60 protein-coding genes and 1 pseudogene (1 of these 61 cut by a window edge) are annotated in these 55396 nt (G+C 63.1%); 41 read left to right on the forward strand and 20 right to left on the reverse strand.

All coding sequences use genetic code 11. From position 1 onward, the window contains the following. The 5 genes and pseudogenes from APH42_RS29010 to APH42_RS30390 form a co-directional block, all read right to left on the reverse strand. Positions 1 to 216, reverse strand: a 216-nt coding sequence (locus tag APH42_RS29010) for a thiamine pyrophosphate-binding protein (RefSeq protein ID WP_256217774.1), incomplete at its 3' end; no start/stop codon positions are given. Positions 217 to 315: 99 nt separating this feature from the next. Further along, a complete protein-coding gene (locus APH42_RS03775; protein ID WP_012271777.1) occupies positions 316 to 708 on the reverse strand; it encodes a Rid family detoxifying hydrolase in 393 nt (130 codons plus the stop codon). Positions 709 to 724: 16 nt separating this feature from the next. Continuing rightward, positions 725 to 1279 carry a pyridoxamine 5'-phosphate oxidase family protein gene (locus tag APH42_RS03780; RefSeq protein WP_060492764.1) on the reverse strand — a complete coding sequence of 185 codons (555 nt, stop codon included), beginning with the start codon at positions 1277 to 1279 and terminating at the stop codon, positions 725 to 727. A gap of 53 nt (positions 1280 to 1332) precedes the next feature. Further along, a complete protein-coding gene (locus APH42_RS03785; RefSeq protein ID WP_012271775.1) occupies positions 1333 to 2037 on the reverse strand; it encodes an SDR family oxidoreductase in 705 nt (234 codons plus the stop codon). A 242-nt stretch (positions 2038 to 2279) separates the two neighbouring features. Next, positions 2280 to 2495 (reverse strand): annotated as a pseudogene (locus APH42_RS30390) (transcriptional regulator CynR); the annotation flags it as partial. Between the two features lie 524 nt (positions 2496 to 3019). Here APH42_RS30390 and pbpG point away from each other — a divergent pair. Continuing rightward, positions 3020 to 3946, forward strand: a complete 927-nt coding sequence (gene pbpG, locus APH42_RS03800) for a D-alanyl-D-alanine endopeptidase (RefSeq protein WP_060492766.1) — start codon at positions 3020 to 3022, stop codon at positions 3944 to 3946. Positions 3947 to 4000: 54 nt separating this feature from the next. Here the strand turns inward: pbpG and APH42_RS03805 are convergent, their stop codons facing one another. Then, positions 4001 to 4447: a hypothetical protein gene (locus APH42_RS03805; protein WP_012271772.1), complete on the reverse strand. Its 447-nt coding sequence runs from the start codon at positions 4445 to 4447 to the stop codon at positions 4001 to 4003. A 174-nt stretch (positions 4448 to 4621) separates the two neighbouring features. On the opposite strand from APH42_RS03805, the gene APH42_RS03810 reads away from it, so the two are divergent. The 9 genes from APH42_RS03810 to APH42_RS03850 all read left to right on the forward strand — a co-directional run bounded on the left by APH42_RS03810 (position 4622) and on the right by APH42_RS03850 (position 12166). After that, a complete protein-coding gene (locus APH42_RS03810; protein ID WP_012271771.1) occupies positions 4622 to 5956 on the forward strand; it encodes a lysine N(6)-hydroxylase/L-ornithine N(5)-oxygenase family protein in 1335 nt (444 codons plus the stop codon). Between the two features lie 176 nt (positions 5957 to 6132). Next, positions 6133 to 7326, forward strand: coding sequence for a PepSY domain-containing protein (locus APH42_RS03815; RefSeq protein WP_012271770.1), 1194 nt, complete (start codon positions 6133 to 6135; stop codon positions 7324 to 7326). Continuing rightward, positions 7323 to 7862, forward strand: a complete 540-nt coding sequence (locus APH42_RS03820) for a hypothetical protein (RefSeq protein WP_012271769.1) — start codon at positions 7323 to 7325, stop codon at positions 7860 to 7862. Before APH42_RS03815 ends, APH42_RS03820 begins: the two co-directional genes overlap by 4 nt. Beyond that, positions 7859 to 8179 carry a hypothetical protein gene (locus APH42_RS03825; RefSeq protein WP_060492767.1) on the forward strand — a complete coding sequence of 107 codons (321 nt, stop codon included), beginning with the start codon at positions 7859 to 7861 and terminating at the stop codon, positions 8177 to 8179. The genes APH42_RS03820 and APH42_RS03825 overlap by 4 nt, the downstream gene beginning before the upstream one ends. Beyond that, the gene (locus APH42_RS03830; RefSeq protein ID WP_012271767.1) at positions 8176 to 8745 is read left to right on the forward strand and encodes a DUF6162 family protein; all 570 of its coding nucleotides are present in this window, start codon (positions 8176 to 8178) and stop codon (positions 8743 to 8745) included. Before APH42_RS03825 ends, APH42_RS03830 begins: the two co-directional genes overlap by 4 nt. Positions 8746 to 8761: 16 nt before the next feature. Next, positions 8762 to 9664 carry a metal ABC transporter substrate-binding protein gene (locus APH42_RS03835; RefSeq protein WP_012271766.1) on the forward strand — a complete coding sequence of 301 codons (903 nt, stop codon included), beginning with the start codon at positions 8762 to 8764 and terminating at the stop codon, positions 9662 to 9664. Beyond that, a complete protein-coding gene (locus tag APH42_RS03840) occupies positions 9661 to 10407 on the forward strand; it encodes a metal ABC transporter ATP-binding protein (protein WP_060492768.1) in 747 nt (248 codons plus the stop codon). Before APH42_RS03835 ends, APH42_RS03840 begins: the two co-directional genes overlap by 4 nt. After that, positions 10407 to 11306: a metal ABC transporter permease gene (locus APH42_RS03845; protein ID WP_060492769.1), complete on the forward strand. Its 900-nt coding sequence runs from the start codon at positions 10407 to 10409 to the stop codon at positions 11304 to 11306. Before APH42_RS03840 ends, APH42_RS03845 begins: the two co-directional genes overlap by 1 nt. Further along, entirely contained in the window at positions 11303 to 12166 is an 864-nt protein-coding gene (locus APH42_RS03850) for a metal ABC transporter solute-binding protein, Zn/Mn family (RefSeq protein WP_060492770.1), read from the forward strand. The genes APH42_RS03845 and APH42_RS03850 overlap by 4 nt, the downstream gene beginning before the upstream one ends. A gap of 29 nt (positions 12167 to 12195) precedes the next feature. On the opposite strand, the gene APH42_RS03855 is transcribed toward APH42_RS03850, so the two are convergent. The 5 genes from APH42_RS03855 to APH42_RS03875 all read right to left on the reverse strand — a co-directional run bounded on the left by APH42_RS03855 (position 12196) and on the right by APH42_RS03875 (position 15356). Continuing rightward, complete coding sequence (locus APH42_RS03855) at positions 12196 to 13278, reverse strand: DUF1615 domain-containing protein (RefSeq protein WP_374701036.1); 1083 nt, start codon at positions 13276 to 13278, stop codon at positions 12196 to 12198. Further along, the gene (locus APH42_RS03860; protein ID WP_012271761.1) at positions 13275 to 13826 is read right to left on the reverse strand and encodes a hydrolase; all 552 of its coding nucleotides are present in this window, start codon (positions 13824 to 13826) and stop codon (positions 13275 to 13277) included. The genes APH42_RS03855 and APH42_RS03860 overlap by 4 nt, the downstream gene beginning before the upstream one ends. Before the next feature lie 57 nt (positions 13827 to 13883). Beyond that, on the reverse strand, positions 13884 to 14603 hold the full coding sequence (locus tag APH42_RS03865) for a thioesterase II family protein (protein ID WP_060492772.1): 720 nt from the start codon (positions 14601 to 14603) through the stop codon (positions 13884 to 13886). Continuing rightward, positions 14600 to 14821 carry an MbtH family protein gene (locus tag APH42_RS03870; RefSeq protein ID WP_012313972.1) on the reverse strand — a complete coding sequence of 74 codons (222 nt, stop codon included), beginning with the start codon at positions 14819 to 14821 and terminating at the stop codon, positions 14600 to 14602. The genes APH42_RS03865 and APH42_RS03870 overlap by 4 nt, the downstream gene beginning before the upstream one ends. 133 nt (positions 14822 to 14954) lie before the next feature. Continuing rightward, positions 14955 to 15356, reverse strand: coding sequence for a hypothetical protein (locus tag APH42_RS03875; RefSeq protein ID WP_012271759.1), 402 nt, complete (start codon positions 15354 to 15356; stop codon positions 14955 to 14957). A 210-nt stretch (positions 15357 to 15566) separates the two neighbouring features. Between APH42_RS03875 and purU the strand changes: the two genes are divergently transcribed. From purU to APH42_RS03930, 11 genes are all read left to right on the forward strand, one after another. After that, the gene (gene purU, locus APH42_RS03880) at positions 15567 to 16433 is read left to right on the forward strand and encodes a formyltetrahydrofolate deformylase (protein WP_012271758.1); all 867 of its coding nucleotides are present in this window, start codon (positions 15567 to 15569) and stop codon (positions 16431 to 16433) included. After that, complete coding sequence (gene folD, locus APH42_RS03885) at positions 16430 to 17341, forward strand: bifunctional methylenetetrahydrofolate dehydrogenase/methenyltetrahydrofolate cyclohydrolase FolD (protein ID WP_060492773.1); 912 nt, start codon at positions 16430 to 16432, stop codon at positions 17339 to 17341. Before purU ends, folD begins: the two co-directional genes overlap by 4 nt. Continuing rightward, the gene (locus tag APH42_RS03890; protein ID WP_012271756.1) at positions 17323 to 18564 is read left to right on the forward strand and encodes an FAD-dependent oxidoreductase; all 1242 of its coding nucleotides are present in this window, start codon (positions 17323 to 17325) and stop codon (positions 18562 to 18564) included. Before folD ends, APH42_RS03890 begins: the two co-directional genes overlap by 19 nt. A 12-nt stretch (positions 18565 to 18576) precedes the next feature. After that, the gene (locus tag APH42_RS03895) at positions 18577 to 18882 is read left to right on the forward strand and encodes a sarcosine oxidase subunit delta (RefSeq protein ID WP_012271755.1); all 306 of its coding nucleotides are present in this window, start codon (positions 18577 to 18579) and stop codon (positions 18880 to 18882) included. Further along, the gene (locus APH42_RS03900; protein WP_060492774.1) at positions 18879 to 21782 is read left to right on the forward strand and encodes a 2Fe-2S iron-sulfur cluster-binding protein; all 2904 of its coding nucleotides are present in this window, start codon (positions 18879 to 18881) and stop codon (positions 21780 to 21782) included. Before APH42_RS03895 ends, APH42_RS03900 begins: the two co-directional genes overlap by 4 nt. A gap of 3 nt (positions 21783 to 21785) precedes the next feature. Further along, the gene (locus tag APH42_RS03905) at positions 21786 to 22370 is read left to right on the forward strand and encodes a sarcosine oxidase (protein WP_060492775.1); all 585 of its coding nucleotides are present in this window, start codon (positions 21786 to 21788) and stop codon (positions 22368 to 22370) included. A 144-nt stretch (positions 22371 to 22514) separates the two neighbouring features. Continuing rightward, positions 22515 to 22937 carry a nuclear transport factor 2 family protein gene (locus APH42_RS03910; RefSeq protein WP_060492776.1) on the forward strand — a complete coding sequence of 141 codons (423 nt, stop codon included), beginning with the start codon at positions 22515 to 22517 and terminating at the stop codon, positions 22935 to 22937. After that, positions 22934 to 23686 carry an SDR family oxidoreductase gene (locus APH42_RS03915; RefSeq protein ID WP_012271751.1) on the forward strand — a complete coding sequence of 251 codons (753 nt, stop codon included), beginning with the start codon at positions 22934 to 22936 and terminating at the stop codon, positions 23684 to 23686. The genes APH42_RS03910 and APH42_RS03915 overlap by 4 nt, the downstream gene beginning before the upstream one ends. A 3-nt stretch (positions 23687 to 23689) precedes the next feature. Further along, the gene (locus tag APH42_RS03920) at positions 23690 to 24937 is read left to right on the forward strand and encodes an NAD(P)/FAD-dependent oxidoreductase (protein WP_060492777.1); all 1248 of its coding nucleotides are present in this window, start codon (positions 23690 to 23692) and stop codon (positions 24935 to 24937) included. Continuing rightward, positions 24934 to 25746: a DUF1365 domain-containing protein gene (locus tag APH42_RS03925; protein ID WP_060492778.1), complete on the forward strand. Its 813-nt coding sequence runs from the start codon at positions 24934 to 24936 to the stop codon at positions 25744 to 25746. The genes APH42_RS03920 and APH42_RS03925 overlap by 4 nt, the downstream gene beginning before the upstream one ends. Then, entirely contained in the window at positions 25721 to 26983 is a 1263-nt protein-coding gene (locus APH42_RS03930; protein ID WP_060492779.1) for a cyclopropane-fatty-acyl-phospholipid synthase family protein, read from the forward strand. Before APH42_RS03925 ends, APH42_RS03930 begins: the two co-directional genes overlap by 26 nt. 7 nt (positions 26984 to 26990) lie before the next feature. Here APH42_RS03930 and APH42_RS03935 read toward each other — a convergent pair whose 3' ends face one another. Continuing rightward, positions 26991 to 27875, reverse strand: coding sequence for a LysR family transcriptional regulator (locus tag APH42_RS03935; RefSeq protein ID WP_041166463.1), 885 nt, complete (start codon positions 27873 to 27875; stop codon positions 26991 to 26993). Positions 27876 to 28021: 146 nt separating this feature from the next. On the opposite strand from APH42_RS03935, the gene APH42_RS03940 reads away from it, so the two are divergent. Further along, positions 28022 to 29041: an alpha/beta hydrolase gene (locus tag APH42_RS03940; RefSeq protein ID WP_060492780.1), complete on the forward strand. Its 1020-nt coding sequence runs from the start codon at positions 28022 to 28024 to the stop codon at positions 29039 to 29041. A gap of 64 nt (positions 29042 to 29105) precedes the next feature. Here APH42_RS03940 and APH42_RS03945 read toward each other — a convergent pair whose 3' ends face one another. After that, entirely contained in the window at positions 29106 to 29399 is a 294-nt protein-coding gene (locus tag APH42_RS03945; protein ID WP_012271745.1) for a DUF1330 domain-containing protein, read from the reverse strand. A gap of 78 nt (positions 29400 to 29477) precedes the next feature. Here APH42_RS03945 and ribBA point away from each other — a divergent pair, with 78 nt between their 5' ends. The 8 genes from ribBA to APH42_RS03985 all read left to right on the forward strand — a co-directional run bounded on the left by ribBA (position 29478) and on the right by APH42_RS03985 (position 39007). Beyond that, on the forward strand, positions 29478 to 30599 hold the full coding sequence (gene ribBA / locus APH42_RS03950) for a bifunctional 3,4-dihydroxy-2-butanone-4-phosphate synthase/GTP cyclohydrolase II (protein WP_060492781.1): 1122 nt from the start codon (positions 29478 to 29480) through the stop codon (positions 30597 to 30599). A gap of 345 nt (positions 30600 to 30944) precedes the next feature. Beyond that, positions 30945 to 31970, forward strand: a complete 1026-nt coding sequence (locus APH42_RS03955; protein WP_012271743.1) for an ABC transporter substrate-binding protein — start codon at positions 30945 to 30947, stop codon at positions 31968 to 31970. Further along, a complete protein-coding gene (locus APH42_RS03960) occupies positions 31967 to 32884 on the forward strand; it encodes an ABC transporter permease (protein ID WP_060492782.1) in 918 nt (305 codons plus the stop codon). Before APH42_RS03955 ends, APH42_RS03960 begins: the two co-directional genes overlap by 4 nt. A gap of 6 nt (positions 32885 to 32890) precedes the next feature. Continuing rightward, complete coding sequence (locus APH42_RS03965) at positions 32891 to 33697, forward strand: ABC transporter permease (RefSeq protein WP_012271741.1); 807 nt, start codon at positions 32891 to 32893, stop codon at positions 33695 to 33697. Between the two features lie 17 nt (positions 33698 to 33714). After that, positions 33715 to 34863, forward strand: a complete 1149-nt coding sequence (locus APH42_RS03970; protein WP_060492783.1) for an ABC transporter ATP-binding protein — start codon at positions 33715 to 33717, stop codon at positions 34861 to 34863. Between the two features lie 112 nt (positions 34864 to 34975). Then, positions 34976 to 36283: a substrate-binding domain-containing protein gene (locus APH42_RS03975; protein ID WP_060492784.1), complete on the forward strand. Its 1308-nt coding sequence runs from the start codon at positions 34976 to 34978 to the stop codon at positions 36281 to 36283. Positions 36284 to 36449: 166 nt separating this feature from the next. Beyond that, positions 36450 to 37514 carry a TerC family protein gene (locus APH42_RS03980; protein WP_060492785.1) on the forward strand — a complete coding sequence of 355 codons (1065 nt, stop codon included), beginning with the start codon at positions 36450 to 36452 and terminating at the stop codon, positions 37512 to 37514. A 140-nt stretch (positions 37515 to 37654) separates the two neighbouring features. After that, on the forward strand, positions 37655 to 39007 hold the full coding sequence (locus APH42_RS03985) for an SPFH domain-containing protein (protein WP_060492786.1): 1353 nt from the start codon (positions 37655 to 37657) through the stop codon (positions 39005 to 39007). Positions 39008 to 39065: 58 nt separating this feature from the next. Here the strand turns inward: APH42_RS03985 and APH42_RS03990 are convergent, their stop codons facing one another. After that, positions 39066 to 40295, reverse strand: a complete 1230-nt coding sequence (locus APH42_RS03990; RefSeq protein ID WP_060492787.1) for an acyl-CoA dehydrogenase — start codon at positions 40293 to 40295, stop codon at positions 39066 to 39068. 140 nt (positions 40296 to 40435) lie between these two features. Here APH42_RS03990 and APH42_RS03995 point away from each other — a divergent pair, with 140 nt between their 5' ends. After that, on the forward strand, positions 40436 to 41362 hold the full coding sequence (locus APH42_RS03995; protein ID WP_012271733.1) for a LysR family transcriptional regulator: 927 nt from the start codon (positions 40436 to 40438) through the stop codon (positions 41360 to 41362). A 194-nt stretch (positions 41363 to 41556) separates the two neighbouring features. After that, positions 41557 to 42711, forward strand: a complete 1155-nt coding sequence (locus APH42_RS04000) for a cysteine desulfurase family protein (protein WP_012271732.1) — start codon at positions 41557 to 41559, stop codon at positions 42709 to 42711. Between the two features lie 7 nt (positions 42712 to 42718). On the opposite strand, the gene APH42_RS04005 is transcribed toward APH42_RS04000, so the two are convergent. The 3 genes from APH42_RS04005 to APH42_RS04015 form a co-directional block, all read right to left on the reverse strand. After that, complete coding sequence (locus tag APH42_RS04005; protein WP_012271731.1) at positions 42719 to 43156, reverse strand: RES family NAD+ phosphorylase; 438 nt, start codon at positions 43154 to 43156, stop codon at positions 42719 to 42721. Then, on the reverse strand, positions 43153 to 43602 hold the full coding sequence (locus APH42_RS04010) for an antitoxin Xre/MbcA/ParS toxin-binding domain-containing protein (protein WP_012271730.1): 450 nt from the start codon (positions 43600 to 43602) through the stop codon (positions 43153 to 43155). The genes APH42_RS04005 and APH42_RS04010 overlap by 4 nt, the downstream gene beginning before the upstream one ends. Positions 43603 to 43711: 109 nt before the next feature. Next, positions 43712 to 44365, reverse strand: a complete 654-nt coding sequence (locus APH42_RS04015; RefSeq protein WP_012271729.1) for an oxygen-insensitive NAD(P)H-dependent nitroreductase NfsB — start codon at positions 44363 to 44365, stop codon at positions 43712 to 43714. A 103-nt stretch (positions 44366 to 44468) separates the two neighbouring features. On the opposite strand from APH42_RS04015, the gene APH42_RS04020 reads away from it, so the two are divergent. The 3 genes from APH42_RS04020 to APH42_RS04030 are packed head-to-tail and all read left to right on the forward strand — an operon-like array spanning position 44469 to position 46906. Continuing rightward, positions 44469 to 45392, forward strand: a complete 924-nt coding sequence (locus tag APH42_RS04020; protein ID WP_060492788.1) for a LysR family transcriptional regulator — start codon at positions 44469 to 44471, stop codon at positions 45390 to 45392. Positions 45393 to 45440: 48 nt separating this feature from the next. Then, a complete protein-coding gene (locus APH42_RS04025; RefSeq protein ID WP_082421375.1) occupies positions 45441 to 46271 on the forward strand; it encodes an AraC family transcriptional regulator in 831 nt (276 codons plus the stop codon). A 50-nt stretch (positions 46272 to 46321) separates the two neighbouring features. Further along, complete coding sequence (locus tag APH42_RS04030) at positions 46322 to 46906, forward strand: LysE family translocator (RefSeq protein ID WP_012271726.1); 585 nt, start codon at positions 46322 to 46324, stop codon at positions 46904 to 46906. A 50-nt stretch (positions 46907 to 46956) separates the two neighbouring features. Here the strand turns inward: APH42_RS04030 and APH42_RS04035 are convergent, their stop codons facing one another. Then, positions 46957 to 48156 carry a sugar transporter gene (locus APH42_RS04035; RefSeq protein ID WP_060492790.1) on the reverse strand — a complete coding sequence of 400 codons (1200 nt, stop codon included), beginning with the start codon at positions 48154 to 48156 and terminating at the stop codon, positions 46957 to 46959. 204 nt (positions 48157 to 48360) lie between these two features. On the opposite strand from APH42_RS04035, the gene APH42_RS04040 reads away from it, so the two are divergent. Continuing rightward, complete coding sequence (locus APH42_RS04040; RefSeq protein ID WP_060492791.1) at positions 48361 to 49677, forward strand: hypothetical protein; 1317 nt, start codon at positions 48361 to 48363, stop codon at positions 49675 to 49677. Between the two features lie 79 nt (positions 49678 to 49756). Here APH42_RS04040 and calA read toward each other — a convergent pair whose 3' ends face one another. Continuing rightward, positions 49757 to 50809 carry a vanillin reductase gene (gene calA, locus APH42_RS04045; RefSeq protein WP_060492792.1) on the reverse strand — a complete coding sequence of 351 codons (1053 nt, stop codon included), beginning with the start codon at positions 50807 to 50809 and terminating at the stop codon, positions 49757 to 49759. A 181-nt stretch (positions 50810 to 50990) separates the two neighbouring features. Here calA and APH42_RS04050 point away from each other — a divergent pair, with 181 nt between their 5' ends. Next, positions 50991 to 51896: an AraC family transcriptional regulator gene (locus tag APH42_RS04050; protein ID WP_012271722.1), complete on the forward strand. Its 906-nt coding sequence runs from the start codon at positions 50991 to 50993 to the stop codon at positions 51894 to 51896. Between the two features lie 48 nt (positions 51897 to 51944). Here the strand turns inward: APH42_RS04050 and APH42_RS04055 are convergent, their stop codons facing one another. Beyond that, on the reverse strand, positions 51945 to 52541 hold the full coding sequence (locus APH42_RS04055; protein ID WP_012271721.1) for a TetR/AcrR family transcriptional regulator: 597 nt from the start codon (positions 52539 to 52541) through the stop codon (positions 51945 to 51947). Positions 52542 to 52633: 92 nt separating this feature from the next. Between APH42_RS04055 and APH42_RS04060 the strand changes: the two genes are divergently transcribed. The 4 genes from APH42_RS04060 to APH42_RS04075 all read left to right on the forward strand — a co-directional run. Further along, positions 52634 to 53230: an NAD(P)H-dependent oxidoreductase gene (locus APH42_RS04060; protein ID WP_060492793.1), complete on the forward strand. Its 597-nt coding sequence runs from the start codon at positions 52634 to 52636 to the stop codon at positions 53228 to 53230. Positions 53231 to 53318: 88 nt separating this feature from the next. After that, the gene (locus APH42_RS04065; protein WP_012271719.1) at positions 53319 to 53825 is read left to right on the forward strand and encodes a sigma-70 family RNA polymerase sigma factor; all 507 of its coding nucleotides are present in this window, start codon (positions 53319 to 53321) and stop codon (positions 53823 to 53825) included. Further along, on the forward strand, positions 53822 to 54796 hold the full coding sequence (locus APH42_RS04070) for a FecR family protein (RefSeq protein WP_060492794.1): 975 nt from the start codon (positions 53822 to 53824) through the stop codon (positions 54794 to 54796). Before APH42_RS04065 ends, APH42_RS04070 begins: the two co-directional genes overlap by 4 nt. A gap of 93 nt (positions 54797 to 54889) precedes the next feature. Beyond that, positions 54890 to 55396, forward strand: the 5' portion of a protein-coding gene (locus APH42_RS04075; RefSeq protein WP_060492795.1) for a TonB-dependent receptor. 1923 nt of this gene lie beyond the right edge of the window; 507 of the gene's 2430 nt are visible here — the first part of the coding sequence; the start codon lies at positions 54890 to 54892; the stop codon falls past the right edge of the window.

A 55396-nucleotide genomic window follows, 5' to 3' on the forward strand; every position in this document is an offset into this window, starting at 1 on the left:
AAGGGTCGACAGGCTGACGCCGGTCTTGCCGGTCAGGCGGCCGTAGGTGGCAGCCATGAAACCTGCAGACTGCTCGTGACGGGTCAGTACCAGCTTGATCTTCGACTTGCGCAGGGATTCGAGCAGGTCGAGGTTTTCCTCGCCGGGAATGCCGAACACGTACTCAACACCTTCACTTTCCAAACATTGCACAACGAGATCAGCTGCCTTGGCCATCTATTTGCCCTGCCACTATCGAGAGTGAGCCACGCGAGCAGATGACGAAACATCTGCCCGGTGCTGAATGAGTTTTATGATAAAGAGGAAACTTGCGGATTATGCTGTTTTTCGAGGAAGCACTAAGGTGGCGTCAATAGCAACCAAAGCATTCAACGCGAGCGCCGATACACCCACGGTAGCTCGTGCTGGGTAAGGCGCTTCAAAGTAACGGCCCATTATTTCGTTCACGACACCAAAGTGCGAGAGTTCCGTGAGGTAAATAGTGAGCTTTCCTACGTCAGAAAAACTACCGCCTGCGGCTTGTGCTACTGACTGGAGGTTCTCGAATACCTGAATGGTTTGGGCTTCAATGCCTTGAGCCAATTCCATCTTTTCAGGGTGAAGCGCGATTTGCCCTGTCAAGAACACCAACTCACCCATGTGGACTGCTTGCGAATACGGGCCAATAGCTTTCGGCGCCTGGTCACTGTGGATAGCGATTCTGCTCATTAAAATTGATCCTGCCTTAGGGAGCGATCCAACCCGCCTGCCAATGGTCGCCTTGCAAAATGAAGCGTGCCCGTTGGTGGATAATTTGGGTAAGATCGAGCCACTCTATTTGTCGTAGGTGGACAGCCAGTAAAGCGAAATTCTTGAAACCATCCATGTGCGTTTCGTAAGCTGTTGAAGGTGAAGAAATAGCCTCACCGGGTATGCGTCCATGGCGAAAGAGCGCTTGAGTTCGTCCTCGTGCCTGCTCCCAGTGCCTGGCAAGGAGCGACACATCCGACAACGGCTCACCTAGGCCTTCAACCCGAAGTTGACGCTTGCCAGACGGGTCGACGGAGGTAATGCCGACTCTAGGTTCGGCCAGTATCTCTGCAAGTTTCGCCGAGCGCTTGTCCACATAAAAGATGATCGACTTCGTACACGCATCCGCATGTCGCAAGACAACAGTGCTTACCTTAGGTTGCCCTTCAGTATTGACGGTGGCCAGTTGCATCAAGCGATATGGATTTGGAATACCGCCAACAGGTATGGATAAATCTGACCATACCTTAGCCAATATCAGATCAAGCATGACAATCGCCCAAAATGAAAAAGGGCCGCGTACTGCGTGCGGCCCGGAGGCATTCAGACGCTGCGGGTAACGCCGCCGTCGACCTTGATGTTCTGGCCGGTAATGTAGGCTGCCCCTTCGCTTGCGAGGAAGGCGATAGTGGCGGCAATTTCCTCACTGGTGCCATAGCGCTTGAGCGGCACACCTTCTCGACGCTGTTCGGTAGCTGGGAGGCTGTCGATCCAACCAGGCAGCACGTTATTAATGCGAATGTTGTCAGCGGCGTACTTGTCAGCATAGATTTTGCTGAACGACGCCAAACCGGCACGGAAAACTGCCGAGGTAGGGAAGAGTTCGCTTGGCTCGAACACCCATGCAGTGGAAATGTTGATGATTGCACCACCGTTCTGGCGCTGCATGTACGGGGTCACCAGCCTCACAGGACGAATTACGTTGAGCAGGTATGTCTCCATACCCTGGTGCCAGTCTTCGTCGCTGATCTCAAGGATCGGTGCCCGCGGACCATGGCCGGCGCTGTTGACCAACACATCGATACGGCCCCATTTATGAATGACTGCGTCGACGAGGCGCTGCAGATCTTCATTTGACTGGTTACTGCCGGTTACGCCAATGCCGCCTAATTCCTGCGCCAGGGCCTCGCCCTTGCCAGATGAAGAGAGAATACCGACCTTGAAGCCATCGGCAGCCAATCTACGTGCTGCCGCCGCTCCCATGCCGCTACCACCGGCAGTGACTATTGCTACTTTTTCTACTGACATACATCCTCCTGAGTGAGGCGTGGACGGGTTGTTGGTGAAATGAGACTAGCACCGCTCAGCACCGCTCAGAGAAACAGCAACCCTTCTTCATGCCAGTAGATAATCTATAGTCTTGTTTGTTCAAGCAGCCAGATTCGAACGATATCGAGGGCCGCCTGCGGGTGAGCGTTTCGTGGCCAGGCCAGATAATAGGCATTGTCCTAGCTCGTCGGCGGCTACCCGAAAATTCAAATGACGGGCTGCTACGCCATCTGAGTGGAGCAGCCTGGCGCCTCAAGGTGCTTGGCCACTTTTATCGCCAGTTCGACAAAGGCCCTCGCTGCAGCCGTTTGGTAAGCCCCTTTTCGTTGCATCAGAACAGCAGTGCGTTGCAAGCGCTGCTGGTCCGGCTCGATAGCGACCAACTGCTCGTGAGCCAGGGCGATGGTGGCCGGCAACAAGGTCGAGAGCGTGGTCCGGCCGTTTGGATCGAGGGCGGCGTGATAGCGACCGTAGCACTACAGCGCCGCTACTTAGATCCGCGCTGCCAGCGCATCAACGCTTGTCGTGCAACTCAGCCGGCCAAGCGCTGAAAAGCAGGTACATACCAGGGCCACCTACCCAAGCCCAGTTGCTGCTTGGCCACACTATCGTCGCAGCGATCCAGGCTACGATCAGCGCTATCCCGGTGCGCCGACGGCGCCTTGGCGTGAGCCACTCTTGCAAAGCCTTATGCCTCTCCCGCAACCTCATTACCACTCTCCCTGTTTGGTAAGCGGCGAGCATACCACCACGAAACAATTCCGCTGACGACTGGGCCGATTTGCGAATCTGGAAAAGTACGTGATTGGTTAAAAATTGGTACAGGATTAAATATCGTTCACTTTGCGCCCTTTAGTCATAAGGCATTCGACAGCAATTCAGCCATACTCCAGAATGCATCGGTTTTAGGGGGAAAACCCTTGCACAGCCAACGACATACCAACTTTTAGTGAGCCTCAACGTGAAAACATCCCTGTCCATCCTCAGCCTGCTGCTGTTGCTCACAGGTACCGCGACCCTTCCGTCGACTGCTGCTGCACAACCCCCGGTCCAGGCTCAACGAGACCCGTCCAAACTGCACCTGGCTTCAGGCAGCGCCCTGCTGATCGACCTGAACAGCAACCAGGAATTGTATTCGAGCCACGCCGACCGCGTGGTGCCGATCGCCTCGGTGACCAAGCTGATGACAGCGATGGTGGTGCTGGATGCCAAGCTGCCCATGGATGAAATGCTCACCATGACCATTGCCAACAACCCGGAAATGAAAGGCGTGTATTCGCGCGTGCGCCTGGGCAGCCAGCTCGACCGCCGCGAAACCTTGCTGATCACCCTGATGTCGTCGGAAAACCGTGCGGCCAACAGCCTGGCCAACGCCTACCCCGGCGGCTACCCGGCGTTCATCAAGGCCATGAATGCCAAGGCCCGCAGCCTGGGCATGGCACACACCCGCTATGTTGAGCCGACCGGCCTGTCGACGCAGAACGTGTCCACCGCGCGCGACCTGGCCAAGCTGCTGATGGCCTCGCGCAAGTACCCGATGCTGAGCGAGCTGTCGACCACCCGCGAAAAGACCGTGGCCTTCCGCAAGCCCAACTACACCCTGGGCTTCCGTAACACCGACCACCTGGTGAACAAGAGCAACTGGGACATCAAGCTGACCAAGACCGGCTTCACCAACGAGGCCGGGCATTGCCTGGTGCTGTTGACCCGCATGGACAATCGCCCGGTAGCCATGGTCATTCTCGATGCCTTCGGCAAGTACACCCACTTCGCCGATGCCAGCCGCATGCGTCAGTGGCTGGAAACCGGTGCCGCCAAGCCGGCGCCGGCAGTGGCCATGCAGTACAAGGCGGACCGGCAGACCAAGGGCCGCTTGGTGACCGAGTAACCACCACCTGGTACTACGCGCGCGCCTGTAAGGGCGCGCATCCTGGCGGGATATTCAAGCCGTGGCGCTGACCATCCCGCCCGCACTGCTGCCACCCTCTTGCTGCAACAGCTCCAGCAACTGCGCCGTGGCAGCCATGATCTGCCCATTGATGGTGGCAATGCTCGCCTGCTTGGCGCCCACCGCAGCCGCCTTGGCGGCCTCGTCCATCTTGCTGTTCTGCAGCGCAGCCAATTGCTTCTGCTCTTCAGCCAGTTGTTTCTGCAGATCCTTGATCAGCTGACGCAGCTCGGTCACGGCCTGCGACTCGCCACTGTCTTCAGTGTCAGTGGATTGCGCCTGGCTACCCGCTGAAACTTTCATGCTGTCACTGCTGATGCTCAGTGGCCCCAGTGCCTCACCGGCCTGTTTTGCCTGTTCGCGTTCAGTCGCTGCGTTGGCGCTCAGCGTCTGCGCTGAAACGCCGTTGATCATCAGGTTGCTTGCCGTTATTCCGCTCATGTCGATTCCTTGCCAAAAAGATCGGTCCTTGCCGTAACCACCCTATCGGCCGCCTCATGCAGTTCTTGAGCCCGCTTAAATTCCCCCCCGCCTGGCTCGTTCCAACTCATGTACTTGCGCAGGAGCCGGAGCCCCGGCGGGCGTCCATATTCGACCATTCAGGGAATCGCAGCCATGAGCCAGCCCTCACAGCAGGAAACCATCAAAGATCTGATCGGCGTGGGCTTCGGCCCTTCCAACCTGGCCTTGGCCATCGCCCTGGAAGAACTCGCCGAGTCCCAGGGCCATGCCCTCGACGCACTGTTCATCGACAAGCAGCAAGACTACCGCTGGCACGGCGAAACCCTGGCCACCCAGAGCGAGCTGCAGATCTCGTTCCTGAAAGACCTGGTGTCACTGCGCAACCCCACCAGCCCCTACAGCTTCGTCAACTACCTGCATCAGAAGCAGCGCCTGGCCGACTTCATCAACCTCGGCACCTTCTACCCCTGCCGCCTGGAGTACAACGACTACCTGCGCTGGGCCGCCGAGCATTTCGCTACCCAGGCGGTGTATGGCCAGGAAGTGTTGCGCATCGAACCGGAATTGAATGCCGGCCGGGTCGAGCACCTGCGCCTGGTTTCACGTGACGCGCAAGGCCGCGAATACAGCCGCCGCACCCGCTCGGTGGTGGTCGGCAGCGGCGGCACGCCGAAAATCCCGGAAAAGTTCGGCGCCTTCAAGGACGACCCACGGGTGTTCCACCACTCCCAGTACCTGAGCAGCCTGAACAAGCTGCCGTGCACCGACGGTAAACCCATGCGCATCGCCGTGATCGGCTCAGGCCAGAGCGCCGCTGAGGCGTTCATCGATCTCAATGACAGCTACCCGTCGGTCAAGGTCGACATGATCCTGCGCGGGTCGGCCCTCAAACCCGCCGACGACAGCCCGTTCGTCAACGAGATCTTCTCACCGGACTACACCGACCTGGTCTACAACGAACCGGCCGACCAGCGCAGCAAATTGCTGGGCGAATACCACAACACCAACTACTCGGTGGTCGACCTCAACCTGATCGAGCGCATCTACGGCATCCTCTACCGTCAGAAGGTCGCCCACCAGTACCGCCACAATGTACTGTGCCGACGTCAGGTGGAAGCAGTGGTAGCCACACGCGAAGGCCTGGAACTGACCTTGCGCGACCTTGCCACCGGCCAGCAGCAAACCCACCGCTACGATGCCGTGATCCTCGCCACCGGTTACGAGCGCCGCTCGCACCGTGACCTGCTGGCGCCACTGGCCGGTTATCTGGAGGACTTCAGCGTCGACCGCAACTACCGTGTACTGGCCAGCCCCGACCTGCAGGCCTCTGTTTACTTGCAGGGCTTCTGCGAAAACAGCCACGGCCTGAGTGACACGCTGCTTTCAGTGCTGCCGGCCCGCGCTGCGGAAATTGGCCGGGCGCTGTACCAGGACCTGGCGCAGCTGCACGGCAAGCCGCAAGCGGCGGTAGCCCTGACCCGCGCCTGAACCCTCTGCAACAAGCCTTCAAGGCCGGACTGACGCCGCGTGCGCCGTCCGGCCTTCGTCTTTTGAAACATTTGCTTTCATTTTAAAAGGCAGGTTTTCAATTCTCATTCGTCCTTATCAGTACAGCCCTCTTTGGTTGGGCACACGCTCGACCACCCATTGCAGAAGACCGTCTGATGGCCAAATCACCGAAAAAATCCAAATCCAGGCTGTGGTTCCTGGTCCACAGCTGGCTTGCCTTGCCGATCTGGTTCTTTGTCCTGATCGTCTGCTTCACCGGCATGCTTGCCGTGGTCAGCCAGGAAATCGTCTGGCTGGCCGACTCGGCCGTGCGCGCCAACAAGCCAGACGCGGACGTGCAACGCATGAGCTTCCAGCAGGTGCTGGAAGCCTTGCACAAGGCCGAGCCGGATATGGTCGTGGACCGGCTCAGTCAACCCGATGGCTCGCACTTCGCGGTAAAGGCCAATGTCACCCTGCCAGACGGCACCAGCCCGACGCTGTACGTAAACCCCTACACCGGCGCCATCCAGGGCAAGACCCCTGACTTCAACTTCGAAGCCTTCACCCGGGCCCTGCACGGCTGGTGGCTGGTGCCATTCACCAATGGTTTCAGCTGGGGCTGGTACCTGGTGTCGCTGCTCGGCCTGCCGATGCTGGCCTCGCTGGTCACTGGCCTGGTTGTGTACAAAAAGTTCTGGAAGGGCTTTTTCAAACCCGTGCGCACCGGCCATGGCTCGCGGATTTTTTGGGGTGACTTGCACCGCCTGGCCGGGGTGTGGTCGATCTGGTTCATTGCGGTGATTTCCATCACCGGCACCTGGTTCCTGATCCAGGCGATACTGTTCGACAACCACATCACCATTTCCAGCCGGCCCATCGTGCCGGTGATCGCCCGTGAGGACGTGCCGCAAACGCCAGATGGCAGCCCTGCCCCGCGCATCAACCTGGATGAAGCTGCGCGCATTGCCGGCCTGGCGATCCCGGGGCTGGAGATCAACTCCGTCTCGCTGCCCGCCACCGCCTACAGCCACGTCACCCTGTCTGGGCCAGGCTGGTACCCGTTGATGTTCCAGAGTGCGTCGGTGAACCCGTATACAAGCAATGTCGACAGCCAGTTCGAAATCAGCGACCGCTCGGCCCTGGAGTTCGTCACCGAATCCATGCGCCCGCTGCACACCGGCGATTTCGGCGGCCTGCCAATCAAGCTGATCTGGTTCTTCTTCGGCCTGGTCCTCACCTTGATGGTATTCAGCGGCCTGCTGATCTGGACCAAACGTACCGCCCAGGCCACCGCCGCCGCCCTCAAACGCAGCGAGCGAGCACCCCGTGCGGCGCGCAGTGAAACCACCGTGGAGATCCATTCATGAGCCAGGCCCAAGCCCTGCCCGCCAGCCCGCTGAAGCAGCTTTGGCTGAAGTGGCGTTTTCACCTGAATATTCTGCTGATCCTGATTCCGCTGGGTTTCATGCCCAAGTACTTCGCCGACGCCAAGCTGTTTCGCGGTGACGCCGGCCTGGGCGCCAATGTGATCAGCAACATCCAGGTCGGCCCCTACAGCCTCGACCTGGCCGAACTGCGTGACGAAGCGCCTCGCGCCGATGGCCCGGCCGGCTTCTTCAAGTCGTTCAACGCATCGCTGTGCAAGGCCTGCATCAAGGACGTCAAAGCGGCCTACCTGCGTATTGGCAAGCCTCGCAGCCTGCGCGCCGCCGGCACCATCTTCTTCGGTGCACCGTACAACATGGGCACCTCACTGCCGATTCCACCACGCACCAAACCCGACGCGCAGATCTGGATCACCCTGGAAGGCTGGGACGGCAGCATGCACCAGGCGTCAGTCCCCCTGGCCAAGGCATCGCCAGCCACCGTGGCCTGGCTCGAGAAACAAGGAGGCAAGAAATGAAAAACCTGATGCGCACCCTTTCCCTGCCCTTCATGGTACTGGCCGCCGGCCCCGCCCTGGCGCACAACCCGATGTGCGAATGCGAAGCGCTGGCCAGCGGCCAGGTCAAGTGCACCGGCGGCTTCTCGGACGGCAGCGGTGCCCCTGGGGTGACCCTGGATGTGATCGGCTATGACGAACAGGTGCTGGTCGGCGGCAAGCTTGGTGACGATTCGACGCTGACCTTCAAGCGCCCGGACGGTGAGTTCTATGTGCTATTCGACGCAGGCCCCGGGCACGTGGTGGAAGTCGACTACGCCGACATCGCCCAGCCATGAGCCGCGCCCAAGTGATTCGCCCGGCCGGCGCCGGGCACGAAACCCTGTACGTGCTGCTGGCCAGCCTGTTGATCGTGGTGCTCGCCGCCAGCGTGGTGCTGCTACGCGGTGAGCGCGAGGACGAACAGACCATCGCCAGCCACCAGATCGACGCCCGCCGCGACCTCACCGCCGCCGAGCAAGGCCTGTACACCGACTTGCGCGTGGCTTTCGACGAAATCCAGCTGCTGCGTGAAGAAAATGGCGTCGTACCCAGCGTGCAGGCCCTGGCCGAGGAAGGCCTGCCACCGTTCGTGGTCGATGCCGGCAGCCAGAGCCGCGGCGGCCATCAATGGTCGTGGCTGGAGCCCGGCGCCTACCTGGGCCGCAGCCAGGCCCCCGAGGTCGCCGGCAGCCTGCTGCTGATCCTGCCCGCCGACAGCACCGGCCAGGCCGATGTCTGGCTGCGCCGCGACAGCGCCGCCGTGATCCCGGACGACCTCGGCCAGGCCACCCTGATCGCCGCCGGTTGGCAGCAGGTCGTCAGCCATTACGACGCCGGGGTTACCCGCGAACACCGTCACTGAACCCAAGGACTCCCCCATGCTCCGCTCCGCCCTCGCCCTGCTCCTGGCCTTTGCCCTGCCGTCACTGGCCCTGGCCGATAACGGCAAGCCGCTGCGCATCGGCATCACCCTGCACCCCTACTACAGCTACGTGAGCAACATCGTCGGCGACAAAGCCGAAGTGGTGCCGTTGATTCCAGCAGGCTTCAACCCCCACGCCTACGAGCCACGGGCCGAGGACATCAAACGCATCGGTACGCTGGACGTGGTGGTGCTCAATGGCGTCGGCCACGACGACTTCGCCGACCGCATGATCGCCGCCAGTGAAAAGCCCGGCATCACGACCATCGAAGCCAACCAGAACGTACCGTTGCTGGCGGCCACCGGCATTGCCGCACGCGGCGCCGGCAAGGTGGTCAACCCGCACACCTTCCTGTCCATCAGCACCACCATCGCCCAGGTCAACAACATCGCCCGCGAACTGGGCAAGCTCGATCCAGACAACGCCAAGCTGTACACGCAAAACGCCCGCGCCTACGCCAAGCGCCTGCGCGCCCTGCGGGCCGAGGCCCTGGCCAAGGTCACCGAAGCCCCCAGCGCCACGTTCCGCGTAGCGACCATCCATGCGGCCTACGACTACCTCGTGCGTGATTTCGGCCTGGAAGTGACCGCAGTGGTCGAACCGGCCCATGGCATCGAGCCCAGTCCGGCGCAGCTGAAAAAGACCATCGACCAGCTCAAGGCACTGGACGTGCGGGTGATCTTCTCGGAAATGGACTTCCCGTCGGCCTATGTCGAAACCATTCAGCGTGAGTCCGGCGTGCGCCTGTATCCGTTGACCCATATCTCCTATGGCGAATACACCAAGGACAAATACGAGGTGGAAATGAAGCGCAACCTCGACACCGTGGTCCGTGCCATTCAGGAGAACCGCGCATGACCGTAGCCGCCAACCTGCTGGCAGCCTGCGGGCCACGCATCGAGTTCGCCGGTATCAACCTGACGCTAGGCCGCACCCGCATCCTCGAACAGGTCAGTTTCAGCGTTGCCGCTGGCAGCGTGCACGCCATCGTCGGCCCTAATGGCGGCGGCAAGAGCTCGCTGATCAAGACCCTGCTGGGGCAGATGCCGCATCAGGGGCAGCTGACCCTGCATTGGCCGAACGAGCGCGAAGTGATTGGCTATGTGCCGCAGGCACTGGAGTTCGACCGTGGCCTGCCAATGACCGTCGACGACTTCATGGCCGCCATGTGTCAGCGTCGCCCGGCCTTCCTCGGCCTGTCGCGGCGCGTGCAGCCGGCTATCGACGCGGCCCTGGCGCGGGTCGGCATGCTCGACAAACGCAAGCGGCGTATGGGGGCGTTGTCAGGCGGCGAGCGCCAGCGCGTGCTGCTGGCCCAGGGCCTGATCCCCGAGCCGCAGTTGCTGGTGCTGGACGAGCCCATGTCAGCGCTCGATGAAGCGGGTATCCAGGTGTTCGAACAATTGCTGCTTGGCTGGCGCCAGGTTGGCACAACCGTGCTGTGGATCGAGCATGACCTGGAAGCTGTGCTGCGCCTGGCCGACCGAGTGACGGGCCTGAACCGCCAGGTACTGTTCGACGCCCCACCCGCCCAGGCCCTGACCCCGGAGCGCCTGCTCGGCCTGTTCTCCGTTCACCCGCGTAGCGAGAGCCTTGCCTGATGAGTTTTGAATTCTTTCGCCATACGGTCCAGGACTGGGCCACTGCCGGCTACCTGCCCGAGGCGCTGGCCTACGGTTTCGTGGTCAACGCCCTGCTGGCCGGCCTGATGATAGGCCCGGTGCTGGGCGGCCTGGGCACCCTGGTGGTGGTCAAGCGCTTTGCCTTCTTCTCCGAAGCGGTCGGCCATGCCGCGCTGACCGGCGTGGCCATCGGTATCCTGCTGGGCGAGCCCTACACCGGCCCTTACGGAAGCCTGTTCGGCTACTGCCTGCTGTTCGGCATCCTGCTCAACTTCCTGCGCAACCGCACCGGGCTGTCGCCAGACACGTTGATTGGCGTGTTTCTCTCGGTGTCGCTGGCGCTGGGCGCCAGCCTGCTGTTGATGCTGGCAGGCAAGATCAACGTGCATATCCTCGAAAACGTGCTGTTCGGCTCGGTGCTGACCGTCAGCGGCCAGGACCTAGTGGTACTGGGCATCGTCGCAGTGCTGGTACTGGCCTTGGCCTTGCCACTCTACAACCGCATCATGCTGGCCAGTTTCAACCCACAACTGGCAGCGGTGCGTGGGGTGGCGGTGAAAACCCTGGACTATCTGTTCGTGGTGCTGGTGACCTTGGTAACCGTGGCCGCAGTGAAAGTGATCGGTGCCATCCTGGTCGGTGCGCTGTTGGTGATTCCTGCCGCCGCCGCTCGCCTGGTCAGCCAGTCGCTCAAGGGCTTTTTCTTCCTGTCGGTGCTGATTGCCACCATCAGCACCCTGTTCGGCATCCTGTTGCCGATCGTGTTCGACCTGCCGGTGCCGTCAGGTGCCGCGATCATTCTGGTCGCCGGTCTCTGTTTCGCCCTGGCCGCCCTGGCCCGCGCCCTCGTTCCCCGCCTGCAAGGAAACCCGGCATGAACTTCAAACGCCTGACCCTGGCACTGGCCCTGGCCGGCCTGCCATCGCTGTCGTTCGCCGCACAAGTACTGACCACCCTGCCTGTTACCCACAGCCTGGCCAGCGCCCTGCTTGACGGCACTGCAGTGCAGCTCACGCGTGCAGCCCCGGCCAACCTGCCGGCCAGCCGCCAACCGTCGTATTTCAGCGGCCGCGGTGGCGCCAGCCTGGACAAGGCCGCGCAGAAGGCCGACGCAGTAATTGGCGTACGCTCGATCTGGCGAGACGACCCGCTGTACCCAATGGCGCGGCGCAGCAACATCCGCATTGTCGAGATCGATGCGGCGCGCCCGGTGGATGGTGCGCTACCGGGTATTGCAGTGACCGGTGACGATGCCTATGGCGCTTACCCCTGGCTCAACCCGACTAATCTCGGGCGCATGGCCGACGTGGTGGCCAATGACCTGGAACGCCTGGTGCCGGACGACAAGGCAAAGATCCAGGGCAACCTGGCCGGGCTCAAACGCCAGTTGCTGGAGCTTTCAGCCAGTAGCCAGACACAGCTGGCCAAGGTCGACAACCTGACGGTGATAAGTCTGTCGGAGCGGTTGGGTTACCTGGCCAGCGGGCTTAACCTGGATGTGGTGGAGCAGCCGTTGCCGGCCGAGTGGGATGCTGCCGCGCTCAAGGCGCTGGGCGAGAACCTGAAGGCGCAGGATGTGGCGTTGGTGCTGGACCATCGCCAGCCGGACGCGGCAGTAGCCGAAGTGATCAAGGCGACGGGGGCGAAGCTGGTGGTGGTGGAGAGTGACCCTGACGATGCGTTTGCAGGGTTGAAGGCCACCGTCGACAAGGTGGTTGGGGCATTGAGCGAAAGCTGATCGCTCAGGCCGCTCCCATAATGGATAGTTCAATGCTTCATGCACCGCTGATAGCGCTCATCCACCCGCCCGGCAAACCACGCCGTGGTCAGCTTGCGGGTGATCTTAGGGCTCTTCAGTTCGATGCCAGGCAGCACCGCCCGCGGCACCGGTTTGCCGGCTTTGGCATCCGCCAGGGCAAATACCCCGCTGTATAGCTTGCTGTCCTCAAATGCCAGGCTGTCGCCCTCTTCCAGCTGGCTGCGAATCTGCGGGTTGCGCAAGCCCAACTTCACCCCGAGCTTGCGCGCCGCGAGCTCAGTGGTGCCTGGCATGATCGAACCCGGCGCGATCAAGTCACCGTCCAGCGCCAGCGGCGCACTCGTCACCCTGCTCAACGCCGCCTGGAACGCCGCATTGCGGCTGGCGTACCAGCCCGCGTTGAAATCGGCAAAGCGATAAAGCTGGCGCTCGTAGTTGGCCGGGTAGCCCAACAGGTGGGCAATACCGAAGTACATGCCGCCGCGCCGGGTGAACACTTCCTGGCGAATCGTACCGCCATGGCTGTAGGGGTAATCCGTTGCATGCTGTTCGGCAAAGTCGATGCTGACCTGCATCGGCCCGCCGGTGTGCACCGGGTTCAGCCCGCCCAACAAGTTTTTGCCCAACGGCACGCGGGCAATGACCTCGTCGTACAGTTCGCTCAACTGCTTCTCGCTGCGCACTGCCTGCAAACGCTGCTGGTAGCTCTGGCCGTTACCCGAAGGCGCCTTCAGCGCACCGTCGACCAACAGTTTGGGAATGTGCAGGCGTGCAGCGCGGCGGTCGATTTCCTCGCGGGCGATACGCCCCAGGTTGGGCACCTGCGGATCGGCCGTGAAGGTCGATTCCTGCTCGGTTACCGCCAGCACTGCGCACAGGTTGCTTTTGCTGGGGGCTATGCGCTGCGCTGCAAAGGCCACTTGAATGTCCTGGGCCCAGCCCTCGCGATCCTTGGCCTGGGCAGGCAGCAATCGCAGCAGCTGTGCGCGGACCTTGGCCGGGTCCGCTTCTGGCGCTTCTTCACGACGCCCGGCACAGCCTTGCAGCAGCGCCAGGGCCATCACCCCCACAGCCAGTGCCCGACCGTTCAGGGCTGTTCACCGACCAGGTAGGTTTTGCTGATGTGGCGGAACAGCGGATGGCTGGCGCTGCCCAGCAGTTCGAACAGCACCATCTCACGGGTCACCACTTGCGCCCCGGCGGCACGCATGCGCGCCAGGCCTGCCGCCTTGCTGGCCGAGGTTCGGCTGTCGCAGGCATCTTCGACCACGAACACCTGCTTGCCCAGCCCCAGCAGGCCGAGCACGGTCTGCAGCACGCAGACGTGAGTTTCCATGCCACAGACGATCACCTGCTCACGCGCCATCAGGCTGGCTGGCAGACACTGCGCGGCCACGCAGGAAAAGTGGCTTTTCTCCACCACCTCGGCGGCCGGTGCTGCGGCCAGCAATTGCGCCAGGGTATGGCCCAGGCCCTTGGGGTACTGCTCGGAAATCACCGTCGGCAGTTCCAGCTCGGCAGTCGCGGCCAGCAACCAGCGGGCCCGCGCCCGAGTGCCTTCGGGGTCGCTCATGGCGCCGATGAGTTTTTCCTGGATGTCGACGACCAGCAGCGTGGCCTTGAGTGGATCGATCAGCATTGTCTGCCCCTTGCCTGGGAAAAGCCCTAGCCTCCCCCAGGCAAGCGGTGACGTCAATCAGGCGGACAGCCGAAGCGGCTGCAACGACGCGGTCAGCGCGTCGAGCACGCGGTCTTCATGCTCATGGATGAAGAAGTGCCCACCTGGGAACATCTGCAGCGAGAACTTGCCGTGGGTTTCCTTGCACCAGGCCTGCAGTTGCTCGTCGCTGGCCCGGTCATCCACGCCACCCAGCACATGCAGTGGGCACTGCAACGCCGGCCGCTGGCGGTAGGCGTAGGTGCCGCACAACAGAAAGTCGGCACGCAAGGTCGGCAAGGTCAGGCTCATCAACTCGGCGTTCGCCAGCACTTCCTCGGGCGTACCCTGAAGCTCGCGCAACTCGCTGATAAGCTCGGCGTCACTCTTGGGCTCGCGCCAGCTCTTGCCGTCGTAGTCCTCACGCCGCGTGGGTGCCGCCGTGCCGCAAGCGAACAGCGCCAAGGGTGGCGGGCAGCCCAACGCTTGCAGTTCATGGGCCAGCTCGAAGGCCAGCAGCGCGCCCAGGCTGTGCCCAAGCAGCGCATAGGGGGCGCTGGCCGCCAGGCGCTGTTCGCGGGCCAGTTGCCGGGCCAGGGCTTGCATGTCGGTGCGCAGCGCCTCGGCCATGCGCGCGCCCCGCCCAGGCAGCTCTACCGGGCGCACTTGCAACCACGCTGGCAGCTTGCGCCGCCAGCGGCTGTAGACCATGGCGCTGGCGCCGGAGTACGGCAGGCACAGCAGGTTCAGCGTGGTCACTGGGCGGCGGCATCGGCCATTTTCTGGCGCAAGCTCAGCGGGCGCATATCGGTCCAGACCTCATCGATGTAGGCCAGGCAGTCCTTCTTCAAGCCGCTCTTGCCCACCGCACGCCAGCCGTTGGGGATGGCCTTGTAGTCGGGCCAGATCGAGTATTGCTCTTCGTGGTTGACCACTACCTGGAACTGGATATCGTCGCGGTCGAAAACGGAAGTCATTGCCTGTCTCCTTGAATGATGAGTACCGCTGCGGGCTTCGCGCAGGGGGGCTTTCAAGTAGACGTGGGAGGCTTCGGAAAAATTAAGGCGCTATGGTTTGTTTGCGCCGCCATGTGCATGACTCACTCCTCTCTCAACCGTCACGCAGCAGGTCGTAGGTATCGAGCAGGCGGTAGGCGACCTGCGGGTTGCGCTCCAGCCCACGCCGAATGGCCGCCGGGATCGACTGCCTGGTTTTGCGGCATAGCCCCGGCTGATCATCCAGTTCGATGACGATGCCGCGCATGGTGCGCACTTCGTTGAAGCCGGGGGCGATGTGTACGCGGATGCCGAGGTTGTCGTACAGACGCTGCTGCAGGCGCTGCAGGTCTTCGAGGTCCTTGAGGTTTTCCAGGCGTTCGAGCAGGCGCTTTTCTTCCTGGCGGGTCAGCAGGAGGATGCGTTGGGCGGCCTGCGGGTGTTCGACCAAGTGTTCCCGGCCGCAGTCGCAGGCGCCAGGGGGGCAAGGTTGGCGTAGAGGCGGTGGTGTGGTCATGGAGCAAGCATAGCCCGGCAAAGGCCTCTAAAAAAACTTTCCTGCCAGGATAAAAAATTTCACAAACATCTAGACCATAACCCCTCATATCGCCTATAAATCTCCAAAAGGAAATTTATATTCCTACCAAGAAACACCCTTCGCACCGTCGCGAATCTTCTTTTGCCCTTGTGCCCGACCTGCCCCACTCCATCACGAGGCCTATCCGACATGCATCCCGCTCCCGATCACTTCATCCTGCGCGTCAGTTGCCCGGCCGTGTCCGGCATCGTCGCTGCGGTGACCACTTACCTGGCCGAGCACGGTTGCTACATCAGCGAGATGGCGCAGTTCGACGACGAGGACAATGGGCGCTTCTTCATGCGCGCGGTGTTCCGCTTCAACACCGGTGTCAGCGGCGACACACCACAGCTGGAGGCTGGCTTTACCGACGTGGCCCAGCGCTTCGACATGCAATGGAGCCTGCACAGCAGCGCCCGGCCGATGCGTGTGCTGCTGATGGTGAGCAAGTTCGACCACTGCCTGTCCGACCTGTTGTACCGGCATGCCAAGGGCGAACTGGACATGCAGATCACCGCCGTGGTCTCCAATCACCTGGACCTGCGCCCCATGGCCGAGCGCCAGGGCATTCGCTTCGTTTACCTGCCGGTCACCAAGGACACCAAGGCCGAACAGGAAGCCGCACTGCTGCGTATCGTCGAGGACACCGGCACCGAACTGGTGGTGCTGGCGCGCTACATGCAAATCCTCTCCGATGACCTGTGCCGCCAGCTGTCGGGCCGGGCGATCAACATCCATCACTCGTTCCTGCCCGGTTTCAAAGGCGCCAAGCCCTACCACCAGGCCTATCAGCGCGGTGTAAAACTGATCGGCGCCACCGCCCACTACGTGACCCGCGACCTGGACGAAGGGCCGATCATCGAGCAGGAAGTGCAACGCGTGGACCACGCCTATGCCCCGGACGCTCTGGTGGCCATCGGCCGCGACACCGAGACCATCGCCCTGTCCCGCGCGGTGAAATACCACCTTGAACACCGGGTATTCCTTAACCACGACCGCACGGTGATCTTCAAATGAACGCACTTACCAGCCTCAAGCTGATCGACGGCAAGGCCACCGCCGCGCGTGTGCTGGCCGAGGTACGCGAGCAGGTGCAGGAACTGCGCCAGGGCGGCGTGCAACCGGGCCTGGTCGTGGTGCTGGTGGGTGCCGATGCCGCCAGCCAGGTGTACGTGCGCAATAAAGTGCTGCGCGCCGAAGAGGTGGGCATCCGCTCGCAGGAACATCGCCTGCCCGCCGACACCACCCAGGCCCACCTGCTGACCTTGATCGACCGCCTGAACCGCGACCCCGAGGTGAACGGCATCCTCGTGCAACTGCCGTTGCCCGCGCACATCGACGAGCATTGCGTATTGCAGGCCATCAACCCGCTCAAGGACGTGGACGGCTTCCACAGCGAGAACGTCGGTGGCCTGGCCCAGGGCCGCGATGTGCTGACCCCGTGCACCCCCAGCGGCTGCATGCGCCTGCTGCGCGACGCCTGTGGCGAGCTGCGTGGCAAACATGCGGTAGTGGTCGGCCGCTCGAACATCGTCGGCAAGCCCATGGCTGCCCTGCTGTTGCAGGCCGACTGCACGGTGACTGTGGTGCATTCACGCAGCCGCGACCTGCCCGCGTTGTGCCGCCAGGCCGACATCCTGGTTGCCGCAGTGGGCAAGCCACGGCTGATCGGTGCCGATTGCCTCAAACCCGGTGCGGTGGTGATCGACGTCGGCATCAACCGCATCGATGAAGACGGCCAAAACCACCTGGTCGGTGATGTCGATTTCGCCGCTGCCCTGCCCCAGGTCGCCGGCATTACCCCGGTCCCCGGCGGCGTCGGCCCGATGACCATCGCCTACTTGATGAAAAACACCCTGCTCGCCCTCGACCTGCAACAACAGGCCGTCCACCAGGAGCGCACCGCATGCCTTTCGCCCTGCTGAAATACGGCCTGAGCGCCGACTACCCGGTGGAGGTCGACCTGCCGCCACCGTGCGAACTCAAGCCACGCTATGACGTGGTGATCATCGGCGGCGGCGGCCACGGCCTGGCCATCGCCTACTACCTGGCCAAGTACCACGGTGTGACCAACGTCGCCGTGCTGGAAAAAGCCTACCTGGGGGGCGGCAACACCGCGCGCAACACCGCCGTGATCCGCTCCAACTACCTCACCAGCGAAGGTGTGCGCTTCTACGCAGAATCGGTGCGCATGTTCCAAAACCTGTCGAACGAGTTCGACTTCAACATCATGTATTCCGAGCGCGGCCAGCTTACCCTGGCGCACACCGACGCCACCGTGCGCGCCTTCCGCCAGCGCGCCGAAGTGAACAAGCACTTCGGCGGGCGTAGCGAAATGATCGATCGCCAACAGATCCGCGAGCTGGTGCCCAGCCTGAACCTGGACCCCGGCCACCTGCCGGTGCTGGCGGGCCTGTGGCACATCGACGGCGCCACCGCGCGCCACGACGCGGTGGCCTGGGGCTACGCCAAACAGGCAGCCAGGCGCGGCGTGCAAATCCACCAACTGACCGAAGTGCAGGACTTGCTGATCCGCAATGGCCGCATCGAGGCGGTGAAGACCAACCGCGGCACGGTGCAATGCGGCTGCGTGGTCCAGGCCGTGGCGGGTGCCAGTTCGCTGTTGATGGCAAAGGCCGGCATCCGCGCGCCGATCCACACCTACCCGCTGCAAGCCATGGTCACCCAGCCCTTCAAGCCGTTTCTCGACCCGCTGGTAAGTTCGTCGGCGCTGCACTGCTACGTGCAGCAGACCAGCCGAGGCGAAATCGTCTTTGGCGGCGGCTCCGACCCTTACCCGCTGTACAACACCCGCTCCACCCTCGACCTCAAGGAAAGCCTGCTGGCCCACGCCATCGAAATGTTCCCGTTCATGGCCAACGCCAAGCTGATGCGCCAGTGGGCCGGGATGACCGATATGACCCCGGACTACAGCCCGATCATGGGCCTGTCACCGGTGCAGAACTACTACCTGGATGCTGGCTGGGGCACCTGGGGGTTCAAGGCCACGCCGATCTGCGGCAAGGCCATGGCCGAGCTGGTCGCCAGCGGCGGCAAGGTGCCCGAGCTGATTGCCCCCTTCGCCCTCGAGCGCTTCAGCCGCTTCCAGCAAGTCAACGAAATGGGCGCCACTGCGGCCAGCCACTAGGAGCACATGACGATGAAAATCCTGACCTGCCCCTTGAACGGCCCGCGCAACATCAGCGAATTCACCTACGGCGGCGAGTGCAAGCACATGCCCGACCCGGCCAACTGCAGCGATACCGAGTGGGCCGACTATGTGTTCAATAGCGACAACCTGGCCGGGGTGGTGCTCGAGTGGTGGCTGCACAACGCTTCCAGCTACTGGTTTCTGGCCGAGCGCCACACGGTAAGCGACCAGGTGCTGCGCACCTTCGACCCGAAAGCACTGTTCGACCGCCGCGTCGACTTCACCCCCGCCGCCACCCCGGAGATCGCCGGATGAACAGCCACACTCGCCTCCCCGCGCCCATGGGCCTGCTGATCGACCGCGAACGCCCCTTGCGTTTCCAGTTCGACGGCCAGGCCTGTTCGGGCTTTGCCGGTGACAGCATTGCCAGCGCCCTGCTTGGCAGCGGCCGCTGGTTGCTGTCGCGTTCATTCAAATACCACCGCCCACGCGGCCCGCTGAGCATGGCCGGGCAAGATGCCAACACCCTGGTGCAACTGCCTGAGGAACCCAACGTGCTGGCCGACCTGGAAGCCGCCCGCGACGGGCAGGTGGTCGAAGGGCAGAACTTCAACGGCAGCCTGGAGCACGACCGCGACGCCTACCTGGGCAAGTGCTCGCGCTTCATGCCGGTGGGTTTCTATTACCGCTCGTTCTACAAGCCCAAAGGCATGTGGAAGGTGTGGGAGCCGCTGATTCGCAAAAAGGCCGGCCTGGGCGTGCTCGACCAAGGCTTCAAGCCACAGTACTACGACAAGGCCTACCTGTTTGTCGATGTCGCCGTCATCGGCGCAGGCCCTGCCGGCCTGCGCGCGGCGCTGGACGCAGCCAATGCCGGGGCCAAGGTGTTGCTGATCGAGCAACAGCCCGTGCTTGGCGGCTCGCTCACCTACGCCCGCTTTGACATCGCCGGCACGCGTGCCGCCAGCCTGCGTCAGGAGTTGCTGGCAGCCGTAGAGGGTCACCCGAACATCCAGGTGCTGCTGGACGCCACCTGCAACGGCTGGTTCACCGACCACTACCTGCCAGTGATCCAGCACAAGCGCCTGTACAAGGTACGTGCCGGCCGTTGCCTGGTGGCGGCTGGTTCGTTCGACCAGCCGGTGGTGTTCCGCAACAACGACCTGCCCGGTGTGATGCTGACCAGCGCCGCACAGCGGCTGATGAAGCTGTACGCGGTCAAACCGGGCCAGCGCGCAGTGATCCTGACCGGCCACGATGACGGCTACCTTGCCGCGCTCGACCTGCAGGAACAAGGCGTGGCTGTGGCTGCTGTGATCGACATGCGCGCCGCACCGGCCGATGCCACGCTGGCCGCCGAGCTGAAGCACCGCGCTATCCCTGTGCACCTGGGCAGCACCGTGTACGAAGCGCTGCACGAAGCGGGCATGCGCCATGTCAATGGCGTGGACATTCGCCCAATCACCGGCCAGGGCAAGGTTGGCCCGCATGGCCTGCGCCTGGCCTGTGACCTGCTGTGCATGTCGGCGGGCTACATGCCGGTGTACCAGTTGCTGTGCCAGGCCGGTGGCAAGCTGGCCTATGACGTCAACCGCGACGAGTTCGCCATCAGCCACCTGCCAGCCGGACTGGATATCGCAGGCTCGGTGAACGGCCGCCATGCGCTAGGCAACGTGCTGGCCGACGCCACCCGTGGGGCGGCCGAAGCCGTGGCCGCGCTGGGCCTGCAAGCGCCGGTGCAGCCGCTGTTCAACGCCGAGGCCAAGGTCAACTTCCCCTGGCCGATCTTCCCGCACCCCAAGGGCAAGGATTTCGTCGATTTCGACGAAGACCTGCAGGTGCGCGACATCGTCAACGCCACCCGCAGCGGCTACCGCGATGTGCAACTGGTCAAACGCTTCTCCACGGTCGGCATGGGCCCATCCCAGGGCCGCCACTCAGCACTGCCCACCGCGCGCCTGGTGGCCCATGCCACCGGCCGCAGCATCAGCGAGACCGGCGTGACCACTGCCCGCCCACCGTTCCAGGCAGAAAAGCTGGCACACATTGCCGGCCGCGCCTTCGACCCGTACCGGCAAACGCCAATGCACTGCCGCCACCTGCAAGCCGGGGCGAACATGATGCCCGCCGGCATCTGGCAGCGCCCGGCCTACTATGGCAAGCCGGAGGAACGCGATCGCTGCATGCAGGAAGAAGCCCGGCATGTACGTGAAAAAGTCGGCCTGATCGACGTCTCCACGCTCGGCGGCCTGGACGTGCGTGGCCCGGATGCGGCCGAACTGCTGGAACGCCTCTACACCTTCGGCTTCGCCAAACTGCCTGTTGGCCGCACCCGCTATGCGTTGATGACCAACGAGCACGGCGTGGTCATCGACGATGGTGTCTGCGCACGCTTGGGCGAGCAGCACTTCTACGTAACCGCCACCACCAGCGGCGTCGACCGCATCTACCAACAGATGCTGAAGTGGAACGCGCAGTGGCGCCTGGACGTGGACATCACCAACGTCACCGCTGCCCTGGCCGCCGTCAACCTGGCCGGGCCACTGTCACGCCAGGTGCTGGCCAAGGTGTGCGATGACGTAGACCTGGCCGCCGGAGCCTTCCCTTACCTGGGCGTACGCCAGGGCAAGGTGGCAGGCATTGCTGCACGTATCCTGCGAGTCGGCTTTGTCGGTGAGCTGGGCTATGAAGTGCACGTACCAGCGCGCCATGCCGAGCGGCTGTGGGATACCTTGATGCAGGCGGGTGCCGGGTTGGGCATTCGCCCCTTCGGCGTCGAGACCCAACGCCTGCTGCGCCTGGAAAAAGGCCACGTGATCATCGGCCAGGACACCGACGGCATGACGCACCCGGCGGAAATCGACATGCAGTGGGCCATCGGTCGCAAGAAGCCGTTCTTCGTTGGCAAGCGCTCGATCGAAATCCTCGAAGCACAGCCGCTCAAGCGCAAGCTGGTCGGTTTCACGCTGCCCAAAGGCAGCCCGCGACCACTGGAGGGGCACCTGGTGCTGGACGGCCGGGACATCAGCGGTAACGTCACCTCCTGCGAGTACTCGCAAATCCTGGGGCAGATCATCGGCCTGGCCTATGCCGGCGCCCACCAGGCCAGCCCCGGCATGCTCATCCCGATTCGCACCGACGGTGGCGTGATGGTCAATGCCAAGGTGGTAGCGCTGCCGTTCCACGACCCCGACAACCTGCGCCAGGAGCTCTGAGCCATGACCCGTTTGCAAGCCGAAGCGTTTATCCCTCGCAACCCGCGAGCCGAACTGCTGCACACCTGTGCGTTGACTGACTTGACTGCGTTGGCGCGGGTTGGATTTCGCGGCGCAGACAGCGCCGCCTACCTTCAGCAACGTAGATACCGTTTGCCCACGCAGCCGAACCAGGCCGTGCGTCAGCATGATGGAAGCTGGGTGGCGCGATTGTCGCAGGCCGAGTACCTGCTGCTGGGCAGCCTGGCCGACGATGGCGCACGGGTGGCGGGTGTAGAGGCCGAGTGGGTGCAGGGTGCCCAGCGCAATTACCTGCTGCCGCGCCAGGACAGCCATGCCTGGCTACAACTGTCGGGGGTGCATGGCAGCGCGGTGATGGCCAAGTTGTGCGGGGTGGATCTGCGTGCCGGGGCGTTTCCGGTTGGGACGGTGGCGCAGACCTCGGTGGCGCGGATCAATATGATTGTGCTGAATGTAGGCAGTGATGAGCGGCCGGCGTTGCAGCTGCTGTTTGATCGGGCTTCGCTGGCGTATGTGTGCGAGGCGGTGCTGGATGCCATGGGTGAGTTTGGTGGGGGGATGGTCTAGCGGGGGGTGTTCGCCGCATGATTTTTGGCGCCTGGGAGATCGAGCGTCGCGCGAAAACTGTACAAAAATTTTCTTCTGTATAGATTTATCCAGAGACCTGCACTATACCTTGTACAACAAATTAATTTTGTACAGGTATTGTGCATGTCCACCTACCTGCGATCCTTCGCCGAACGCTTTGCCACGCTGGATACGCACAACCTCGACCTGTTGGGTGACCTGTACAGCGAGGACGTCGCCTTCCGCGACCCCTTGCACCAGTTCACCGGCCTTCCCGCGCTGCGGGCTTATTTCGCCCAGCTGTACGCCAAGGTTTCCGACTGCCACTACCGCTTCGAGGGCACCGACGAACTACAGCCGGGCCATGGCTACATCCGCTGGACGTTGCACTATCGCCACCCGCAACTGGCCAGCGGGCAACTGATCAGCCTGCAAGGCTGCAGCCACCTGCGCTGGCATGAGCGGGTGTATTTTCACCAGGACTACTTCGACGCCGGTGCCCTGCTGTACGAACATCTGCCGATCATGGGCAGCGCGATTCGCTGGCTCAAAGGCAGGCTGGCATGAGCCGTTGCTGGCTGACCGGTGCCAGCAGTGGCATGGGTGCCGCGCTGGCGTTGCACCTGCTGGAACAAGGCCACCAGGTAGCGTTGGGCGCACGCCGGGCAGACAAGCTGACAGCACTGGCCGAACGGTTTCCGGACCAGGTACTGCTGGCAGTCGGCGATATCGATCAACCTGGGCAAGTGGCGCGAATCGCCGAGCAGATCGAGCACGCCTGGGGCGCACTGGACCAAGTGATTCTCAATGCGGGCACTTGCGAGTACCTGGAGCCTGGGCACTTCGACCCTGCCCTGATCGACCGAGTGATACGCACCAACCTGACCGGCACCAGCTTATGCCTTGCCGCCGCCCTGCCCTTGCTGCGCCACGGCCAGCGGCCACACCTGGTGGTCATGGGCAGCTCGGTGAGCTGGCTGGCATTGCCGCGTGCGGGTGCCTATGGTGCCTCCAAAGCGGCATTGCGGTACCTGGTCGAGTCCCTGCGCATCGACCTGGTCGGCGAAGGCATCGATGTCACCTTGGTCTGCCCCGGCTTCGTCGACACGCCACTGACCCGCCGCAACGACTTCCCCATGCCCCAGCTGTGGAGCGCCGAGCGCGCCGCCGCCCATATCATCGCGCGCCTGCCACACCGCCCGCTGGAAATAGCCTTCCCCGCCACCTTCACCCTGGTGCTGCGCCTGCTAGGCGCACTGCCGGCGCGCTGGCGCCTGAAGCTGGGCCGCCGCCTGGCGCGCCAACCACAGGGCTGACCCATGCGTATCGCCATCATCGGTAGCGGTATCGCCGGCCTCTCCTGTGCCCACCTGCTGTCACGTCGTAACGAGGTCACGGTGTTCGAGGCCGCGAACCGGGTCGGCGGGCATACCCATACCGTCGATGTGCAGTGGCAGGGCCAAGGCTACTCGATAGACACCGGTTTCATCGTCTTCAACGACTGGACCTACCCGCACTTCATCCGCCTGCTCAAGCATCTGGGTGTCGCCTCGCGCCCCACCGAGATGAGCTTTTCGGTGCATGACCCGCGCACGGGGTTCGAGTACAACGGCCACGACCTGGTCACGCTGTTTGCCCAGCGGCGCAACCTGCTGTCCCCGCCATTCTGGGGAATGCTGCGCGATGTGCTGCGCTTCAACCGCGAGGCCACCGCCGACCTGAACCAGCAACGGATCGAGAGCGCCACCACGCTGGGCAGTTATCTGCATGCCCAAGGCTATGGGCGGCGCTTCATCGACCATTACATCGTACCGATGGGCTCAGCGATCTGGTCGATGTCGCCGGCCGATATGCTGGGCTTCCCGTTGCAGTTTTTCGTGCGGTTCTGTAACAACCACGGCTTGCTGTCGGTCAATCATCGCCCGCAATGGCAGGTTGTCGACGCAGGCTCACGCGCGTACCTCAGGCCTCTGTGCCAGCCCTTTGCCGAACGCATCCGGCTGAGCTGCCCGGTGCATCAGGTAAAACGTGACGACCTCGGCGTGACGGTTACCTGGGCCAGCGGCAATGAGCGATTCGACAAGGTGGTATTTGCCTGTCACAGCGACCAGGCACTGGCCCTGCTGGCACCGCCAAGCGAACATGAGCGCGCCATCCTGGGTGCCATCCACTACGCCAGCAACGACGTGGTGCTGCACACCGACACGCGCCTGCTGCCACAACGGCGCAGGGCCTGGGCCAGCTGGAACTACCGCCTGGGCGGCAACGCGCAGGCGCCTGCCGCACTCACCTACAACATGAACATCCTTCAGGGCATCAAGGCGCCGGCAACGTTCTGCGTAAGCCTCAACCAGACCGCGCAGGTGGACCCTGCACAGATACTTGCCCGCTTCGAGTATGCCCACCCGCAGTACAGCCTTGACGCCCTGACGGCACAGGCTCGGCAGGGCGAACTGCAGGGGCGTTTGCACAGTTATTACTGCGGCGCCTACTGGGGCAATGGTTTTCACGAAGACGGGGTGCTAAGCGCGCTGAACGTCGCCCAGCACTTTGGAGAACAGTTGTGAACAGCAACCTGTGCCAGGGCTGGCTGAGCCACCGGCGGCTGAGCCCACGCTACCATGCGTTTCGTTACCGGGTTGGCATGTTTTACCTGGATCTCAACGAACAACCCCAGCTCCTGCGCCTGTCCCGCTGGCTTGGGAGCTCCCGGCTGGCCCCCCTGTGCTGGCGTGAAACCGACTATCTGCCGGCGCTGACCCGCCAGGGCAGACCACTGGCCGAGGCCGCACGGCTGATGGTCGGTCAGGCTATCGGCCAAGCACCCGAAGGCGCCGTGCACCTGCTGACCCAACCGCGCTGCTGGGGGCTGTCGTTCAACCCAGTGAGTGTCTATTTCTGCCATGACCGGCAAGGCCAGCTCGCGGCTATTTTGCTGGAAGTGCGCAACACCCCCTGGCGTGAACGTTTCCACTATGTACTGCCCGTGAACGATGGCCTGAGCCAGACATTTACCCTGGCCAAAGCCTTCCATGTCTCGCCGTTCATGCCACTGGACATGGACTACCACCTGCAGTTCGCCCTCGATGCACAGCGGGTGCGCATCCACATGCAGAACTGGCGCGCCGGGCACAAGGTGTTCGAAGCCGACCTGGCGCTGCAACGTCAGCCGCTGGACCGCGCGGCCTTGCAGCGGCACATCCTGAGCTTTCCGTGGATGAGCCTGCGCACCCTCTCCGGCATTTACTGGCAGGCCCTGCGCCTGCTGCTGAAACGTACCCCTCTACATGACCATATCGCCAGCCAGCACGACCTGGCATTCGGCCAACCTGCCCGCGAGGAGCCCGACCATGCCCGAACCGACCCTGAGCGTTAGCAAATCGGCAAGCATTGCCCCGCTGCTCGGCGGCCTGGCCAGGCGCGCAGTGCTCGCGCAGTTGCGCCAACTGCGCCACGGCAACCTGCGCCTGATCTGCCAAGGCCAGCAATGGACGTTCGGCAACGTTGCCAGCCCGCTTTACGCGGAAGTGGAAGTGATTGATGACGCCGCCTGGGGCCTGGTCGCCGGCAATGGTTCGATTGGTGCCGGAGAAGGCTATATTCACGGCTACTGGCGCAGCTCGGACCTGGCCGCTGTCACCCGGTTGTTCGTTGCCAACCTGGATGTTCTCGATGCCATGGAGGGCGGCCTGGCACGCCTGGCGCGCCCGGCCCTGCGCCTGCTGCACCGCCTCAACCGCAACAGCCGGCGCGGCGCGCGGCGCAATATCCTGGCGCATTACGACCTGGGCAATGACCTGTTCGAGCGCCTGCTGGACCCCACCATGATGTACTCCGCTGCGCAGTTCGACAGCCCCGGGCAAACCCTGGAGCAGGCCCAGACCAGCAAGCTGCGACGCATCTGCCAGAAACTTGAACTCAAGCCCGACGATCATCTGCTGGAGATCGGCAGCGGCTGGGGCAGCCTGGCCATCCACGCCGCACTGCAGCATGGCTGCCGGGTCACCACCGCCACGCTCTCGGCGGCGCAGTACGCCCATACCCTGCAGCGGGTCAAGGCCCTGGGCCTGGAGCAGCGCATCACCGTACTGCTCGAAGACTATCGCGACCTGCGCGGGCGCTTCGACAAGCTGGTATCGATCGAAATGATCGAAGCTGTCGGCCACCGCTACTTGCCGACCTACTTTCGCCAGTGCGCGTCGCTGCTCAAGGATGATGGCCTGATGCTGGTGCAAGCCATCACCATCCGCGACCAGCGCTACGCCCAGGCCAGGCGCTCGGTGGATTTTATCCAGCGCTATATTTTCCCCGGCGGCGCCTTGCCTTCGCTGAGCGTGCTGCTGGACACCGCCAGCCGCCAGACCGCGCTGAACCTGGTACACCTGGAGGATTTCGGCCAGGACTACGCGCGCACGCTGCGCCATTGGCGCGACAACCTGCGCCTGGCGCGCTCGGAACTAACGATGCTGGGGTATGACGATACCTTTCAGCGCTTGTGGGAGTTCTACCTGTGCTATTGCCAGGGCGGTTTCGAAGAACGCACCATCGGCGTGGCGCAACTGCTCTGGGCCGGGCCACAGGCGCGCAAGGCACCACTGCTGGCCCTGTGCTGAGGTAAACCTATAGTTGCACCAACCGCTCACGCAAGAAGTCGACAAAACCCTGCACCGGCCGCGCTACCTGCCGGTGCTGCGGATACACCGCTGATAACTGCAACGCCGGCGGCGTCCATTCTTCAAGCACACTCACCAGCCGCCCATCCGCCAACGCCTGGCCAACGATGAAGGTCGGCAGGTAGGTCACCCCCATGCCGGCGATGGCCGCATCCCTGAGCAACTCGCCGTTGTTGGCACGCATGCGCCCTGTCACCTGAATCGCCTGCGCCTTGCCGCCCTGGCGAAACTGCCACTGCACCTGTCGCGAATGCCCATAGGGCAGGCAGTCATGCCCGGCCAGATCCTCCGGTATTACCGGTACTGCCCGCGCCTGCAGGTACGCCGGACTCGCGCAGTAGACGCGCTCGACATTGGCAATACGCCGCGCAATCAGGCTGGAGTCCTCCAGCGCGCCAATGCGCAGCGCCAGGTCGTAGCCCTCGCCGATCAGGTCCACGGCGCGGTCGCTGAGGTCCACCTCTACATCTACTAGCGGGTGCAGTTGAAGAAACTCGGTCAGCAGGCAACCCAGGTGCGACATGGCGAACGACAGCGGCGCACTCAGGCGCAAGGTGCCGCGCAAGGCCTGGGCCTGGCCGCTGATGTCGTGCTCTACCTGCTGCACCTCACCCAACAAGCGCAAGGCCGACTGGTAGTAGTGCTGGCCCAGCGGTGTGGCATCCAGGCGCCGGGTGGAGCGGTTGAGCAGGCGAACGCCAAGGCGCTCCTCGAGCTGCATCAGGCGTCGACTGACCGATTGCTTCGACATGCCCAGGCGGTCGGCGGCGGCGGTGAAACTGCCAGCCTCCATGACCTGGGCGAAGATCCGCATGTCTTCGTAAGGGTTCATTGTCTCGCTCATAGTGACAGTCAAACGCTTTATAGCGGCTTTTTCCTGCAAGTGCACCTGCCTAATCTACGCACAAGTCGCAGCGATGGCCCAGCAGGCCAGGCAAGACGCCCACTACCACCACTTGCATAGAAAAGGATTCGCTCATGAACATTGTCCACAAGGCCCTCACCGCCTCCCTCTTGGCCCTGTCCGTTTCCAGCGCTTTCGCCGCTGGCAGCCCTGGTGTCGAACAACACACTCAGGCCTTCCTCGAAGCCCTGGAAAAAGGGGGTGGCAAGCCGCTGGAGCAGCTCAGCCCAACAGACGCCCGCGCAGTGCTGACCGGCGCTCAGGCCTCGGTCAAGGTCGACCTTTCGGGCATCGAGGTAAAGGAGCGCACCATCCAGGCCAATGGCGAGTCGATCAAGCTGCAAGTAGTGCGCCCGGCCAACGCGAAGGGTGACCTGCCAGTGTTCATGTTCTTCCACGGGGGCGGCTGGGTGCTGGGCGACTTCCCCACCCACCAGCGGCTGATCCGCGACCTGGTAGTCGGCTCGGGTGCGGTGGCGGTCTACGTGGACTACACCCCATCGCCGGAAGCGCACTACCCGACGGCCATAAACCAGGCCTACGCCGCGACCCGCTGGGTGGCCGAGCATGGCAAGGCGATCGGCGTGGACGGCAAGCGCCTGGCCGTGGCCGGCAACAGCGTCGGCGGCAACATGGCGGCAGTCGTGGCGCTGAAAGCCAAAGAGGCCGGCACCCCTGCGCTGCGCTTCCAGCTGCTGCTGTGGCCGGTGACCGATGCGAGTTTCGAGACTGCCTCGTACAAGCAATTTGCCGAAGGGCACTTCCTGACCACAGGGATGATGAAGTGGTTCTGGGACAGCTACACCTCCGATACCCGTGCCCGTGCGCAGGTCTACGCATCGCCGCTGCGGGCCAGCACTGAGCAGCTCAAAGGCTTGCCGCCAGCACTGGTACAAACGGCTGAGTTCGATGTGTTGCGTGATGAAGGTGAGGCTTATGCCCGCAAGCTGAATGCTGCCGGTGTGACGGTTACCTCAGTGCGCTACAACGGCATGATCCATGACTATGGGCTGCTCAACCCACTGAGCCAGGTGCCGGCAGTGAAGGCGGCGATGCGCCAGGCGGCCGGTGAACTGAAAGTACACCTTCAATAACCTTATCCACCCATGCGGCAGGGCCTGGTGCCCTGCCGGTCCGGGAGAACCGTGAGACCATCACTCAAGGCTCGAACCCTTCGACAATGATCACTTCGGCCTTCGCCACACCTTGGCGATGGCTGCACGCTTGCTGGTACAGCTCGGACCGGTAACACGCCACCGCCTGCTCGTACGAATCGAACTCGATCACCACGCTACGCTGGGGGGTAGACCGCCCTTCCATCGCCTCGCTGCGCCCACCACGGGCCAGGAAGCGGCCGCCGAACGCCTTGAAGGCAGCCGGGGCACGCTGGGTGTACTGCTGGTATTGCTCGGGGTCGGTCACGTCCACATGGGCGATCCAGTAAGCCTTCATCTGCTGCTCTCCTCTTAAGGCGATATTTATGTATGATGGTATACCATAATAATCACCCCACCACAGTGAGCGTGCAACATGGCTTTCAACACCATCGAGGAACTTCTCGAGGACTACCGGCAAGGCAAGATGGTCCTGCTGGTGGATGACGAGGACCGGGAAAACGAAGGCGACCTGTTGATCGCCGCCGAGCGTTGCGACGCCCAGGCCATCAACTTCATGGCCCGCCAAGCGCGTGGGCTGATCTGCCTGACCTTGACCGACGAGCACTGCCAGCGCCTGGGCCTGGAGCAGATGGTACCGGCTAACGGCAGCGTCTTCAGCACCGCGTTCACCGTGTCGATCGAGGCGGCCACGGGTGTCACCACCGGTATTTCCGCTGCCGACCGGGCGCGCACCGTGGCAGCGGCCATGGCCCCCAACGCGCGCCCCGAAGACCTGGTGCAACCGGGCCACATTTTCCCCCTGCGCGCCCGCGAAGGCGGCGTGCTGACCCGCGCCGGCCATACCGAAGCCGGCTGCGACCTGGCACGGCTGGCAGGCTTCAGCCCGGCTTCGGTGATCGTCGAAGTGCTCAACGACGACGGCACCATGGCCCGCCGCCCGGACCTGGAAGTGTTCGCTGCCCAGCATGGCATCAAGATCGGCACCATTGCCGACCTGATCCACTACCGCCTGAGCACCGAGCAGACCATCAAGCGCATCGGCGAACGCGAGCTGCCGACCGTGCATGGCATTTTCCGCCTGGTCAGCTATGAAGACCGCATCGAAGGTGGTGTGCACATGGCCATGGTCATGGGCGACATCCGTCGCGAACAACCGACCTTGGTGCGGGTGCACGTAATCGACCCACTGCGCGACCTGGTCGGTGCTGAATATGCAGGCCCGGCCAACTGGACGCTGTGGGCGGCGTTACAGAAGGTGGCCGAGGAAGGTGCTGGCGTGGTGGTAATCCTGGCCAACCATGAGTCCTCCCAGGCATTGCTTGAACGCATACCGCAGTTGACTCAGCCGATACGGCCTTACCAGCGTGGGCAGTCGAAGGTGTATTCCGAGGTGGGCACCGGCGCGCAGATTCTGCAGGACCTTGGCGTTGGCAAACTGCGTCACCTGGGGCCACCGCTGAAATACGCGGGCCTGGCGGGATATGAGCTGGAAGTGGTGCAGAGCATCCCGTTCGAGCCAGGTCTTCCAAGCTGACACCACCCCTTGTAGGAGCGGCCTTGTGTCGCGAAAGGGCCGCAGAGCGGCCCCAGCAATCTGTGCATCTGCTGAAATCCTGGGGCCGCTTCGCGACACAAGGCCGCTCCTACAAAAGCAGACCGCGACAAATTGAAGAGGTCGGAGTGATGGCCGGTCGCTTCACACCTCTTGCCAAAAGTTTGGAATACCATAATATGATATCCCGTAGACCTTAAATCTGCAGGCCGGCACCTACACTTAAAAACGGCCACCCGGACACTTTGTTTTTGCTGCTCCCCGAACACTGTTGGCGGGCGCACCACAAGCCCCGCCTCGAATAACAAAAGCAACGAGGGCGTAACCATGCTGTTGAGCAAACGTGTAACCGCAGTGCTGTCCGCCAGCCTGCTGACCCTGGCATGTCAGGCCGCCCAGGCCGCCGACAGCCTGAACTTCGTCAGCTGGGGCGGTACCACCCAGGACGCCCAGAAAGAAGCGTGGGCCGTACCGTTCAGCAAAGCCACCGACATCAAGGTCGTGCAGGACGGCCCCACCGACTACGGCAAGCTCAAGGCCATGGTCGAGAGCGGCAACGTGCAGTGGGATGTGGTTGACGTCGAAGCCGACTTTGCCCTGCGTGCCGCCAGCGAAGGCCTGCTCGAACCCCTCGATTTCAACCAGATAAAGCGCGACAAGATCGACCCGCGGTTCGTCTCCGACCACGGCGTCGGCTCGTTCTTCTTCTCCTTCGTACTCGGCTACAACGAAGGCAAGCTCGGTGCCAACAAACCGGTGGACTGGACCGCGCTGTTCGACACCAAGACCTACCCCGGCAAACGTGCCCTGTACAAGTGGCCGAGCCCCGGCGTGCTGGAACTGGCCCTGCTGGCCGACGGCGTAGCCCCAGACAAGCTGTACCCGCTGGACCTGGACCGCGCCTTCAAGAAGCTCGACACCATCAAGAAAGACATCGTCTGGTGGGGCGGCGGTGCCCAGTCGCAACAGCTGCTGGCCTCGGGTGAAGCCTCGCTTGGCCAGTTCTGGAACGGCCGCGTCTATGCCCTGCAGCAAGATGGCGCACCGGTGGGCGTGAGCTGGAAGCAGAACCTGGTCATGGCCGACTTCCTGGTCATTCCCAAAGGCGCCAAGAACAAGGATGCGGCCATGAAGTTCCTGGCCAACGCCAGCAGCGCCGAAGGCCAGGCCGAGTTCGCCAACAAGACCGCCTACGCGCCGGTCAACGTCGACAGCGTGGCCAAGCTGGACAAAGACCTGGCGCCGAACCTGCCAACAGCCTACGCCCAGGACCAGGTCACCCTCGACTTCGCCTACTGGGCCAAGAACGGTCAAGCCATCGCGGCCCGCTGGAATGAGTGGTTGGTCAAATGAAAGTCGCCATCAACGCCCTGCATAACGCGCAAGGTGCCCCCACGGGTGCCGGCGCGCCGGGCACCGCCCCCCGCCGCGCCAGCCTGAGCCAGCGCTGGAAAGGCAGCCGCAACCTGCTGCCGGCCCTGCTGTTCCTTGGCCTGTTCTTCTTCGCCCCGCTGGTCGGCCTGTTGCTGCGCGGGGTGCTTGAGCCAACCCCTGGGCTGGGCAACTACGAGCAACTGTTCGCCAACTCGGCCTACGCACGGGTACTGTTCAACACCTTCTCGGTGGCTGGCGTGGTCACCCTGATCAGCGTACTGCTGGGCTTCCCGCTGGCCTGGGCGATCACCCTGGTGCCCAAGGGCTGGGGCCGCTGGCTGCTGAACATCGTATTGCTGTCGATGTGGACCAGCCTGTTGGCACGCACCTACTCATGGCTGGTGCTGCTGCAGAGCTCGGGGGTGATCAACAAGGCGCTGATGGCCATGGGCATCATCGATGCCCCGCTGGAAATGGTGCACAACCTCACCGGCGTGGTGATCGGCATGAGCTACATCATGATCCCGTTCATCGTGCTGCCGCTGCAGGCGACCATGCACGCCATCGACCCGATGGTGCTGCAGGCGGGCTCCATCTGCGGCGCCAGCCCGTGGACCAACTTCTGGAAGGTATTCCTGCCGCTGTGTCGCTCAGGGCTGTTCTCCGGGGCGCTGATGGTGTTCGTGATGTCGCTTGGTTACTACGTCACCCCGGCGCTGCTGGGCGGTGCACAGAACATGATGCTGCCCGAATTCATCATCCAGCAGGTGCAGTCGTTCCTCAACTGGGGCCTGGCCAGCGCCGCCGCCGCACTGCTGGTGGCGATCACCCTGGTGCTCTTCTACCTGTACCTGAAGCTGCAGCCGGAATCCCCGGTTGGCAACGCGAGGTAAACCGCCATGCTCCTGTCTCCCAATGCCATGGGTCGCCCGCTGCGTACGGGCCTGTACCTGACCACCGGGGTCATCGCGGCCTTCCTGCTGCTGCCGGTCGTGTTCATCGTGCTGCTGTCGTTCGGCTCGTCCCAGTGGCTGGTATTCCCGCCGCCAGGCTGGACCTTCAAGTGGTACGGCCAGTTCTTCTCCAACCCGGAGTGGATGGACGCTGCGCTGGCCAGCCTGAAGGTGGCCGTGCTGACCACCCTCGCCGCCGTACTGCTGGGCCTGCCCAGCGCGTTCGCCCTGGTGCGTGGCCGCTTCCCGGGCCGCGAACTGCTGTACGGGCTGTTCACCATGCCAATGATCGTGCCGCTGGTGATCATTGCCGTGGCGGTGTATGCGCTGTTTCTCAAACTTGGCTACACCGGCACGCTGTTCGCCTTCGTGGTCAGCCACGTGATCGTCGCCCTGCCCTTTACCATCATTTCCATCATCAACTCGCTGAAGCTGTTCGACCAGTCGATTGAAGATGCCGCGGTGATCTGCGGTGCCTCGCGCCTGCAGGCGATCTTCAAGGTCACCTTCCCGGCCATCCGCCCCGGCATGATCGCCGGCGGCCTGTTCGCCTTCCTGGTGTCGTGGGATGAAGTGGTGCTGAGCGTGATGATGGCCAGCCCCGACCTGCAGACCCTGCCGGTGAAGATGTGGACCACCCTGCGCCAGGACCTCAGCCCGGTCATTGCCGTGGCCTCGACCCTGCTGATCGGCCTGTCGCTGCTTGTCATGTTCATTGCCGCCGCCTTGCGCCGGCGCACCGAAAACGCCTGAGCGCGGAGAAAACAACAATGAGTGCAGTGATCAAAGACAACGCGCACGGCAAGACCCTGGTCAGCCTGCGCGGCCTGAACAAGCACTACGGCGACTTCACCGCCGTGGACAACCTCGACCTGGAGATCCAGGACGGCGAGTTCCTGACCTTCCTCGGCTCCAGCGGCTCGGGCAAGTCCACCACCCTGTCGATGCTGGCCGGCTTCGAAACACCCAGCAGTGGCGAGATCCTGGTCGACGGCCAATCGCTGGTCAACGTACCACCACACAAGCGTGACATCGGCATGGTGTTCCAGCGCTATTCGCTGTTCCCGCACCTGAACGTGCGCGACAACATCGCATTCCCGCTGGCCATTCGCAAGCTCGGCGCTGCCGAGACGGCCAAGCGCGTCGACGCCATGCTCAAGCTGGTGCAGCTAGAGAAGTTCGCCCACCGCAAACCCTCGCAAATGTCTGGCGGCCAGCAGCAGCGTGTGGCGATTGCCCGGGCGCTGGTGTACGAGCCGCGTATCCTGCTGATGGACGAGCCGCTCGGCGCGCTGGACAAGAAGCTGCGAGAAGACCTGCAGGACGAACTGCGCCAGTTGCACCGCCGACTGGGCATTACCATCGTCTACGTCACCCACGACCAGGAAGAAGCCATGCGCCTGTCCCAGCGCATCGCCATTTTCAGCCACGGCAAGATCGTCGGCCTGGGCACCGGTTACGACCTGTACCAAAACCCGCCGAATGCCTTTGTCGCTTCGTTCCTGGGCAACTCCAACTTCCTGCGGATCAAGGCCAGCAGCAATGGCGCAGGCAGTTTCGAGGGGCAGCCGGTAGCCATTCGCCTGACCCCAGGGCTGGCCGCCTCGCAAGATGCACTGATCATGGTACGCCCAGAGAAGGCCCTGGCCCTGACCGCCGAACAGGCCGCAAGCGAGCCACTGCCAGCGGGCTGGAACGAGGTCAGTGCCAAGGTTGGCGAGGTGCTGTTCCTGGGCGAGAGCCAAACCTGCCATGTGGTGACTGCAGGGGGTACCGAGCTGACGGTGAAGGCGCTGTCAGCCGCAGGCATGCCGATGCAGCCGGGCGACAGCGTGAAGGTGCGTTGGGCAGTGGCGGATGCGTGCATCTATACCGAGTGGGCCGAGAGCGATTTGAGCAAGTCTGCCGGGGCGCATTGAGTTCGCCAGCCGCCGAGAAGGGGGGGCAAAGCCCTCCCCTACGGACTGTCACATTATCATCACGCCACTGTCGTAATCTGCCGGCCAACTCTATGCCACAGGGCCATCCGGCATGCCCCGCCTGCTTGTCTTGCTGCTTATCCTGCTACCGCTAGCGACCTTGGCCCAGCCCCAGCACCTGCGCGTGCAAGGTTCCAACACGATTGGTGCGGCCTTGCTGCCGGCGCTGGTGCAGGGGCAATTGCGCGCGCAGCAAGCCAGCGCCATCGCGCAACAACCGGGCAAACTGCCCAATGAAACCGTGATCAGTGCGCGCGATGCGCATGGGCAGCCCGTGCGCGTGGACATCGCCGCCCACGGCTCCAGCACCGGCTTCGTTGCCCTGGGCCGGGGCGAGGCCGACCTGGCAGCGGCATCGCGGCCGATCAACGACAGTGAAGTGCGCCAGCTGCAGGCCCTGGGCGACCTGCGTGCTGCCAGCGCTGAACAAGTCATCGGCCTGGATGGCGTAGCGGTCATCGTCCACCCCGACAACCCACTGCCGCAGCTCACCACAAAACAACTGGCGCAGGTTTTCTCCGGGCAGGTCCAGCGCTGGGAACAATTAGGTGTTTCTGGCGGGGCCATTCACCTGTATGCCCGTGATGACCGTTCCGGTACTTTCGAGACCTTCAAGGCACTGGTGCTGGAACCTCTGCACAGCGAACTGTCGCCCAAGGCCAAGCGCTTCGAGTCCAGTGACGAACTGGCGGCCCAGGTAGGTGCCGACCGCCAGGCCATCGGCTTCAGCAGCCTGGCCGCCGTGCACGGGGCCAAGGTGCTGGCAGTGGCCGAGGGCGACGCACCGGCCATGCTGCCTGAACGCGCACTGGTGGCCAGCGAAGACTACCCGCTATCGCGGCGCCTATACTTCTACCTGCCGGCCAACCCCAAGCCCCAGTCCAAGGCCCTGGCCGATTTCGCCCAAAGCCCCGCGGGCCAGGCGATCGTCGCCCAGCAGGGTTTCGTTTCGCAGCAGATCAAGGCTCAACCTGTCCCTCCCCAGTCTGATATGCCGCCGCGCTATCGCACCCTCGCCCAGCAGGCGCAGCGGCTGAGCGTGAACTTTCGCTTCCAGGAAGGCAGCGCCAGCCTCGACAACAAGGCCCTGCGCGATGTGCAGCGGGTAGCCGAGTACCTGCGCCAGGCTGGCAAGTTGCAGAGCAAGGCGGTGCTGGTGGGGTTTGGCGACCCCAAGGAGACACCCGGGCGCGCGGCCCTGCTCTCACGCCTGCGCGCGCAAGCAGTGCGGCGCGAGCTGGCGCGCGATGGTGTGGAGGTGCTGGAGGTGACTGGGATGGGCGATGAACTACCCGTGGCCGGCAATGAGCTGGAGCAAGGACGGTTACGTAACCGACGGGTCGAGGTGTGGGTGTATTGAAGGCCAGATCCGAGCCCTGGCAAAGAAATGTAACAGCTCCCTGTTCGGCATCACTGGTAAACGGGTCTAGGCTCAAAATCATGTGATACCGGGCCCCTCTGACGGCTGCCAAGCCGCCATGTCGGATCACTGTTGCCAAGCAACGTCGACATTCAAGGAGGGGCTCATGACAGCTCTGCAAGCATTTCTCACCACCCCGTTCCTCGGTACCAGCGCCTGGTTGTGGCTGGTGTTCATGGCCATCGTCATCGGTTTGCTGGTACTCGACCTGGGCGTGCTGCACCGCCACGACCGGGAAATCGAAATGCGCGAAAGCCTGCTGCTGTATTCCGGCTACTTCAGCGTCGGCGTGCTGTTCGGCGCCGGGGTCTGGTACCAGTTGGGCGCGCAGTCGGCACTGGAGTTCTACACCGGTTTCCTGGTCGAGCAGTCGCTGTCGATGGACAACGTGTTCGTCATGGCAATGATCTTCAGCTACTTTGCCATCCCCCGCCGCTACCAGCACCGCGTGTTGTTCTGGGGCATCCTGGGGGTGGTGTTGCTGCGGGCGATCATGATCGGCGTAGGCGCGGCGTTGGTGCAGAACTTTGCCTGGGTGCTGTACATCTTCGGTGCCTTCCTGCTGTTTACCGGGGTGAAGATGGCGCTGTCCAAGGAAGACAGCCACCCGGACCTGGCCAACAACCCGATCATCAAGTTCGTGCGCCGGCACATGCGGGTCACCGACCAGATCCATGGCTCGCACTTCTTCATCCGCCAGACCCCGCCTGGGCACAGCAAGGCGCTGCGTTATGCCACCCCATTGTTCCTGGCGCTGGTACTGATCGAACTTGCCGATCTAGTGTTTGCGGTCGACAGCGTGCCAGCGATTTTCGCCATTACCCAGGACCCGTTCATTGTCTACACCTCTAACATCTTTGCCATTTTGGGGCTGCGCTCGCTGTACTTCGCGTTGTCGGCGTTGATGCACCGCTTCGTTTATCTCAAGTACGCACTGGCGCTGGTGCTGATCTTCATTGGCTGCAAAATCTTCTACCACGGCATGGTGGGCAAGGTGCCGGCGTTGCTGTCGCTGGGGGTGACGTTCGGGCTGTTGCTGGGTGGGGTGGTGGTTTCGTTGATCAAGACGCGGGGGCAGAACGTGGCGGTCGAGAGTATCCAGCCGTCGCAGGATTCGACGGGGCAGAACAACCTGGGAAAAAAGAAGGACGACCCGCAATTGCGGGCGTGAATGGCTGTTGTGGGGCCGAATCAAATTGGATTCTTCCTAGCTACCGCAGTGATTATTCCTACATAAGGAATTCGGTTCGTCTGATTGTGATCACGGGGCTGAATTAACCAGGATGGGCCTTTCCGCACAAGGAGTGCCCCGTGCAAAAACTGCCCATTCCCGACCTCCCTCAATTACGTGTCAACCGAAAGCAAATTGCCGCCATTGCCATCCCAGTTCTCGCGTTCGGCGCCCTGGCAGCAATATTCAACAACGTATTCTTCTACAACGAAGCAGGCCAGATGACCCACGTTCGTACGATTTTCGGCGAGGAGAAAGTAGTCGAGGACGTAGGCTACGCCACCAAGTGGTTCGGCCGCAGTACAGCTTGGCGACGTACCATCGGCGTTCAGTCCTCCTTGCGCATGGACAACCCGGAAGATACCCGCAGCGGACATCCCTCGATCACGCTGGAAAACCTGCCTATCGTTTTTCTGGGCAACGTCGATGCCAAAGCCGAGTTCAGTAGCCAGTTTCGCCTTCCTTCAGGGGAGGCATTTCTGAAGATTGCCCAGGAATACCGCACGCCTGACAATTTCCTGCAACGTGCACTGTTGCCGGCAGTCAAGGAAACGCTGCAAGCCACAGCCTCCCTGATGAGCGCAGACGACTATTACGCCGGCAACCGCAGCCACTTCGGTGCCGAGTTCGAAAATCAGTTGCGCAACGGCCTGTACTTGACAAGCCGCAAGGAAATTCGCGTTCAGCGCGACAATTATCCTGCTCAAACTGCGATTCTGCAGGCCGGTACCGAACAGGGTAGTTTTGGCGACAACAGTGCAACGCGTTTCATCATTGAGAAGAAGCTCGACAAGAACGGCCAGGAACTGCGCAAGCTGCAACAATTTCGCCTGTTCGGCGTTGAGGTGGTGGATGCTCGGGTCACCCATATCGACCCCAATCCGCAGTACCAGCAACGCATGGTGCGGGTGCAGCAAGCACTGGCGGAGCTTGCCGTGGCCCGGCAAAACAGGCTCAAGGAGGAAGAAGAGAAGGAACTGGTTTCTGCACGCGGCGCCAAGGATGTCGAAGCCAAACGCCAGGAGAGTCTACGCCAACAGATTGAGCGTACTACCGAAGCCGAAACCGAAAAACAGCTTGCGCTGATCAACGCAGAGCGGGAGAAACGGCGCGCCGAGATCGACAAGCAGACAGCCGAGCTGCTTCGGGACAAAGCGCGTGTAACGGCAGAAGCGACCAAGATCACAGCCGATGCCGAAGCCTACGCCCGTGAAGCCTCGATTAAGGCGGACGGTGCCCTGCAAACCAAACTGGATGCGCTGGTGCAGATCAATCGAGCGTGGGCAGAGGCAGCAGCAAAGGCACCGGTGCCAAGTGTCATGATGGGGGGCACCGAACCAGGGATCGGGCGACAGGATGAGATGAGCAAGCTCATGAGTGTACTGGCGACGAAAGCCGCCAAAGACCTGGTAGTGGACCTGAAAACTCAATGAAACTTTACCGACCGCTTCGCGGGTAAAACCGCGAAGCGGTCGGCACAGGCTCACCGAATTAGCGCCCGCTACGCAACAGTTCCACCGGCACATACTTGCCAATTTCATACTTGCCAATCGCCGCCCGGTGCACTTCATCCGGCCCGTCGGCCAGGCGCAAGGTGCGCTGCATGGCGTACATGTAGGCCAGCGGGAAATCGCCGCTCACCCCTGCCCCACCATGTATCTGGATCGCCCTGTCGATTACCTTCAAGGCAGCGTTCGGTGCCACCACCTTGATCTGCGCGATCTCGCTGCGGGCGACTTTGTTGCCCACGGTGTCCATCATGTAGGCCGCCTTGAGCGTCAGCAGCCGGGCCATGTCGATTTCCATGCGCGAGTCGGCGATCTTGTCGACGTTGCCGCCCAGGCGTGCCAGTGGCCGGCCGAAGGCGGTGCGCTCGACCGAGCGCTTGCACATCAGCTCCAACGCGCGCTCGGCCATGCCGATCGAACGCATGCAGTGGTGGATGCGGCCAGGCCCCAGGCGGCCCTGGGCGATTTCGAAGCCGCGCCCTTCGCCAAGGATTACGTTTTCGTACGGCACCCGCACGTTCTCGAACAGGACTTCGGCATGGCCATGGGGTGCATCGTCATAACCAAACACCGGCAGCGGGCGAACGATCTTCACGCCTGGTGCATCGGTGGGCACCAGCACCATCGAATGCTGCTGGTGGCGTGGCCCTTCAGGGTCGGACAGGCCCATGAAGATCATGACTTTGCAGCGCGGGTCGCAGGCGCCGGAGGTCCACCACTTGCGGCCGTTGATCACCCATTCGTCACCGTCACGCACGGCGGTGGCAGCCATGTTGGTGGCGTCCGAAGAGGCCACGTCTGGCTCGGTCATGGCGAACGCAGAGCGGATCTCGCCGCGCAGCAACGGCTCCAGCCACTGGCGCTTTTGCGCCTCACTGCCATAGCGCACCAGCACTTCCATGTTGCCGGTGTCCGGTGCCGAGCAGTTGAACGGCTCTGGCCCGAGCAACGAACGGCCCATGATCTCCGCCAACGGGGCGTATTCCAGGTTGCTCAGGCCGGCGCCATATTCCGACTCTGGGAGGAACAGGTTCCACAGCCCTTCGGCGCGGGCCTTGGCCTTGAGTTCTTCCATGATAGCGGTCGGCTGCCAGCGGTCGCCCTCGGCGACCTGGCGCTCGAACACCGCTTCGGCGGGGTAGACATAAGCGTCCATAAACGCGCTGACGCGCTCGCGCAGTGCCTGGACCTTGGGCGAATAGGCGAAATCCATCGGGGCTACCTTCACGGTTCGGAGTACATGGGCCAGAGCCTAGAGCAGCGCGGACCAATCCACCTAGTCTATTTTCCGCGTGTATAAACATTCATAACCGATATATGATCGACCGATAATTCCAACAAAGAGCGGCGCCCATGAACCTCAGCAAGGTCGACCTCAACCTGTTCATCGTGTTCGATGCGATCTACACCGAAGCCAACCTGACCCGCGCCGGGCAAATTGTCGGCATTACCCAGCCGGCGGTGTCCAACGCCCTGTCACGGCTGCGCGAAACCTTCAACGACCCGCTGTTCGTGCGCACCGCGCAAGGCATGGTGCCCACGCCCATGGCGCAGAACATCATCGGCCCGGTGCGCAATGCCTTGGCGCTATTGCGCACGTCGGTGCAGGAAAGCCGCATTTTCAACCCGCAACAGGCCAACAAGACCTTCCGCATCAGCATGACCGACCTGACCGAAGCGGTCATTCTGCCGCCGTTGTTCCAGCGCCTGCGCCGTCTGGCGCCAGCGGTGCTGATCGAGAGCTTTCTGTGCAAGCGCCGCGAGACCACCAAGGAACTCGCCGCCGGCCGCCTGGATTTCGCCATCGACGCCCCCCTGAACACCGACCCGCAAGTGCGCCACGTCAAGCTGATGCAAGACCGCTATGTCTGCGCCCTGCGCCAGGGCCATCCGCTGGCCGACAGCAAGCTGACCCTCGACAGCTACCTGGGCATGACCCACATCCATATTTCCAGCCGCCGCAACGGCCTGGGCTATGTCGACCTGGCACTGGGCAAGATGGGGGTGCAACGCAAGGTCGCCCTGCGTTCGCAACATTATCTGATGGCCTCGCAGGTGTTGCAGCAGACCGACATGGCAATGACCGTTCCCGAGCGCTTTGCCCGTCGCCATCAGTTGCGTTACCAGCCACTGCCGGTGGAAGTGCCAGCGCTGGAGACGCACCTTTACTGGCATGAAAGTACCGACCAGGACCCTGCCAACCGTTGGATGCGTGAGCAGATCACCGAGTTATGCGAGCGCGTGGTGGCGGAGGAAGAGAAGGCTCTGGACCCTGCCTGAAGGTAGCTGGCGCGGGGCCGATTGCAACGCTTCGCCAACTGAAGAAAAAAATCCTACAAAACCAATGCCGCGGGGAAATTTTTTTTATCGGGATCGAGAAGACAGCGGTGGGAAGCGAAAAATATCTCACAGCTGGCGGGTACGCTTAGGTCAACGATCGCCGATTTCATGGCAACTGACACGGACCCGCCCCAATGCCTAGCGCCCCACTCTACTTCGATTACGCCGCCACTACCCCAGTCGACGACCGGGTCATCGAAACCATGCTCGCCTGCCTGGGTAACCAAGCCAACTTCGGCAACCCGGCGTCCAGTGGCCACGCCTTCGGCCAAGCCGCCCGTCACACCGTGCAGCAGGCTCGCCAACAAGTGGCCGAGCGCGTCGGCGCGCAGGCCGAAAACCTGGTGTGGACCTCGGGCGCGACCGAGTCCAACAACTTGGCACTCAAAGGCATTGCCCAAGGCATCGGCCAGCCCGGCCACCTGATCACCAGCCAGCTGGAGCATAAGGCCGTGCTCGACACGGTGGCCGAACTGGAGCGCCAAGGCTGGGCCGTTACCCGCCTGGCGCCGGATGCCGCCGGCCTGATCCAGCCCGCCAGCGTGCAGGCAGCATTGCGCGCCGATACCCGCCTGGTATCGCTGATGGCGGTCAACAACGAACTGGGCACGGTCACCGACGTTGCCGCAATTGGCGAGCAGGTGCGTGCCCACGGTGCCCTGTTGCACGTAGACGCCGCGCAAGCTGTGGGCAAGCTGGTCATCGACCTGAATGCGATGAGCGTGGACTTGATGTCATTCTCGGCGCACAAGGTCTATGGGCCAAAAGGCATCGGCGCGCTGTATGTCGGGCCACGCGCCCGTACGCTGATGCGCGCGCAGATGCACGGCGGCGGCCATGAACAGGGCCTGCGCTCCGGCACCCTGGCGACCCATCAGATTGCTGGCATGGGCAGCGCCTTTGCCCTGGCCGGCCAGCCTGGCGACAGCGAGCACCAGCGCCTTGAGCAACTGGCTGCACGCCTGCGCGAAGGCCTGCTGGCTTTACCCGGCGTCACCCTGAACGGCTGCGTCACCCACCGCATACCCCATACGCTGAACCTGTGCATCGACAGCAAGGGCTTCAACAGTGCGGCACTGGCCGGCGAGCTGGCCTTGTCGACCACCTCGGCCTGCAACTCGGCGAGTAACGCCGCCTCCCATGTGCTGCTGGCACTGGGGCTGGATGAGCGCCAGGCACGCAATAGCGTGCGCTTGAGCATCGGCCGCTTCAGCACCGACGCTGAAGTGGACAAGGCTGTCGAAGTGTTCGGTCGGGTGCTGACGACGGCATCGGCGGCGCTGTGGTGAACAGGCACTAGAACAAGCGGCTGTCCGGGGTGAAATCCTCGACCTGTATTTTCGCGCTCTGCGCCTGCGGGTGCCGTGGGTTGAACAGGTAGTTGGTGGTACTGGGCATGATCGCGCTTGGCACCGGCAACAACAATGCCGAACAGTCATCCAGAAAGCGATTGCCCAGTGCCCGGGTCAACTCCGGCTGAGCGGACCAGCCTGGCTGCAAGGTGGGTAACCGCGCTTGTGAAACCGTGTCGGGCAATTCGATGCGGATCAGGCGCAGGGTAGTGGGGAAATCCTCAGGGTCGATCTCCAGGTGCACCAACACCTCGAGCATCGCCCCTGGAGGGCTGGTGGCGGCATATACCACCGGCCGGCCCGCCTGGTGCCAACGGCCGCTTACCCGCAAGCCTCCCGTGCCGCTCAAGTCTGCGTAGGCGCTGATACGCCACAGAATCACAGGCCAAAGCCCTCGGCAATCTGCAGCAGCATCTCTTCAACCTGAGTGGTGCCTTGCTGGGTGGTAAGCATCTGCATCGGGGTGAGCCCCGAAAAGCGCTCCTTGGGCTTGGACAACCAACGTTTGGCCTTGTCCGCCTCGCCGAACACGGCTTCGGCCATGGCGGTGATGTGGGCCGAGCGGAACAGACGGTCGCTTTCATCCACGGTCAACGGCTGGTCGCGCTCAATGCGGGTTTTCAGGGTGCGCAGGGGAATGATCTGGTCGCGCTCCACCGGCGTGAGCACACCACGCTCGGTCAGCTTTACCAGCCAGGTGGCGGCAAAACCATGGGTGATGCGGGTGTGGATTTCAAAGTCACTGGCAAGCTCGGGGATTTCCAGCAGCGCGTTCAAACGCGCCCGGTACTCATGGTAACCGTTGTCGCGAAGCACTTCGGCAAGCATGGCATGCTCCTTATCGGCGTTTGCCGACAAGTATGCGGTATATGCCGAATCATTGCCAGTTTGCCCGGCCACCCGGGCGAGTCAGGGGCGCTTTGCGCCCCCTGCAATCTCACAGGAACGTGAAGACTTGCGACGCCGGCAGGCGCGACTTGTTCAGCCCGGCATTGAAGTCCGTCTCACTGCGGTAACCCAGGCTGAGGATCACCACGCTGGTAAACCCACGCTCACGCAGCCCCAATTCGGCGTCGAGGATCTTGCTGTCAAAGCCTTCGATCGGCGTTGCATCCAAACCATGCGCCGCAGCCCCCAGCAACGCCGTGCCCAAGGCCAGGTAGGTTTGTTTTTCCATCCAGTGCTGCACGTCCTTGTGGTCGTAACGGTGCAGGTTGACGTAGTGCCGGCGGCTTTGGTTTTGCCCGGCACGCGCTTGCTCGTCACGGAAACGACCATCGGCAGCCTCTTGGTCGAGCACCGTGTTCAGGTGCGCTTCGGTCATTTCGGTGCGGGTGCAGAACACGATCACATGCGAAGCATCAAGGAGCTTCGGCGAGTTGTAGGCATAACCGTCCGTGGTGCTCTTTGCCAGGCGAGCCTTGCCTTCGGCAGTATCGGCGACGATGAAATGCCAGGGCTGGGAATTGACCGACGACGGGCTGTGGCGCAGTTGCTCGAGCAGGGCATCGACAGTGGCCTGGGGAATACGGCGCGAGGCATCGTAAGCTTTGGTGGTGTAGCGGCGCTTGGCCAGCGAGACGGTATCCATGCAAGAACTCCGGTATGAACAGTGGATGTGCCGTGCATCTTATCTTTCCGGTAGAAAAGAAAAACCGGCACAATGCAGCAACACTTTCATCCCTGGAATGAAAATGCTGCGCATCACTGATCTCGAATTGTTCGCCCGCAGCAGTGTGCTGGGCAGCTTCACTGCAGCGGCCCATGAAGCAGGCCTGCTACCGGGCCAGGTGGCTGCCGCGATCAAGCGCCTGGAGCGCGACCTGGATGTACGCCTGTTCGCCCGCACCACCCGCAGCCTGCGCCTGACCGCCGAGGGCGAGCGCTACCTGCCAACCGCGCTGAATGTGCTGGAGAGCCTGCGCCAGGGCCATGAGGACCTGCATGGCAACCCCAATACCCTGCGCGGCACACTGCAGGTATCGGCGCCTTCCGACCTGGGCCGCAACATGCTGCTGCCTTGGCTCAGTGCCTTCCGCCGCGAGCACCCGGCATTGCAGCTTCGCTTCTTCCTGTCTGACCAGATTGCCGACCTTAACCGCGACCCGGTGGATGTGGCCATCCGCTATGGCCTCAACCAGGATGCCAACTACATCGCCCTGCCATTGGCCGACTGGAATCGCAGAGTGCTGGTCGCCTCGCCCGCCTACCTGGCCCGCCACGGCCGCCCGCTCACCCCCGACGCGCTGCAGCAGCACGCCTGCCTGTTGTACATGCAACACAACCGGGTGTACGACAAATGGCGGTTGGGCAACCGCACCGTGCAGGTGCGTGGGCCGCTGGTCAGCGACGATGCCGATGTCATCCGACGCCTGGCCATTCAAGGCGAAGGCATCGTCTATAAGTCGTGGCTGGATGTCAGCGCCAACATCGCGGCCGGTGAACTGGAAATCGTGCTGCCCGAAATGCTCGGCGAGCCCACCCCGGTCACCTTGGTCTGCCCGCATCGCAAGCAGCTCACACCTGCGGTTTCGCAACTGCACCTGTGGCTGCGCGAGCGCTTCGAGGCCCTGCGCAACCGTGCCCTGACCAACGGCTGCACAATCGTTCCAGACTGAGCCGGGGCGTTGCGCTAAGGTAGCCATTTACCCCGACGGCACATGTTCATGAGCAACTGGATCGACCTCAAGCAAGACGCCGACACCGGCATCGAGTCGGTCCGTGCGCATTTCGTCGGGCATGCCTACGACCCGCACTGGCACGACAGCTTCCTGGTCGGCGTCACCGAACAGGGTGTGCAGCAGTTCAACTGCCGCCGGGTGCGCCACCGCAGCACGCCGGGGCAGGTATTTCTGCTCGAGCCTGGCGACATCCACGATGGGCTGGCGCCTACCGATGAAGGCTTCACCTATTCAACGCTGTACCTGGAGCCCGCTTGGCTCGACCAACAGCTGCGGGCGCTGTTCGAGCACGCACCGGACGACAGCCTGCCCAGTTTTGCCGATACCCTGTGCCATGACGAACGCCTGGCCCAGGCCACCGCCCTCGCCTTCCAGGCCGTGCACACGCAGGACTTGCGCATCGTCCGGCAAACGGCCATGGACGACCTGCTGGCCTGCCTGACCCGCCACCTGCACTGGCGCCGGCGCATCAACCCCGACCCGCGCCTGCCGCTGACGGCACAGCGCGCACGGGACTACCTGCACGCCAACCTGGAGCGTGACATCGGCCTGGAAGACTTGGCCCACGCCTGCGGCATCGACCGCTTTCGCCTGACCCGTGCGTTCAAGGCCGCATTCGGCATTGCACCGCATGCCTACCTGATCCAGCTGCGCCTGGCACGGGCGCGGCGCCTGCTCGCCCAAGGCCAGACCCCTGCCGAAGTGGCCGTGGCGTTGGGCTTTGCCGACCAGAGCCACTTGGGCCGCTGGTTCCGCCGCGCCTATCGGCTAACCCCCGCCGACTACCGCAGGCGCTGCTCAAACCTTCCAGACTGAATGCCGGCGGGCGGCGAGCATGGTGCTTCGATTTCACGGAGCCTTGAACCATGTCGCAGTCGTTGCTGCCCTTCTTCCTCTTTGCCCTGGTGTCCAGCATCAGCCCGGGGCCGACCAACTTGTTGATCCTGGCTCATGGCGCGCGCGTGGGCCTGCGCGCAAGCCTAGCGCCGATCGTGGCAGCCTGCGGTGCGGCGGCCGCGATCGTGCTGCTGGTTGGTCTGGGGCTGGGCGAGCTGTTGCTGCGTCACCCATTGGCCCAACAGCTGATGAGCTGGGCCGGAGTGCTGTGGCTGAGCTGGCTGGCGTGGAAGATGCTGCGCAGTGCCGCCGCCCCGCTGCAGACGGCCACAGCACAAGGCTTCAGTGCGCTCAGCGCTGCCTCGTTGCAGGTGGTGAACCCCAAGGTTTGGTTGATGGCCGTGGCGGTGGTCGGGGTCTTTGCCGCACCGTCGTTGCCGGTGTGGCTGCTGGCGCTGGTGTTTTTGCTGATCGCCCTGCCGTGCATGGCGGCGTGGGCGATGCTGGGGGTGGGTAGCGCCCGGTGGTTGCAGGCGCCACGGCGGCTACAGGTGTTCAACCAGGTGTTGGCGGGGGCGCTATTGATCTCTGCATGGGCTGCCGTCCTGGCTTGAACCCTCTCCCACAGGCCTGGGCGGGACATGTGGGAGCGCTGGCCTGGGGGTCAGCGTGTCAGCGCCTCACGGAAGCGCCGAGTGCTGGCAACGGCCAGCACCAGCCCGACCACCGCCACGCTACCGCCCACCAGGCCAATATTCGCCACGTCCATCTGGCTGCTGACAATACTGCCCAGCAGCGCACCACCACCAATGCCGATGTTGTAGATACCCGAGAACAGCGCCATGGCCACATCGGTGGCATCCGACGCCAGCTTCAGCGTCTTGGACTGCAGCGACAGGCTGAAGCTGAGGATCGCCACACCCCAGAACATGCTCAGCACCGCGAACGCGTAGAAGTTGCCCGAGAGCGGCAGCAACAGCAACAGGCACGCGGCGAGCAAGCCGATCGAGCCTACCAGGAAGCCATGGGGGAAACGGTCGCTGTAGCGGCTGAACAGCAACGAGCCGAATACCCCCGCACCGCCGAACAGCAACAACACCAGCGTGGTGCGCTCACCGCCAATCTGCGCCACGTGCAGTGCAAACGGTTCAATGTAGCTGTAGGCAGTGAACTGCGCGGTAATCACCAGCGTCACCAGCAGGTAGGTGATCACCAGCGCCGGGCGCTTGAACAGGATCGGCAGGCTGCGCAACGAGCCGGAGTTCTGGCTGGGCAGCAGCGGCAGCGATTTCATCAGGCACAGCATGGTGGCCAGCGCCACCCCGGCGATGCTCAGGAACGTGATGCGCCAGCCCAACGCCTCGCCTACCACGCGGCCCAGCGGAATACCCAGGACCATGGCCAGGGTAGTACCGGTGGCCAACAGGCCCAGCGCCTTGGCCTGCTGCCCTGGTGGCGCCACACGCACCGCCAGCGAAGCGGTGATGGCCCAGAACACCGCATGCGCCAGGGCAATGCCGATACGGCTGACCAGCAGCATGGCAAAGCTTTGCGACAACCAAGACAGCAAATGGCTGACGATGAACACCAGGAACACGAACAGCAGCAGACGCCGCCGTTCGATGTTGCGGGTCAGCAGCATCATCGGCAGCGAGGCCAGCGCCACCACCCAGGCGTAGATGGTCAGCATCAGGCCCACCTGGGCGGTGCTCATGTCGAAGCTGCGGCCAATGTCGCTGAGCAACGCCACCGGAACGAACTCGGTGGTGTTGAAGATGAAGGCCGCCAAGGCCAGGGCGATCACGCTAAGCCAGCTGCCGCTGCCCGTTGCGGGCGGTATGTGGGTAGGTGTGGGTCCGTTCATGGGTGGAAAGTGCTTCTCCGCAGACAGGCAACAGGTCGCACGCCAGCCACCCGCTTGCCGGGGTGCCAACGTGCGCGTTGTTATTGACAGGAATGCCCGGCATGGTACGCGTCAAGCCGGGGCCTCACAACCGCGAGGCAGGTAGAAGGAGTACCATGCGCGCTTTGTGTGAAACGCGTGTGCGACAAGGAGCCCGATCCGCTCATGGACAAGCAGCACCCCCAGCAGCAATGGCAGCAGGCGGTTACCGCCTACGCCCAGGCCGTCAACGACTACGTCGCGCAAGGCCGTGCGCAAGGCTGGGACAACCTCGAAGAACCGCAGGCGCCAGCCACCAGGCACCTGCTCGACGCCTGGTTGGCAGCCCTGCAGGCAGCCAACTGTCCAGGTGTCGACGAACAGCAGCGCCGGGCCTTCCGTGAGGCCTGGCCCCCCGCGCACCATCCCCTGGTACCGTTGCTCGAAGACCACGCCCAAGGCATCAGCAATGTTTTGCTGCTGGAGGATGGCAGCCTGCTGGCACGCATCGGCATGCCGTACGACAAAGGCCAGGTGGTGCGTATCGACCACCATGGGGTAACCCCGGTCATCGGTATCGAACACTTTGGCCGCTGCCCGGCCCGGCGCTACTTCGCCCTGGCCAATGCCGAGGGCATACGTGTGACCGATGGCTGGGGTGGCCCGCAGGTGCGCCGTCTGGCCTGGCCAACCGGGCTGGAGGGGTTGCCGCCGGGCTACCCGTTCGAGCCGTTCGACCTGTCGCCCACACCCACCGCGCTTATCCCCTTCCCGGACGGCCAACGCGTGCTGCTGGTGAGTGCCGAAGGTATCTTCGTGCTGGCCGGTCAAGGTGCAACGCGCCTGCTGCCGCAGCAGACGCGCGTGCTCGATGAGCTGGCCGAAGGTACCGAGCCAGACGACATCAACCTGGGGCTGAGCATGGAGCATGGCGCGGTGTCGGCAGATGGCCGCTTGATCGTGGTGGGTGAGCAAGGCAGCCGGCACCGGGTCCTCGACGATCAGCTCAGGCCGCTGGCACACATCGGCCCAGGCAGCGAATACCCGCACTTTGCTTTGTTCAACCGCACCGGTGACCAGTTGATCGTCAATGCCTGCCATTTCTACAGCGGCGCCACACTGGCGGTCAGGGTGGCGGACTTGCCCGGCCTGGATACCGACTACTACAGCCAGGACCCACGCACCCCGCTGGTGCAGGATGGCGCACGGGTGTACGCCGGGGTGGCGCGCGATGGCGAGTACATCGTGGGTGATGCCTACGGGTACCTGCGGGCATTTGGCGAAGATGGCGAGGAGCATTGGCAGCACTACCTGGGGTCGACCATCAGTGCGATGGACATCAGTGCCGACGGGCGAACACTGGTGGCGGCAAGCCATGCGGGGGTTGTGTCGGTAATTGCGCTGGAGAGCGGGCGGCCCGAGTGGCAGATCGGTACCGGAGCACACGGCGAAGTGCGGCGGTGGTTGTTCTGGAAGGGTTGGGACAAGGCGATGGTCTGGTAAAAGACCGATCATTCATGTTGCCTGTACTGGCCTCCTCGCGGGTGCCCCCGCGAATAGGCCAGTACAGGCAACCGATCGATCAGCCCTGCAACGTGGCCATGTCGATCACGAACCGGTACTTCACGTCACCGGCGATCATCCGCTCATACGCCTGGTTGATATTGCGGATATCCAGCATCTCGATATCGCAACGGATACCGTGCTCAGCGCATAAGTCCAGCACTTCCTGGGTCTCGGCGATGCCACCGATCAACGACCCCGCCAGTACTCGGCGCTTCATCACCAGGTTGGCTGCATGCACCGCCGGGTCGATCGGTTCGATCAGCCCGACCAGGATGTGCACGCCATCGAACTTCAGGGTTTCCAGGTACGGGTTGAGGTCGTGCTGCACCGGAATGGTATCGAGCAGGAAATCGAAGCGGCCAGCAGCGGCGCGCATCTGCTCGACATCGGTGGACACGATCACATGGTCGGCACCCTGGCGGCGGGCTTCCTCGGCCTTGGCCTGGGAGCGAGTGAACAAGGTCACTTGCGCACCCAGGGCCTTGGCAAGCTTGATACCCATGTGGCCCAGGCCGCCCATGCCGAGGATGCCGACCTTGTGGCCCGGGCCGACGCCGTGATGTTTGAGTGGCGAGTAAGTGGTAATGCCGGCGCACAGAATAGGTGCAGCGCTGGGCAGGTCCATGCCGGCCGGGATGCGTACCACGAAATGCTCGCTGACCACGATGCTGCTGGAGTAACCGCCCATGGTGTTGCTGCCATCGACCCGGTCCGGGGTGGCGTAGGTCATGGTCGGGCCTTCCAGGCAATATTGCTCCAGGTCCTTGGCGCAGGCTTCACAGGTGCGGCACGAATCGACCATGCAGCCGACGCCGACCAGGTCACCGACCTTGTGCGCAGTGACGTTGTCGCCCACCGCTGTAACCCGGCCGATGATCTCGTGGCCAGGCATCAGCGGGTACACGGCAATGCCCCATTCGTTGCGCGCCTGATGGATGTCGGAGTGGCACACACCGCAGTACAGGATCTCGATGGCGACGTCGTCCGGGCGCGGGCTGCGGCGCTCGAAGGTCATGGGGGCCAGGGGGCTGGTGGGGGTTTGGGCGGCGTAGCCGATGGCGGTGTACATGCAGGACCTCGCATTTAAGTGAAACGATTCAGGCGGCGCATTCTGCGCGTCGCCTGCCGCCTCGCCCACGGCTGATTCTCCGGCATGCATGCCTGATCCTCCGAAGATGCCACCCAGCATCTAGCGCCACGCCACCAGTCTGCGATGATTAAGCTGTCTGATTCTCTGCCCTTGGTTCACCATGCAACTGACCCGCCACGTCGACGCCAATGCGCCGCTCTGCGCGCTCATCCGCACCCTCGCCACACGCCCGGGCTTCGTACCTACACGCCTGCCCCAGGTGCAGGTGCTGAGCTGGGACCACTATGTCGCCAGCAGCCCACAGATCTACGAACCCAGCCTGATGATCCTGGCCCAGGGCAGCAAGCTGGCGCGGCTGGGGCCACGCACTCTGGAGTACGGCGCCGGGCATTACCTGGTGCAGGCGTTGTCGGTGCCGTTCATGTGCGAAACCTTCGCCACCCCTGACGCGCCATTGCTGGGCGTGGCGGTGGACATCGACCGTGGCGTGCTGGGTGAACTGGTGCAGAGCATGGACATGGTGCCGGACGCTGCAGTACAGGCCCAAACACCGCAATCGATGACCTCGGCAGCACTGGATGCGCCAATGCGCGACAGTGTGGAACGGCTGCTGCATTGCCTGCAGGACCCGCTGGACGCCAAGGTGCTGGGCCCGGGGCGCGTACGCGAGGTGCTGTATACCGCGCTGCGCGGCCCACAGGCCGGTGTGTTGCGAGCACTGGTGGAGCAACAGGGGCACTTCGCCCGCATCGGCGCAGCCCTCACCCACCTGCGCGAGCACTACGCCGAGCCGCTGAGCGTGGAGGCACTGGCCACGCGGGCCAACATGAGTGTTTCTACCTTCCATGAACACTTCAAGCGCTGCACCGACATGGCGCCGATGCAGTACTTGAAGCGTTTACGCCTGCTGAAAGCGCAGCAGATGCTGATTGGCGAAGGCCTGGGGGTGGCGCAGGCCGCGCACCGGGTGGGCTATCAGAGCACGTCGCAGTTCAGCCGCGAGTACAAGCGCCAGTTCGAGCGCAGCCCAGGGGATGAACTGCCATACCAGAGCTTGCCAGTTTGACGGGATGGGCCTCGTGGCCGCTTTGCGCCCCCCCACGAACTCAGGCCTTCACTGCCGCTCTACCATAGCGATAATTGCGGCCTTGAGCTCGGCCTTGGCCTGCCCGGCCTCCAACTCCCCTGCTGCAGCCGCCTGGGACAGCGCATCCGCCGCCCCCACCAGCAGGCGCATGCCGGCAACCCCCACATTGCCGCTGGGCGAAAACCCGGCCAACGCTTCGCGGCACTTGTCCAGAAACGGCTGCTCATACGCCCGTTTCAGCGCTTCCATTTCCGGCGACCCGGCCAGCGCTGCCGACACACCCGGTATTTCCCGGCCCTGGCTCATCACGCAGTCCACGTAGGCCTCGGCAATCACCTGGGCTCGGCTGACCAGGCTGTCTTCGCAGTTGGCCAGGGCCTGCGCCAGCATCTGCGACTGACGCGCATCGTATTCCTGGTACAGCGCCACCAGCAGCCCGGTGCGGGTATCGAAATGGTCATAGACCACCGGCTTGGTTACCCCAGCCTGTTCGGCCAGGCGCCCCAGGCTCAGGGCATCCGTCCCCTCCACACCCACCAGTTGCCAGGCCACATCCAGCAACTGCCTGCGGCGTTCGTCGCGGTTCAGCCGTTTGCGCACCGGGGTGCGATCGTCGCTTGACATTGCTTACCTACCAAAAGTAACTTACTAAACGTAACTTACCTCGAGTATATAGCGCTCAGGGTCATTCCGCATCCCGTCTTGGAGAACCCACCATGCACGCCTTGATCGTCGTCGGTCATCACGACCCGCAATCCCTCACTCACGCCCTTGCCCGCCAAGTCGCCGAAGGCCTTGCCAGTGCTGGGCACACTGGCGAAATCGCCGACCTGGCCAGTGAAGGTTTCGACCCACGCTTTGGCCTGGCCGATCACGCGGTGCACCGCCGCCAGGCAGCGCCACCGGCTGACGTACTGAAGGAGCAGGCGCGCATCGACCGCGCCGATGCCCTGGTACTGGTTTTCCCCATCTATTGGTGGTCGTTGCCGGCTTTGCTCAAAGGCTGGGTAGAGCGGGTATTCAGCAATGGTTGGGCGTTCGACTATGAAGGGGGCGTTACCGTCAAGAAGCTGCGCGGCATGAAGGTGCACCTGGTCGGTGTTGCCGGCGCCGACAGCGGCACCTTCGATCGGCATGGCTATGCCGAGGCCATGCGCGTGCAGATCGAGCATGGCATCTTCGACTACTGCGGCGCCGAAGTACGGGGTTCGACCTTGCTGGACGACAGCGAAGGCCCCAGCCAGGTTCACCATCTGCAACACGCCAACGCACTGGGCCAAAAGCTATTTGTCGAATCCCAGGCCGCTGCCTGATCTCTACGTGCGTGCCTTGCCATTGCAGGAAATCAGACGACCCAGCTACTATTGAGAACGATTTTCACTCACGACCGGATACCAGGCGTTGGACAGCACATCGACCCGTAAACTGGGCTTTTTCTTCAGCGACCACCATCGCTGGTTGCTCCAGCATATCCACAAACGCCTGCGTAACCACGCCGACGCCGAAGATACCGCGGCCGAAACGTTCTGCCAGATGCTCGGCGCGCGTGTCGATCCAGACAGCATTCAGCAGCCTCGCGCCTACCTCACCATCATTGCTCGCCGGCTGATCTTCGACCGCCACCGTCGTCGCCAGCTCGAGCACGCCTATCTGGAACATCTGGCGCGGCTGCCGGAGGCCGTAGCGCCATCGGCCGAGGAGCAACTGCTGCTGATCGAGGCCCTGGTGACCATCGATCAGGCACTGGACGGCTTGCCAGCGGTCGTCAAAGCCACCTTCCTCTATAGCCAGCTCGACGGCATGCACTACGCCGACATCGCCGCAAAGCTGCAGATCAGCGAGCGCTCGGTCAGCCGCTACATGAAACAGGCGCTTCGCCAATGCTACCTGTGCGAGGTGCAGGCATGAGCAGGCCAGCCCTCGACCGGGTCAGCGAGCAGGCCATCGACTGGATGGTCGAGCTCAGGGCCGCTACGCCTGATGCAGCGCTGCTGCAACGGGTCAGGCTCTGGCTGCAGCAGGACCCCGCTCATCAACAGGCCTGGAACCGCCTGGAACAACGCCTTGGCCACCCGCTCGCCGCATTGCACGCCCTCGATCAACGGGCCCCTGGCCAAGCCGCAGAGGCGCGCCGATTGCTGATGCAGCCGACTCGCTCACGGCGTGACGTACTGGGCGCTATGGCAAGCCTGGGGCTGTTGGGCACGGCGCTGTGGGGTGGATGGCGCAGTGACACTGCCCAAGGCTGGCTGGCCGACTTGCACACCGGCCGTGGCGAGCGACGCAGCTTCACTTTGGCGGACGGCAGTCGCCTGAGCCTGAACAGCGCCAGTGCGGTCGACGTGCAGTTCGATGCCGGGCAGCGTCTTGTGGTGCTGCGTCACGGTGAGTTGCTGATCCAGGTTGCACGCGACCCGCTGCGTCCCCTGCGCGTGCGCACCGCGCAAGGGCAAGTGCAGGCGTTGGGAACGCGCTTTCTGGTCAGCCAGGAGGAAGATGCCACCCGGGTGGTGGTACTGCAGCACAGTGTCCGCGCCAGTTTGGCCGATGGCCAATGGGCCGAGCTGCAGCAAGGGCAGGCCGCGCTGCTGCGCAGTAACACCCTCGAACGGCTGACGGGCGAACAACAGCAACGCGCTGCATGGCTGGAGGGCCGCCTGGAAGTCCTCGACCAGCCCCTGCATGAGGTGGTCGACGCGCTGCGCCCCTACCAGCGTGGCTACATTCGGCTCGCCCCCGCGGCACGCGGTCTGCGGGTACAAGGCGTATTTCCTCTGGACCAGCCACAACAGGCGTTGAAGGCGTTGGCCGAAGCGCTGCCAATCAGCGTGGAACGCTATGGCCCGTGGCTGATGCTGATCGACCTGAAAACCCCTTGATAAAAATATTTATCAAAATCATTCGCAATGGTGGCAAGTTTTTTTTGTTCGTCCCACATACCTCCTGACAGCCACTTCATTCGGGAGTAATCCGTGTACAACCCCTTGCCCCGCGCCCTGCCTCTGGTCGCCGCCTTGGCCAGCTTCAACGTGCTAGCCCAGGCGCAAACCCAGATGTTCGACCTGCCGCCCGCCAGCCTGGCTCAAACGCTCAACCGCATCGCCAGCCAAAGCGGCCACATCATCGCGCTGGAGCCTGCACTGGTGCGCGGCAAGCAAGCACCTGCCGTGGTCGGCCAGATGAGTGCCGAACAGGCCATGCAAGCTGCTCTGGCCGGCAGCGGCCTGCAGCTGCGGGTTTCCAGCGAGGGGCATTTCAGTGTCGCCCCCGCCAGCCTGGGCGGCGACGTCATGGAGCTGGGCAGCACCAGCATCACCGACAACTACGTGGATGCAACCAGCGAAGGCACAGGTTCCTACGCCGCCCGTGCGGTGACCCTCGGCAAAGGCACGCACACTCTCAAGGAGATCCCCCAGTCGGTCACCGTCATCACGCGCAAGCAACTGGATGACCAGGGCATCACCGATTTGCAGGACGCG

It is taken from the genome of Pseudomonas sp. NBRC 111140 (assembly GCF_001320885.1).
Classification (GTDB): Bacteria; Pseudomonadota; Gammaproteobacteria; order Pseudomonadales; family Pseudomonadaceae; genus Aquipseudomonas; species Aquipseudomonas putida_P.

Coding starts and splice junctions, on each gene's coding strand:
- APH42_RS03895 (WP_012271755.1), top strand. CDS start 18,577: ATGAAAATCCTGACCTGCCCCTTGAACGGCCCGCGCAACATCAGCGAA.
- APH42_RS03810 (WP_012271771.1), top strand. CDS start 4,622: ATGAGCCAGCCCTCACAGCAGGAAACCATCAAAGATCTGATCGGCGTG.
- APH42_RS04040 (WP_060492791.1), top strand. CDS start 48,361: ATGGACAAGCAGCACCCCCAGCAGCAATGGCAGCAGGCGGTTACCGCC.
- APH42_RS03930 (WP_060492779.1), top strand. CDS start 25,721: ATGCCCGAACCGACCCTGAGCGTTAGCAAATCGGCAAGCATTGCCCCG.
- APH42_RS03890 (WP_012271756.1), top strand. CDS start 17,323: ATGCCTTTCGCCCTGCTGAAATACGGCCTGAGCGCCGACTACCCGGTG.
- APH42_RS03945 (WP_012271745.1), bottom strand. CDS start 29,399: ATGAAGGCTTACTGGATCGCCCATGTGGACGTGACCGACCCCGAGCAA.
- APH42_RS03955 (WP_012271743.1), top strand. CDS start 30,945: ATGCTGTTGAGCAAACGTGTAACCGCAGTGCTGTCCGCCAGCCTGCTG.
- APH42_RS03970 (WP_060492783.1), top strand. CDS start 33,715: ATGAGTGCAGTGATCAAAGACAACGCGCACGGCAAGACCCTGGTCAGC.
- APH42_RS03820 (WP_012271769.1), top strand. CDS start 7,323: ATGAGCCAGGCCCAAGCCCTGCCCGCCAGCCCGCTGAAGCAGCTTTGG.
- APH42_RS03840 (WP_060492768.1), top strand. CDS start 9,661: ATGACCGTAGCCGCCAACCTGCTGGCAGCCTGCGGGCCACGCATCGAG.
- APH42_RS04055 (WP_012271721.1), bottom strand. CDS start 52,541: ATGTCAAGCGACGATCGCACCCCGGTGCGCAAACGGCTGAACCGCGAC.
- APH42_RS03875 (WP_012271759.1), bottom strand. CDS start 15,356: ATGACCACACCACCGCCTCTACGCCAACCTTGCCCCCCTGGCGCCTGC.
- APH42_RS03975 (WP_060492784.1), top strand. CDS start 34,976: ATGCCCCGCCTGCTTGTCTTGCTGCTTATCCTGCTACCGCTAGCGACC.
- APH42_RS04070 (WP_060492794.1), top strand. CDS start 53,822: ATGAGCAGGCCAGCCCTCGACCGGGTCAGCGAGCAGGCCATCGACTGG.
- APH42_RS03815 (WP_012271770.1), top strand. CDS start 6,133: ATGGCCAAATCACCGAAAAAATCCAAATCCAGGCTGTGGTTCCTGGTC.
- folD (WP_060492773.1), top strand. CDS start 16,430: ATGAACGCACTTACCAGCCTCAAGCTGATCGACGGCAAGGCCACCGCC.
- APH42_RS03805 (WP_012271772.1), bottom strand. CDS start 4,447: ATGAGCGGAATAACGGCAAGCAACCTGATGATCAACGGCGTTTCAGCG.
- APH42_RS03845 (WP_060492769.1), top strand. CDS start 10,407: ATGAGTTTTGAATTCTTTCGCCATACGGTCCAGGACTGGGCCACTGCC.
- APH42_RS04030 (WP_012271726.1), top strand. CDS start 46,322: ATGTCGCAGTCGTTGCTGCCCTTCTTCCTCTTTGCCCTGGTGTCCAGC.
- APH42_RS04050 (WP_012271722.1), top strand. CDS start 50,991: ATGCAACTGACCCGCCACGTCGACGCCAATGCGCCGCTCTGCGCGCTC.
- calA (WP_060492792.1), bottom strand. CDS start 50,809: ATGTACACCGCCATCGGCTACGCCGCCCAAACCCCCACCAGCCCCCTG.
- APH42_RS03960 (WP_060492782.1), top strand. CDS start 31,967: ATGAAAGTCGCCATCAACGCCCTGCATAACGCGCAAGGTGCCCCCACG.
- APH42_RS04020 (WP_060492788.1), top strand. CDS start 44,469: ATGCTGCGCATCACTGATCTCGAATTGTTCGCCCGCAGCAGTGTGCTG.
- APH42_RS03785 (WP_012271775.1), bottom strand. CDS start 2,037: ATGTCAGTAGAAAAAGTAGCAATAGTCACTGCCGGTGGTAGCGGCATG.
- APH42_RS03775 (WP_012271777.1), bottom strand. CDS start 708: ATGAGCAGAATCGCTATCCACAGTGACCAGGCGCCGAAAGCTATTGGC.
- APH42_RS03935 (WP_041166463.1), bottom strand. CDS start 27,875: ATGAACCCTTACGAAGACATGCGGATCTTCGCCCAGGTCATGGAGGCT.
- APH42_RS03990 (WP_060492787.1), bottom strand. CDS start 40,295: ATGGATTTCGCCTATTCGCCCAAGGTCCAGGCACTGCGCGAGCGCGTC.
- APH42_RS04035 (WP_060492790.1), bottom strand. CDS start 48,156: ATGAACGGACCCACACCTACCCACATACCGCCCGCAACGGGCAGCGGC.
- purU (WP_012271758.1), top strand. CDS start 15,567: ATGCATCCCGCTCCCGATCACTTCATCCTGCGCGTCAGTTGCCCGGCC.
- APH42_RS03995 (WP_012271733.1), top strand. CDS start 40,436: ATGAACCTCAGCAAGGTCGACCTCAACCTGTTCATCGTGTTCGATGCG.
- APH42_RS03920 (WP_060492777.1), top strand. CDS start 23,690: ATGCGTATCGCCATCATCGGTAGCGGTATCGCCGGCCTCTCCTGTGCC.
- APH42_RS03780 (WP_060492764.1), bottom strand. CDS start 1,279: ATGCTTGATCTGATATTGGCTAAGGTATGGTCAGATTTATCCATACCT.
- APH42_RS03850 (WP_060492770.1), top strand. CDS start 11,303: ATGAACTTCAAACGCCTGACCCTGGCACTGGCCCTGGCCGGCCTGCCA.
- APH42_RS03910 (WP_060492776.1), top strand. CDS start 22,515: ATGTCCACCTACCTGCGATCCTTCGCCGAACGCTTTGCCACGCTGGAT.
- APH42_RS04000 (WP_012271732.1), top strand. CDS start 41,557: ATGCCTAGCGCCCCACTCTACTTCGATTACGCCGCCACTACCCCAGTC.
- APH42_RS03900 (WP_060492774.1), top strand. CDS start 18,879: ATGAACAGCCACACTCGCCTCCCCGCGCCCATGGGCCTGCTGATCGAC.
- APH42_RS04060 (WP_060492793.1), top strand. CDS start 52,634: ATGCACGCCTTGATCGTCGTCGGTCATCACGACCCGCAATCCCTCACT.
- APH42_RS03860 (WP_012271761.1), bottom strand. CDS start 13,826: ATGCTGATCGATCCACTCAAGGCCACGCTGCTGGTCGTCGACATCCAG.
- APH42_RS03940 (WP_060492780.1), top strand. CDS start 28,022: ATGAACATTGTCCACAAGGCCCTCACCGCCTCCCTCTTGGCCCTGTCC.
- APH42_RS03870 (WP_012313972.1), bottom strand. CDS start 14,821: ATGACTTCCGTTTTCGACCGCGACGATATCCAGTTCCAGGTAGTGGTC.
- APH42_RS04010 (WP_012271730.1), bottom strand. CDS start 43,602: ATGCTTGCCGAAGTGCTTCGCGACAACGGTTACCATGAGTACCGGGCG.
- APH42_RS03965 (WP_012271741.1), top strand. CDS start 32,891: ATGCTCCTGTCTCCCAATGCCATGGGTCGCCCGCTGCGTACGGGCCTG.
- APH42_RS03905 (WP_060492775.1), top strand. CDS start 21,786: ATGACCCGTTTGCAAGCCGAAGCGTTTATCCCTCGCAACCCGCGAGCC.
- APH42_RS03825 (WP_060492767.1), top strand. CDS start 7,859: ATGAAAAACCTGATGCGCACCCTTTCCCTGCCCTTCATGGTACTGGCC.
- ribBA (WP_060492781.1), top strand. CDS start 29,478: ATGGCTTTCAACACCATCGAGGAACTTCTCGAGGACTACCGGCAAGGC.
- APH42_RS03915 (WP_012271751.1), top strand. CDS start 22,934: ATGAGCCGTTGCTGGCTGACCGGTGCCAGCAGTGGCATGGGTGCCGCG.
- APH42_RS04025 (WP_082421375.1), top strand. CDS start 45,441: ATGAGCAACTGGATCGACCTCAAGCAAGACGCCGACACCGGCATCGAG.
- APH42_RS04015 (WP_012271729.1), bottom strand. CDS start 44,365: ATGGATACCGTCTCGCTGGCCAAGCGCCGCTACACCACCAAAGCTTAC.
- APH42_RS03980 (WP_060492785.1), top strand. CDS start 36,450: ATGACAGCTCTGCAAGCATTTCTCACCACCCCGTTCCTCGGTACCAGC.
- APH42_RS03830 (WP_012271767.1), top strand. CDS start 8,176: ATGAGCCGCGCCCAAGTGATTCGCCCGGCCGGCGCCGGGCACGAAACC.
- APH42_RS03835 (WP_012271766.1), top strand. CDS start 8,762: ATGCTCCGCTCCGCCCTCGCCCTGCTCCTGGCCTTTGCCCTGCCGTCA.